This window comes from Niveispirillum sp. (assembly GCF_052437035.1).
Taxonomy (GTDB): Bacteria; Pseudomonadota; Alphaproteobacteria; order Azospirillales; family Azospirillaceae; genus Niveispirillum.
In genome coordinates this window covers 518,022-575,692 of the sequence record NZ_JBQVOH010000003.1, presented here as the reverse complement: position 1 = coordinate 575,692, position 57,671 = coordinate 518,022, and the positions used below count along the sequence as shown (strand labels likewise).

48 protein-coding genes (2 of these 48 cut by a window edge) are annotated in these 57,671 nt (G+C 62.0%); 18 read left to right on the top strand and 30 right to left on the bottom strand.

All coding sequences use genetic code 11. The annotated features are described in order from the left end of the window. A protein-coding gene (locus tag ACT6Q8_RS11670; protein WP_444732106.1) for an NAD(P)-dependent oxidoreductase crosses the window boundary here: on the bottom strand, positions 1 to 525 show its 5' portion. Its footprint begins 1,383 nt before the window's first position; the window shows 525 of its 1,908 coding nt (coding positions 1-525); its start codon is at positions 523 to 525; its stop codon lies beyond the left edge, outside the window. A 538-nt stretch (positions 526 to 1,063) separates the two neighbouring features. On the opposite strand from ACT6Q8_RS11670, the gene ACT6Q8_RS11665 reads away from it, so the two are divergent. After that, positions 1,064 to 9,580: a GH36-type glycosyl hydrolase domain-containing protein gene (locus ACT6Q8_RS11665; protein WP_444732107.1), complete on the top strand. Its 8,517-nt coding sequence runs from the start codon at positions 1,064 to 1,066 to the stop codon at positions 9,578 to 9,580. Here ACT6Q8_RS11665 and mgtA read toward each other — a convergent pair. From mgtA to ACT6Q8_RS11640, 5 genes are all read right to left on the bottom strand, one after another. Continuing rightward, complete coding sequence (gene mgtA, locus ACT6Q8_RS11660; RefSeq protein ID WP_444732108.1) at positions 9,559 to 12,105, bottom strand: magnesium-translocating P-type ATPase; 2,547 nt, start codon at positions 12,103 to 12,105, stop codon at positions 9,559 to 9,561. The genes ACT6Q8_RS11665 and mgtA overlap by 22 nt on opposite strands. Before the next feature lie 172 nt (positions 12,106 to 12,277). Next, entirely contained in the window at positions 12,278 to 12,433 is a 156-nt protein-coding gene (locus ACT6Q8_RS11655) for an entericidin A/B family lipoprotein (protein WP_444732109.1), read from the bottom strand. Positions 12,434 to 12,468: 35 nt separating this feature from the next. Continuing rightward, positions 12,469 to 12,627 carry a DUF3309 domain-containing protein gene (locus tag ACT6Q8_RS11650; RefSeq protein ID WP_082372722.1) on the bottom strand — a complete coding sequence of 53 codons (159 nt, stop codon included), beginning with the start codon at positions 12,625 to 12,627 and terminating at the stop codon, positions 12,469 to 12,471. A 68-nt stretch (positions 12,628 to 12,695) separates the two neighbouring features. Continuing rightward, the gene (locus ACT6Q8_RS11645; protein WP_444732110.1) at positions 12,696 to 13,085 is read right to left on the bottom strand and encodes a PRC-barrel domain-containing protein; all 390 of its coding nucleotides are present in this window, start codon (positions 13,083 to 13,085) and stop codon (positions 12,696 to 12,698) included. A gap of 80 nt (positions 13,086 to 13,165) precedes the next feature. Beyond that, positions 13,166 to 13,321, bottom strand: coding sequence for a hypothetical protein (locus ACT6Q8_RS11640; protein WP_444732111.1), 156 nt, complete (start codon positions 13,319 to 13,321; stop codon positions 13,166 to 13,168). Between the two features lie 292 nt (positions 13,322 to 13,613). On the opposite strand from ACT6Q8_RS11640, the gene ACT6Q8_RS11635 reads away from it, so the two are divergent. Further along, positions 13,614 to 14,027 (top strand): hypothetical protein, encoded by a 414-nt coding sequence (locus ACT6Q8_RS11635; RefSeq protein WP_444732112.1) that lies wholly within the window; start codon positions 13,614 to 13,616, stop codon positions 14,025 to 14,027. Here ACT6Q8_RS11635 and ACT6Q8_RS11630 read toward each other — a convergent pair. From ACT6Q8_RS11630 to ACT6Q8_RS11620, 3 genes are all read right to left on the bottom strand, one after another. Continuing rightward, on the bottom strand, positions 14,005 to 14,271 hold the full coding sequence (locus tag ACT6Q8_RS11630; protein WP_444732113.1) for a hypothetical protein: 267 nt from the start codon (positions 14,269 to 14,271) through the stop codon (positions 14,005 to 14,007). The two genes, ACT6Q8_RS11635 and ACT6Q8_RS11630, sit on opposite strands and share 23 nt — an antisense overlap. Before the next feature lie 84 nt (positions 14,272 to 14,355). Beyond that, positions 14,356 to 15,168, bottom strand: coding sequence for an OmpA family protein (locus ACT6Q8_RS11625; RefSeq protein WP_082372720.1), 813 nt, complete (start codon positions 15,166 to 15,168; stop codon positions 14,356 to 14,358). 177 nt (positions 15,169 to 15,345) lie between these two features. Further along, on the bottom strand, positions 15,346 to 19,617 hold the full coding sequence (locus tag ACT6Q8_RS11620) for a chemotaxis protein CheB (protein ID WP_444732114.1): 4,272 nt from the start codon (positions 19,615 to 19,617) through the stop codon (positions 15,346 to 15,348). A 222-nt stretch (positions 19,618 to 19,839) separates the two neighbouring features. Here ACT6Q8_RS11620 and dps point away from each other — a divergent pair, with 222 nt between their 5' ends. After that, positions 19,840 to 20,322 (top strand): DNA starvation/stationary phase protection protein Dps, encoded by a 483-nt coding sequence (gene dps / locus ACT6Q8_RS11615; protein WP_054170403.1) that lies wholly within the window; start codon positions 19,840 to 19,842, stop codon positions 20,320 to 20,322. A 222-nt stretch (positions 20,323 to 20,544) separates the two neighbouring features. Here dps and ACT6Q8_RS11610 read toward each other — a convergent pair whose 3' ends face one another. From ACT6Q8_RS11610 to ACT6Q8_RS11580, 7 genes are all read right to left on the bottom strand, one after another. After that, positions 20,545 to 21,018, bottom strand: coding sequence for a hypothetical protein (locus tag ACT6Q8_RS11610; RefSeq protein WP_444732115.1), 474 nt, complete (start codon positions 21,016 to 21,018; stop codon positions 20,545 to 20,547). A gap of 71 nt (positions 21,019 to 21,089) precedes the next feature. Beyond that, complete coding sequence (locus ACT6Q8_RS11605; protein ID WP_444732116.1) at positions 21,090 to 21,968, bottom strand: alpha/beta fold hydrolase; 879 nt, start codon at positions 21,966 to 21,968, stop codon at positions 21,090 to 21,092. 12 nt (positions 21,969 to 21,980) lie between these two features. Further along, positions 21,981 to 22,616, bottom strand: a complete 636-nt coding sequence (locus ACT6Q8_RS11600; RefSeq protein WP_054170401.1) for an isochorismatase family cysteine hydrolase — start codon at positions 22,614 to 22,616, stop codon at positions 21,981 to 21,983. A gap of 97 nt (positions 22,617 to 22,713) precedes the next feature. After that, positions 22,714 to 23,886 (bottom strand): LuxR C-terminal-related transcriptional regulator, encoded by a 1,173-nt coding sequence (locus ACT6Q8_RS11595; protein ID WP_444732117.1) that lies wholly within the window; start codon positions 23,884 to 23,886, stop codon positions 22,714 to 22,716. Continuing rightward, positions 23,883 to 24,284, bottom strand: a complete 402-nt coding sequence (locus ACT6Q8_RS11590) for a response regulator transcription factor (RefSeq protein ID WP_444732118.1) — start codon at positions 24,282 to 24,284, stop codon at positions 23,883 to 23,885. The genes ACT6Q8_RS11595 and ACT6Q8_RS11590 overlap by 4 nt, the downstream gene beginning before the upstream one ends. Positions 24,285 to 24,463: 179 nt before the next feature. After that, positions 24,464 to 25,417, bottom strand: coding sequence for an MBL fold metallo-hydrolase (locus ACT6Q8_RS11585; protein WP_444732119.1), 954 nt, complete (start codon positions 25,415 to 25,417; stop codon positions 24,464 to 24,466). 121 nt (positions 25,418 to 25,538) lie between these two features. Then, positions 25,539 to 26,522: an alpha/beta fold hydrolase gene (locus ACT6Q8_RS11580; protein WP_444732120.1), complete on the bottom strand. Its 984-nt coding sequence runs from the start codon at positions 26,520 to 26,522 to the stop codon at positions 25,539 to 25,541. Positions 26,523 to 26,982: 460 nt separating this feature from the next. Here ACT6Q8_RS11580 and ACT6Q8_RS11575 point away from each other — a divergent pair, with 460 nt between their 5' ends. The 9 genes from ACT6Q8_RS11575 to ACT6Q8_RS11535 all read left to right on the top strand — a co-directional run bounded on the left by ACT6Q8_RS11575 (position 26,983) and on the right by ACT6Q8_RS11535 (position 36,224). After that, the gene (locus ACT6Q8_RS11575; RefSeq protein ID WP_444732428.1) at positions 26,983 to 27,267 is read left to right on the top strand and encodes a tyrosine-type recombinase/integrase; all 285 of its coding nucleotides are present in this window, start codon (positions 26,983 to 26,985) and stop codon (positions 27,265 to 27,267) included. A 330-nt stretch (positions 27,268 to 27,597) separates the two neighbouring features. Continuing rightward, positions 27,598 to 29,454: an asparagine synthetase B family protein gene (locus ACT6Q8_RS11570; protein WP_444732121.1), complete on the top strand. Its 1,857-nt coding sequence runs from the start codon at positions 27,598 to 27,600 to the stop codon at positions 29,452 to 29,454. 67 nt (positions 29,455 to 29,521) lie between these two features. Next, positions 29,522 to 30,082, top strand: coding sequence for a JmjC domain-containing protein (locus ACT6Q8_RS11565; RefSeq protein ID WP_444732122.1), 561 nt, complete (start codon positions 29,522 to 29,524; stop codon positions 30,080 to 30,082). Next, complete coding sequence (locus ACT6Q8_RS11560) at positions 30,079 to 30,678, top strand: JmjC domain-containing protein (protein ID WP_444732123.1); 600 nt, start codon at positions 30,079 to 30,081, stop codon at positions 30,676 to 30,678. Before ACT6Q8_RS11565 ends, ACT6Q8_RS11560 begins: the two co-directional genes overlap by 4 nt. Positions 30,679 to 31,050: 372 nt before the next feature. Further along, complete coding sequence (locus tag ACT6Q8_RS11555; protein WP_444732124.1) at positions 31,051 to 31,956, top strand: hypothetical protein; 906 nt, start codon at positions 31,051 to 31,053, stop codon at positions 31,954 to 31,956. Continuing rightward, a complete protein-coding gene (locus tag ACT6Q8_RS11550; protein ID WP_444732125.1) occupies positions 31,953 to 32,888 on the top strand; it encodes a hypothetical protein in 936 nt (311 codons plus the stop codon). The genes ACT6Q8_RS11555 and ACT6Q8_RS11550 overlap by 4 nt, the downstream gene beginning before the upstream one ends. A gap of 4 nt (positions 32,889 to 32,892) precedes the next feature. Further along, positions 32,893 to 33,165 (top strand): PqqD family protein, encoded by a 273-nt coding sequence (locus tag ACT6Q8_RS11545; RefSeq protein WP_444732126.1) that lies wholly within the window; start codon positions 32,893 to 32,895, stop codon positions 33,163 to 33,165. 387 nt (positions 33,166 to 33,552) lie between these two features. Continuing rightward, on the top strand, positions 33,553 to 34,566 hold the full coding sequence (locus ACT6Q8_RS11540) for a hypothetical protein (RefSeq protein ID WP_444732127.1): 1,014 nt from the start codon (positions 33,553 to 33,555) through the stop codon (positions 34,564 to 34,566). Positions 34,567 to 34,691: 125 nt separating this feature from the next. Further along, positions 34,692 to 36,224 (top strand): ISL3 family transposase, encoded by a 1,533-nt coding sequence (locus tag ACT6Q8_RS11535; protein ID WP_444732429.1) that lies wholly within the window; start codon positions 34,692 to 34,694, stop codon positions 36,222 to 36,224. Between the two features lie 191 nt (positions 36,225 to 36,415). Here ACT6Q8_RS11535 and ACT6Q8_RS11530 read toward each other — a convergent pair whose 3' ends face one another. From ACT6Q8_RS11530 to ACT6Q8_RS11500, 7 genes are all read right to left on the bottom strand, one after another. Then, positions 36,416 to 37,276: an SDR family oxidoreductase gene (locus ACT6Q8_RS11530; RefSeq protein ID WP_444732128.1), complete on the bottom strand. Its 861-nt coding sequence runs from the start codon at positions 37,274 to 37,276 to the stop codon at positions 36,416 to 36,418. Positions 37,277 to 37,348: 72 nt separating this feature from the next. Beyond that, entirely contained in the window at positions 37,349 to 38,011 is a 663-nt protein-coding gene (locus tag ACT6Q8_RS11525; protein ID WP_444732129.1) for a TetR/AcrR family transcriptional regulator, read from the bottom strand. A gap of 7 nt (positions 38,012 to 38,018) precedes the next feature. Beyond that, positions 38,019 to 39,554, bottom strand: a complete 1,536-nt coding sequence (locus ACT6Q8_RS11520) for an AMP-binding protein (protein ID WP_054169400.1) — start codon at positions 39,552 to 39,554, stop codon at positions 38,019 to 38,021. 2 nt (positions 39,555 to 39,556) lie between these two features. Beyond that, entirely contained in the window at positions 39,557 to 41,041 is a 1,485-nt protein-coding gene (locus ACT6Q8_RS11515) for an FGGY family carbohydrate kinase (protein ID WP_444732130.1), read from the bottom strand. After that, entirely contained in the window at positions 41,038 to 42,549 is a 1,512-nt protein-coding gene (glpD, locus tag ACT6Q8_RS11510; protein ID WP_082372529.1) for a glycerol-3-phosphate dehydrogenase, read from the bottom strand. Before glpD ends, ACT6Q8_RS11515 begins: the two co-directional genes overlap by 4 nt. Next, positions 42,485 to 43,384, bottom strand: coding sequence for an alpha/beta fold hydrolase (locus tag ACT6Q8_RS11505; RefSeq protein WP_444732131.1), 900 nt, complete (start codon positions 43,382 to 43,384; stop codon positions 42,485 to 42,487). The genes glpD and ACT6Q8_RS11505 overlap by 65 nt, the downstream gene beginning before the upstream one ends. Positions 43,385 to 43,398: 14 nt before the next feature. Further along, entirely contained in the window at positions 43,399 to 45,573 is a 2,175-nt protein-coding gene (locus tag ACT6Q8_RS11500; protein ID WP_444732132.1) for a TonB-dependent receptor, read from the bottom strand. Between the two features lie 67 nt (positions 45,574 to 45,640). Here ACT6Q8_RS11500 and ACT6Q8_RS11495 point away from each other — a divergent pair, with 67 nt between their 5' ends. After that, the gene (locus ACT6Q8_RS11495) at positions 45,641 to 46,285 is read left to right on the top strand and encodes a radical SAM protein (RefSeq protein ID WP_444732133.1); all 645 of its coding nucleotides are present in this window, start codon (positions 45,641 to 45,643) and stop codon (positions 46,283 to 46,285) included. A 1-nt stretch (position 46,286) separates the two neighbouring features. Here ACT6Q8_RS11495 and ACT6Q8_RS11490 read toward each other — a convergent pair whose 3' ends face one another. Both ACT6Q8_RS11490 and ACT6Q8_RS11485 read right to left on the bottom strand, forming a co-directional pair. Continuing rightward, the gene (locus tag ACT6Q8_RS11490; protein ID WP_444732134.1) at positions 46,287 to 46,850 is read right to left on the bottom strand and encodes a hypothetical protein; all 564 of its coding nucleotides are present in this window, start codon (positions 46,848 to 46,850) and stop codon (positions 46,287 to 46,289) included. A 42-nt stretch (positions 46,851 to 46,892) separates the two neighbouring features. Then, positions 46,893 to 47,216: an MmcQ/YjbR family DNA-binding protein gene (locus ACT6Q8_RS11485; RefSeq protein WP_444732135.1), complete on the bottom strand. Its 324-nt coding sequence runs from the start codon at positions 47,214 to 47,216 to the stop codon at positions 46,893 to 46,895. 130 nt (positions 47,217 to 47,346) lie between these two features. Here ACT6Q8_RS11485 and ACT6Q8_RS11480 point away from each other — a divergent pair, with 130 nt between their 5' ends. Continuing rightward, positions 47,347 to 49,245, top strand: a complete 1,899-nt coding sequence (locus ACT6Q8_RS11480) for a potassium transporter Kup (RefSeq protein WP_444732136.1) — start codon at positions 47,347 to 47,349, stop codon at positions 49,243 to 49,245. Between the two features lie 185 nt (positions 49,246 to 49,430). After that, the gene (locus ACT6Q8_RS11475; protein WP_082372530.1) at positions 49,431 to 49,862 is read left to right on the top strand and encodes a septal ring lytic transglycosylase RlpA family protein; all 432 of its coding nucleotides are present in this window, start codon (positions 49,431 to 49,433) and stop codon (positions 49,860 to 49,862) included. On the opposite strand, the gene ACT6Q8_RS11470 is transcribed toward ACT6Q8_RS11475, so the two are convergent. After that, positions 49,843 to 50,910: an AraC family transcriptional regulator gene (locus ACT6Q8_RS11470; protein ID WP_444739380.1), complete on the bottom strand. Its 1,068-nt coding sequence runs from the start codon at positions 50,908 to 50,910 to the stop codon at positions 49,843 to 49,845. The genes ACT6Q8_RS11475 and ACT6Q8_RS11470 overlap by 20 nt on opposite strands. 72 nt (positions 50,911 to 50,982) lie before the next feature. Between ACT6Q8_RS11470 and ACT6Q8_RS11465 the strand changes: the two genes are divergently transcribed. Then, a complete protein-coding gene (locus ACT6Q8_RS11465; protein ID WP_444732138.1) occupies positions 50,983 to 52,164 on the top strand; it encodes an acetyl-CoA C-acyltransferase in 1,182 nt (393 codons plus the stop codon). A gap of 185 nt (positions 52,165 to 52,349) precedes the next feature. Further along, positions 52,350 to 53,477: an acyl-CoA dehydrogenase gene (locus ACT6Q8_RS11460; RefSeq protein ID WP_444732139.1), complete on the top strand. Its 1,128-nt coding sequence runs from the start codon at positions 52,350 to 52,352 to the stop codon at positions 53,475 to 53,477. 42 nt (positions 53,478 to 53,519) lie between these two features. Here the strand turns inward: ACT6Q8_RS11460 and ACT6Q8_RS11455 are convergent, their stop codons facing one another. Continuing rightward, positions 53,520 to 55,052 (bottom strand): hypothetical protein, encoded by a 1,533-nt coding sequence (locus ACT6Q8_RS11455; RefSeq protein WP_054169410.1) that lies wholly within the window; start codon positions 55,050 to 55,052, stop codon positions 53,520 to 53,522. Continuing rightward, positions 55,049 to 55,804 carry an ABC transporter ATP-binding protein gene (locus ACT6Q8_RS11450; protein ID WP_444732140.1) on the bottom strand — a complete coding sequence of 252 codons (756 nt, stop codon included), beginning with the start codon at positions 55,802 to 55,804 and terminating at the stop codon, positions 55,049 to 55,051. Before ACT6Q8_RS11450 ends, ACT6Q8_RS11455 begins: the two co-directional genes overlap by 4 nt. Positions 55,805 to 55,926: 122 nt before the next feature. On the opposite strand from ACT6Q8_RS11450, the gene ACT6Q8_RS11445 reads away from it, so the two are divergent. Then, positions 55,927 to 56,529, top strand: coding sequence for a hypothetical protein (locus ACT6Q8_RS11445; RefSeq protein WP_444732141.1), 603 nt, complete (start codon positions 55,927 to 55,929; stop codon positions 56,527 to 56,529). A 32-nt stretch (positions 56,530 to 56,561) separates the two neighbouring features. Here ACT6Q8_RS11445 and ACT6Q8_RS11440 read toward each other — a convergent pair whose 3' ends face one another. Next, positions 56,562 to 57,632, bottom strand: a complete 1,071-nt coding sequence (locus ACT6Q8_RS11440; protein WP_444732142.1) for a tartrate dehydrogenase — start codon at positions 57,630 to 57,632, stop codon at positions 56,562 to 56,564. A gap of 2 nt (positions 57,633 to 57,634) precedes the next feature. Next, positions 57,635 to 57,671: the 3' portion of an NAD-dependent succinate-semialdehyde dehydrogenase gene (locus ACT6Q8_RS11435; protein ID WP_054169413.1), read on the bottom strand. It continues 1,436 nt past the right edge of the window; only the last 37 of its 1,473 coding nucleotides appear in the window; the start codon falls outside the window, past its right edge — the gene reads right to left on this strand; the stop codon is at positions 57,635 to 57,637.

The window sequence follows — 57,671 nt, the reverse complement described above, 5'->3', positions numbered from 1 at the left end:
CGTTTCGAGATCCCTGTTGGGGGTGCTGTCAAAGGCCAGAATGGTCATCCCAAAGGCTTTGGCGATCTGAATGACCCGCTGACCAATCCGGCCTGCGCCAACCACACCCAGGACCTTACCGGCCAGATCAGATCCGCGCAGACCGGCCCGGGAGAAGTCACCTTGCTTCGTCCGCGTAACGGCCTCTGGAACCCGCCGCAGCAATGCCAGTAACAGCGCAAACGTGTACTCGGCGACAGTGGGATCGCCATAGTTGGGTACGTTACAGACCGTAACGCCCGCCGCATGGCATGAGGCCAAGTCGATATGGTCATAGCCGGTCGACCGTGTTGCAATCAAGCGCAGCTTCGGCATGTGCTTGAGTGTTGCGGCGTCAATCTTGCTGTCGATGAAGGTCGAGATTGCCTCCACATCAGCAAATAAATTGGCATTCTCCTCGCTCAACGGCGTCGGCAAACATCGTAGGTCGTGAAGCGGGGTCAGGCATTGGCAGATGACATCCTGCCATGCTTCGGTTTCGAACATGACTATCTTCATTTGATGTCTCTCTCTTTGGTCTGATCCCGGGGTGCGGATCTGGCGGCCACGGCCTTCCGGCGGCTTCACTGCTCGTGCGACATCCCGCGCGGTGACAGTACCCCTGCAACCATTTCCGATGAATACACGTCATCGGAAAATGACTTCAATGGCATATGTGACCATGGCATCTTTGTGCAGTCCAAAAAATAGCGGAGAATACCTATTTCACTGTCAGGTTTGGGATGTGTTTTTTTGTGAATTGTAATCTTTTACTGAAAAAAGAAATTTTAATTTTGTATATGGGTAGATTCCGAGCGGGTTCTTTATGGCCATAAAATTTTAAAGTGATCGGTAGAAAGGTTCTGGATCTTTAAATCGGTTTCCATCTGGAAGCGCCTTCCCAGTTACAGCGGGCATCAATCCGTCGAGCACTGCCCATAGGCGCAGGCCCGAGATGGGCAATGCCGCGGCCCCGCGTACCGAAGGCCGGGGACAGACAGGCGGGCTCTGCCGGGCCCGCTTACCTTATTAAGAAGGCGACAGCATGAATATCTTGCGCGCAGCGCCGTCGCCCGCCTTCTGGCGAGGTGTCGAGGTCATTCGGGAAGAGCTTTTCGGGATCGAACGGTTGGAGGAGCATGCCCGCTCCTTGGCGGCGGCCCAACCTGTGACCAAAAGACCGCCGCGGACTAGCTCGTGGGCGGCCCGTCTGGCCGATAATGCTGCTGTACTCCTCGACGCCTATCGCAAGACCGTGTCCGCCCTGGCTGAGGGCAGAACAATTACCCCGGCATCGGAATGGCTGGTTGACAATTACCACCTTGTCGAACGCCAGATCCGGGAAATCGACCGGGATCTTCCGCCGGGCTTTCATCGCCAGCTCCCGAAACTAGCAACGGGGCCGTTCGGGGGCTATCCGCGTGTCTTTGGCCTGGCCTGGGCGTTCGTCGCACATACGGACAGCAGGTTCGACGCCGACATGCTGGTCAGGTACCTGCGCGCCTACCAGTCCGTGGAGCCGCTGACCATTGGCGAGCTTTGGGCAGTCTCGATCGCGTTGCGTATGGTGTTGATCGAGAATCTACGACGTCTGGCCGTACAGACTCTGGTTAATCGGGATGCACGGCAGCAAGCGGATATGATCGCGGACGCACTACTGGCTGGGGGCGGCCCCGTCGAGGAAGCTTCGGCCAAAGCCATCCAGATGCTGCAGGACGATGCATTGCCGCCGGCCATGGTGGTGCAACTGCTGCACCGGCTGCGTGACCAGGACCCGGACACGATTCCGGTGCTGGTCTGGCTGGACCGGAGGCTGGCGTCAAGGGCTACGACAGCGGATGAAATGGTTAACGACGTCCATCGACGGCAGGGTGGCACCAATGTCACGGTCCGCAACATCATTACCAGTCTGCGCCGCATCGGCGATGTAGATTGGAAGGAGCTTTTTGAAAAGGCGAGTCCCGTCGATGATCTTTTAGCGACGGTGGCTGATTATCCCAGGATGGATTTTTTAACCCGTAACCTGTACCGCAGCGCCATTGAGGATATGTCGAGATGCAGTAGACGGTCTGAACTGGACGTCACGCGGCAGGTTCTGGCGGTGGCGCAGACGCAGGATACCGCCGATCCGCGCCGCCGTGATCCTGGATATCACCTGCTGGCGCGCGGACGTCCGGCTTTCGAACGTCACATCGGTTACCGCCCACGCTGGGGGCAGCGGCCTGCCCGGTATATGCGGTCCATGGGTCTTGGTCTTTATGTCGGGTCGATTGTCCTGATCGCCGGTTTGATATTGCTGGCGGCTCTGCACCTGCTGGCAGAGACGGGGGCGGGGGCGCTGGCCCTGATTACTTTAGGCCTGGTGTCATTCATTCCCTGCATTGATGTCGCCATGGCATTGTTCAACCGCGTCCTGTCGCTGGGGATCGGGGCCACAGCTCTTCCAGGTCTGGCGTTGAAGGAGGGGGTGCCGGCAGACCTACGGACATTGGTCGCTGTGCCCACCTTGCTGACCACACCCGGTGCCATCGCCGAGCAGGTGGCGCAGCTTGAGGTGCACCACCTCGCCAGTCCCGACGGCGATCTGCAGTTCGCACTGCTGTCCGACTGGACCGATGCCCCCACGGAACAGACGGAAGCTGATGACATTCTGTTGAACGCAGCCCGCGACGGGATTGCGCGACTGAACACACGTTATGGACCGGGCCCCGGTGGTCCACGGTTCCTGTTGCTGCATCGCAAGCGTGTCTGGTGTCCGGGCGAAGGCTGCTGGATGGGGTGGGAGCGTAAGCGGGGCAAGCTTCACGAGTTGAACCGCCTGCTGCGTGGTGCGACCGATACCGGCTTTCTGGAGATGGAAGAGGGCGCGGTGCCCGTCGGGGTGCGCTATGTCCTGACCCTGGACGCCGACACACGCCTGCCACGCGATGCCGCCCGCCGGTTGATTGGCAAGATGGCGCATCCCTTGAACCGGCCCCGCTTTGATCCGGTGGAGGGCAGGGTGGTCGAAGGCTTTGGCCTGCTGCAGCCCCGTATCACACCTTCGTTGCCGGTCGGGCGGGCCGGATCGCTGTTCCAGCGCATCTTTTCCAGCCTGAATGGCATCGATCCCTATGCCGCCGCCATATCCGATCATTACCAGGATCTGTTCGGGGAAGGGTCCTATGCCGGCAAGGGCATCTATGACATCGACGCTTTCGAACTGGCATTGGCTGGGCGCGTCCCGGATGGCACGGTTTTGAGCCATGACCTGTTCGAGGGCAATTTCGCGCGGGCCGCCCTGGTCAGCGATGTGGAACTGGTGGAGGATTTTCCCACCCGCTACGAGCTGGATGCCTTGCGCCACCACCGCTGGGCTCGGGGGGACTGGCAGTTGCTGCCCTGGCTGATGGGGCGCGGCTATGCTGCCACTGATCCAAGCCGGGTGAATGGCTTGGTGCCTGCCGTTGGCCGATGGAAAATGCTGGACAATCTGCGCCGCACCCTGGTGGCCCCCCTTATGGTCCTTTCACTGGTGCTGGGTTGGACCTTGCCATTCGCGGCCGGCCTGGCGTGGACGTTGTTCAATGGTGTCCTGCTGTTGGCCCCACCCTTGTTTCCCATCGTCACCGCTCTGTGGCCGGCCCAGACAGGCATTCGATGGTCGGGCCATCTGCGTGCGCTGGTGGCTGAGGTTCAACGGGCCATGGTTCTCGCTGCCTTGACGGGTGGTTTCCTGGCCCACCAAGCCTGGATGCTGATGGATGCGGTCCTGCGCACGCTCTGGCGCCTGTGGTTCAGCCACCGGCATCTGCTGCAATGGGTTCCTGCGGCTCAGACCTCGATGGCCCCGCGCCTGACATTGGTTGGAAGTTTCAAACGCATGGCCGGCGCGCCGATCCTAGCCGTTGGCGGATTTACGGTGGCTCTGGCGGCGGGCGATGGGAACTGGCTGCTCTGCCTGCCTTTTACCCTGTCCTGGTTGTTATCGCCCTTCATTGCCGAACGGATCAGCCGGCCTACGCAGGGCCGGGAAGCGGATCATCCGGATGAGCAGGCGGAGACGATCCTGCGTCTGACCGGGCGCCGCACATGGCGTTACTTCGAACGGTTTGTTACCGCCGAAGACAATATGCTGCCGCCTGACAACTTCCAGGAAACCCCCGTGCCCGTACTGGCACGCCGGACCTCTCCCACCAATATCGGCCTTTACTTGCTGTCGGTGGCTGCCGCCCGGGATTTCGGTTGGATCGGCACCCATGATGCCCTGGACCGGCTGGAAGCGACCATGGGCAGCATGGACCGGCTGGAGCGGTATCGGGGGCATTTCCTGAATTGGTATGCCACGGCGGATCTGTGCCCCCTGGACCCGAAATATGTTTCCTCCGTGGACAGCGGCAATCTGGCCGGGCATCTGGTCGCGTTAGCGAACAGTTGCGATATGTGGCGCACCGGCCTCTGTCCTGATGCCATGCGGGTGCAAGGGGTGGCCGATACACTGGCCCTGGTGCGGGATATCCGGCCTACATCCGGGCAGAGCGAGGCCGGCGGTCGCCTGGATCAGGCGTTGGACACGCTGGCCAGTGTCATCCGCCAGCAGTCACGCGAAGGCGATCCGGACACCATCATGTCCAACCTGACCAAGCGGGCAGAGCAGATCGCCATCTTGATGACGGCACCGGCGCTGGCGTCACTGGGCGCGGATGCCGCCTATTGGGCCGGGGCGTGTCTTGACTGCATCCATTCCCATCATCGTGATGAACAGCAGGACGACGACCTCTCCCCTCGTCTGGAGGCGTTGGCCCAGAGGGCACGGGCCTTAGTCGCCGCGATGGATTTTACCTTCCTGTTCGACAGTGAGCGCCAGCTTCTGTCCATCGGGCATTTGTTGAACGAAAATGTCCCGGACCCAAGCTGCTACGACCTGCTCGCGTCCGAGGCGCGGCTGGCCAGCTTTATTGCCATCGCCAAGGGGGATGTGCCGGCACGCCACTGGTTCCGCCTGGGCCGCACGGTCGTGCCGGCCAACCATGGTGCGGCACTGATCTCTTGGTCCGGGTCAATGTTCGAATATCTGATGCCTGCCCTGGTGATGCGCGCGCCGGGTGGCAGTCTGCTGGAACAGACCAGCCGGCTGATTGTGCATCGCCAGATCCTCTATGCGGCGCGTCTGGGCGTGCCATGGGGCATGTCGGAGTCCGCCTATAATGCCCGTGACCTTGACCTGACCTATCAATACTCCAATTTTGGCGTTCCCAGTTTGGGCCTCAAGCGCGGCCTGTCTGCGGAAATCGTCATTGCGCCTTATGCCACGATGCTGGCCGCCATGGTCGATCCGTCTGCGGCGGCTGGTAATCTGCGTCGGCTGCTGATGATGGGTGCCCGTGGGGATTACGGATATTTCGAGGCCCTGGATTTCACCCCTGTGCGCCTGCCCAAGGGACAGGGGATGGCGCTGGTTCAGGCCTATATGGCCCATCATCAAGGGATGGGTATCGTCGCGATTGCCAATACCCTGCTGAACGGGATCATGCGGGCGCGCTTCCATGCCGAACCGATGGTTCGGGCGACCGAACTGCTTTTGCAGGAGCGGTTGCCAACTGAGGTGCCAGTCACCCATCACTGGGTAGCCGGGCCGGATGCCCGCATCACCGGCCCGGTCAGTGAACCGCTGGCCGACCGGCATTTCACCCACCCGCACCAGGCGGCTCCGTCAACCCTTCTGCTGTCCAACGGGCGGATGACGACGATGGTAACGGTTGCGGGGGCAGGCCAGACACGGCGCGGTGCCATCGCCCTGACCCGCTGGCGGGAGGATCCGACCTGCGACAGCCACGGCACCGGCATCTTCCTGCGCGATCTTGATGATGGCAGGCTCTGGTCGGCGGCCTATCACCCGTGCGGTGTCGATCCTGACAGCTATGACGTGACTTTCCATGAAGATCGGGCGGAATTCATCCGGCATGACGGGACCTTGATCACTGCGTTGGACATCCTGATCTCGGCGGAGGATGACGCGGAGGTGCGACGGGTTACCCTCACCAACGAAGGCCCCCATGCACGCCATCTGGACGTCACATCCTATCTGGAACTGGCGCTCTGTCCGCAGGTCGCCGATGTCGCCCATCCGGCTTTTGCCAAGCTGTTCGTGCAGACTGAATATCTGCCCGGCTGCGACGCACTGATCGCCACGCGTCGTCGGCGGAACCCGGACGAGGTGGAAATCTGGCTGGGACACATGCTGGTGGTGGAGGGCAATGGCGGCGGCGTAAGCAGCTTTGAAACTGACCGGGCCCGCTTCCTGGGCCGCGGCCGGTCCTTGCGTGATGCCGTCGCGATGGAGCCGGCACACAGCCTGTCTGGAACGACAGGCACCGTCCTGGACCCGGTCTTCGCCTTGCGCCACACGATCCGGGTGGCATCACAGGGCACGGCCCGTCTGGCGTTCTGGACCCTGGCGGCCGACAGCAGGGCTGCGCTGCTGGACATGATCGACCGGCACCGGGATGTGACCGCCTATACCCGTGCTGCCACCCTGGCCTGGACCCAGGCACAGGTGCAGCTACGCCATCTTGGCATCGGAGTAGGCACTGCCGCACTGTTTCAGCAGCTGGCGGGGCATCTGGTTCATGCCACCCCGGCTCTGCGGCCGGCTTCTGCCCTCATCCAGAACGGGTTGGCCCCGCAGTCCGACCTGTGGTCGCTGGGGATCTCCGGGGATCTGCCCATCCTGCTGCTGCGCATTACGGACAGTGATGATCTCTCTGTGGTGCGGGAGGGGCTGCTGGCCTTCGATTACTGGCGGATGAAGCGGTTTGCGGTCGACCTGATCATCCTCAATGATCATCCGGCCTCCTATCTGCAGGAGTTGCAGACTGCGCTGGAAGCGCTGGTTCGCGTGAACCGTTCGCGTCAGCCCGCGGGCCATGACACGACACCCGGTACCGTACATTTGCTGCGCGCCGATCTGATCACCCCGCAGGCGCATGCCCTTCTTAACGCCGTGGCGCGGGTGGTGCTGGTCGCGCGGCGTGGTAGCCTGTTTGACCAGTTGCAGCGGATGGGTGCCGATGCACCCCCGCCAATCCCCATCCCGCGGCGGCGGTTGGCGGCGGCCATGTCCCCGCAGGTGAGACCCGAACTGGAATTCTTCAATGGGCTTGGCGGCTTTGCCCGGAACGCAAGTGAGTATGTCATTATCCAGGGTCCGGGTCAGGTAACACCGGCACCTTGGATAAATGTCATTGCCAATCCCGATTTCGGCTTTCAGGTATCAGCGGATGGCAATGGCTTCTGCTGGGCTGGCAACAGCCGTGAGAACCAACTGACTCCATGGTCGAATGATCCTGTCGTCGACCCAACCGGCGATGCATTTTATCTGCGGGACGAGGAAAGCGGTGCGCTTTGGTCGCCGACCGCCAGCCCCATCCGCGACCCGGGCGGTCACTACATTACCCGTCATGGCTGGGGATATAGCCGTTTCAGTTGCCGCACCAACGGTATCTCCAGCGATCTGCTGCTTTATGTGCCGGTCGATGCGCCCGTCCGTATTGCACGCCTGACATTGCATAACTCCACGCACCGCCCCCGCGCCTTGACGGTGACGGCCTATGTGGAATGGGTGCTGGGTCCATCGCGTGACGCCACCCGCGCCTTTGTGACCACATCGATCGATACCGTTACCGGTGCGATGTTCGCGGGTAATCCCTGGAATCGGGATGTTGGCGGGCATGTCGCCTTTGCCGACTTATGTGGGCAACAGACGGACTGGACTGGTGATCGGCGGGAGTTCATTGGGCGGAACGGCACACTGGCCCATCCGTTGGCGCTGGCCGGCATGGGACCATTGTCGAAGCGGGTGGGGGCCGGCCTGGACCCTTGCGGGGCCCTGCGGACCCGCATCCAGCTGCCGCCCGATGGAAAGGTGGAGATCGTGTTCCTGCTGGGTCAGGCGGAGAATGCGGATGCCGCCCGCGCCTTGGTCACCCGGTACCGCGAAGCCGACTTGGACGCCGTCATGGGGGCGGTCAGCCGGCAATGGCGGCAGATCCTGGGCAAGGTGCAGGTGACCACACCTGACCGGTCGCTAGATATCATGCTGAATGGCTGGCTGCTGTATCAGACACTGTCCTGCCGCCTCTGGGCGCGGGCAGCCTTCTTCCAGGCCAGCGGCGCCTATGGCTTCCGTGACCAGTTGCAGGATGGCATGGCGCTGGCCATCACGCGCCCGGACTTGACGCGGGCCCATCTGCTGCGTGCGGCGGGGCGGCAGTTCGTGGAAGGCGACGTGCAGCATTGGTGGCTGCCGCCATCGGGACGCGGCGTCCGTACCCGCATCTCCGACGACAGGATCTGGCTGGCCTATGCCGCTGCCCACTATGTGGAGACAACGGGTGATCTGCCGGTACTGGATGAGAAGGTAGGTTTTCTGGACGGGCCAGGGCTGCATGAAGGCGAACATGACAGCTTCTTCCATCCGTCCCCCGCCGAGGAAAGCGTCAACCTGTTCGACCATTGCGCCCGCGCGCTGGATGCCAGCCTGATCATGGGATCCCACGGCCTGCCACTGATGGGGACAGGCGACTGGAACGACGGGATGAACCGCGTCGGGGAGGGGGGACGGGGGGAAAGTGTCTGGCTGGGTTGGCTGCTGTTCACCACCCTGATGCGTTTCGCCGATCTGGCGCAAGCACGCGGCGATCCGCGTGCCGGCGGCTGGCGTGAACAAGCCGCCGCATTGCGGGTGGCCTTGAATGAGGATGGCTGGGACGGCGATTGGTATCGGCGTGGCTATTTTGATGACGGAACGCCGCTGGGTTCAGCCCAGCGGGAGGAATGCCGGATTGATGCCATTGCCCAAAGCTGGTCTGTCCTTTCGGGCGCCGGTGACCCGGACAAGGCGGCCAGGGCGATGCAGGCCGTGGAAACGCATCTGGTCCGGCAACGGGAGGGCCTAGCCCTGCTTTTCACCCCGCCCTTCGTGCAAAGCCAGCCCGATCCCGGCTATGTCCAGGCCTATCCAGCCGGTATCCGGGAAAATGGCGGGCAATATACCCATGCGGCCCTCTGGTCCGTCATGGCGCTGGCGGCGCTGGGCCGCAACCGACCGGCCGCCGATCTGCTGCATATGCTGAACCCGATCAATCACGCGCGCGACCCCGACGCGGTGCGACGCTACCGGTTGGAACCCTATGTGGTTGCTGCCGACATTTATTCTGTGGCGCCGCATGTCGGGCGCGGGGGCTGGGGGTGGTACACGGGTGCTGCCGGCTGGATGCAGCGGGCGGGTATGGAAGCCGTCCTGGGCCTGCGTCAACAGGGCAACCGTCTGATGATCGATCCGCGCTTGCCGCCCGACTGGCCGGAGGTGCGGATCATGTTCCGCCATGGAACGGCAAGGTACGACATTAAAATTGAGAACAGGGGTGGCGAGCGCTGGGATTCCGTGTCCATCCAACTCGACGGACGCAGGCTGGACGGGGCGAATTCCCTGGATCTTGACGATGACGGAGCCACCCATCATGTGCTGGTGCGGCCAGATATGACCGCCAGGACGCAAGCTCAGTTGGAAGGGGCGATGTAGCGAAAGAACAGCCGCTTCATCCCCTCCATCATCACCAGATATGCTGGGACCGACAGCGCCAGGAACAGGTAGAAGGCCGGCGGCGGTGTCACGAAACCGAACCACGGGCCGATGGGTGACAGGGGCAAGAGCGCCCCCAGGATGGCAATGCCCACCGCTGCCGCGGCCAGTACCGGGTTGGGCCGGCTGCGCCAGGACAGGTGCCGCGACCGGATGACAAAGATGACCAGCACCTGCGTGGCCAGGCTTTCCACGAACCAGCCCGTCTGGAACAGAGCTTCGCCCGCGCCGAACACATGCAGAAGCACGTAGAAGGTCAGGAAATCGAAGGCGGAACTGACCGGTCCCATCACCAGCATGAACCGTTGGATCAACGTCAGGTTCCAATGGACGGGCCGGGCCAGGCTGTCGGCATCGACATTGTCCAGCGGAATGCCTGCTTCCGAGGCGTCGTAAAGCAGGTTGTTCAGCAGGACCTGGGTGGGCAGCATCGGCAGGAAGGGCAGGAACAGGGCGGCGCCGGCCATGCTGAACATGTTGCCGAAATTGGAACTGCTGCCCATCAGAATGTATTTGGTGACATTGCGCACGGTGCGCCGTCCTTCCATTACTGCATCGACTACCACCGACAGGTCGTGGTCCAGCAGCACCAACCCCGCCGCCTCCTTAGCCACGTCGGCGCCGCTGTCTACAGCGATACCGACATCGGCGGCATGGATGGCCGACGCATCATTGATCCCGTCCCCCAGAAAGCCCACGACCCTGCCGGCATGCTTGTAGGCCAGCAGAACCCGTTCCTTTTGTTGTGGGGTCATCCGGCAGAAGACATTGACGCCGTTCAGACGCGCCCGCAACGCATCGCTGCTCATCACCTGCAACTCGTCCCCGGTGATCAGACCGTTGATGGGGAAGCCCAGGGTTTCGCAGACATGCCGCGTCACCCGTTCATTGTCACCCGTCAACACCTTGACAGCTACACCGGCATCGGTCAGAGCGCGCAGGGCCGCGGCGGCGCTGGCCTTGGGCGGATCCAGGAACAGGGCATATCCGGCGAAGACCAGTTCGGCCTCGTCATCCAGTCGTGCAGAGACATGACTGGCATCCATGGCGCGGGAGGCGACGGCCAGCACCCGCAGGCCCTGTTCCCCCAATTGCGCGAACATGTGCAGCATCCGGGCGCGGGCCGCCGGGTCCAGCGGCTGGATGCCCTTATCGCCGGCATCGTAATGGGTGGATTGGCGCAGCACATCCTCTGGCGCACCCTTGACCACCAGCACGCGATCCGCGCCGTCACTCACCAGCACCGACACGCGGCGGCGTTCGAAATCGAACGGCACCTCGTTGATCTTGGTCCAGCGGGTAACGTCCAGCGGGCGGAAGGCCAGGATGGCTTCATCCAGCGCGCTGCGGATGCCGCTTTCAAAATGGCTGTTCAGATAAGCAAGGCGCAGGACCTTTTCGCTGTCCCGGGCATCGGCGTCGATATGCCGGACCATGCGGATCACGGCTTCGGTCAGGGTGCCGGTCTTGTCCGTGCACAGCACATCCATGGCGCCGATATTGTGCATGGCGGGCAGGCGCTTGACGATCACCCGTCTGGCGGCCAGTCGCGTGGCCCCCTTGGCCAGGGTCACGGTGACGATCATCGGCAGCAGTTCCGGCGTCAGCCCGACGGCCAGCGCCAGCGCGAACATCAGGCTTTCCAGCCAGGGCCGGTGGAACATGACATTCACGGCCAGCACGAACAGCACCAGAAACACGGTCAACCGCAGGATCAGGTAACCGAAGCGCCGGATGCCCAGTTCGAACGATGTGGGAGGTGGTTCCACCATCAGGCTGTGGCTCAACTGCCCGAAGGCGGTGGCGGAGCCGCTACGACAGAGGATCGCTGTGCCCGTACCGCTCACGACAGAGGTGCCCATGAACAGTGTATCGGTGGCAGCGGTCATATCGTCAGTTGGTGTATCTGGCCCGTCGACCTGTTTTGGGGCGGGAAACGGTTCTCCGGTCAGCAGGGCTTGATTGACGAACAGGTCAAGCGCCTCCAGCAGCCGGCAATCGCCGGGCACAAGATCGCCGGCGGCCAGCCGGACAACGTCGCCCGGCACCAGCGTTTCCATGGGCAATGCCAGTTCCCTGCCGTCGCGCAGAACGCGGACGGTCACGGCGACGCTGCGCCGCAAGGCATCGACGGCGTTTTCCGCGCGGCGCTCCTGCACCATGTCCAGGGTGACGCTCAACGCCACCATGGTCAGCACGATGGTGAAGCTGGCCAGATTGCCCGTTGCCGCCGATAGGGCACTGGCGAACAGCAGGATCAGCACCAGAGGATTGAGGAAACGGCCCAGAACTTGCCGCCACAGGGGCTGGCGATGCTGGGGCATGGCCTGATTAGGCCCGAACCGTCGCAAGCGGCGGACCGCTTCGGCCGACGTCAGCCCGTGCTCATTGATTTCCAGCCGGGCGGACAGGGCGGATAAGGACAGTCCCGAAATCGGCCCTTCCAGCATCGGCTTGTCGGCCATGGGTCTCCCCCGGGGTTCTGGCGCCTCAAGGGTGGATGATGGGCTGCATGGCCCGGCCCAGGGCACGGAACATCGCGTAGGATAGGCCAGTCACACGGCGCATCCCAGCGCCGTTATCCCCCCTTGCCAGCCGTGGGGATCAGGATGAGGCCTGGAAGTCATTCGGACAGGGTCAAGGAGTGTGCTTGTCCGCACTTTTCTCGATGGCATTGCCGGTCTTGGTAATGTCTTCGCCCGCACCCGCCATGGTGTGACAGGCGGACAGCAACGACGTGGCCGGAAACTTCATGATGAACAGCAATGGCAGCGGCAGGGTTTTACGGGACATCTCGATCTCCTTAAGGGGGATGATGCGATGATCTGTCATATCCGCCCCAGCAACAGCAGGATCACGATGATGATCAGGACAAGGCTGAGACCGCTGCTGGGGTAATAGCCCCAGTTGGCGCTGTGCGACCAACGGGGAAGGGAGGCGATCAGCAGGGCGATGACGATAATCAACAGAATGGTGCCCAAGCCCATGAAGCGCTCCTTGAATTGGTCCTGCTGCACGGATTGGGCGGAACCCGCCCTTTCCGGATGGGACGATGTTAATGGGTGTACTTGTATTCAGGGAGGTTCTTCAGGGACTCCTTGGTGGCGTCCTTCAAGATCATCTTCTTGTTTTCGACGGCGAGCGCCGCATAGGACACGACAACATATTTGGAACCGACGCCCAGGAAGCCCCCAACGGACAGGACGGCGAACGGGATCTTGTCATTGGGCGTGACGATCAGATCGTCGATGGTCCCAACCGTTTCGCCAGCCGAATTGAAAACTTTGCTGCCCACCACCTTGGAAGTGCGGTAGCCGGTGGCCAAGGTCGAAAGATCCACCTGTGACAGGGCCATGGTCTGGGGAGTGCCCTGCGCAAAGGCGGTGCCACCCAGTGAAGGTGCGAGAAAGGCCAAGGCGGCCAGCGCAATGGTGACACGTTTCATGATGTTCTCCGGTGGTTCTGTCAGTCAAAGAAGGACGCCAGCGCCCAGAGGGGCGTCCAAGCACTGGCGTAGCCAAGGCGCTACTTCTTCTGTGCGTGCTTGGCATTCGTGCCGGCATCATGCTTGTCAACATGGGTGACGGGAGCATGCTTCGTTTCCGATGCCGGTTCCGTTTTGCCGCTCGCCGGTGTGGCGCTGGCTGGCTTCTTGGCGAACATGGTGTTGGGCTTCTGCATGGTGTGTTTCCTTTTCATACCACCCTGGGACAGGGTGATGGATCGATTGATGGAGACGAGGCGATGAACTGCAGGTCGACCACTGATCGATATGTCATTATATTAAGTAATGTTAAAAATGTTCAGTATCGGAATTTACCTATATTCAATTAATATTTGGCCTTATGAATTTTAATATTGTGAAAGTAAAATGCTATGTTAGTATTTAGCGGGGATATTCCGCTTCGGATTTTGGTTGACGGCGTGTGCCCCATATTCTGTCAAAATGGGAGTTATGATGATGTCAGCCCGTATGACGCGCGAGACCATTCATTTCCATCGTCCATTCATTTTGCCAGAGATTGAGGAACCGCTGCCGGCGGGGCGCTATGAGGTGGAGTTTGAGGAGGAGAGAATGGACAGCTTGTCCTTCACCGCCTGGCGGACCGTGCGGACGACGCTGCGCCGTATCGAAGCAACCAACGGATTGTCTTTTGCCCTGGACGTTGGCGCGGAGGCGCTGAAGGCTGCGATCGCTGGAAATACTGACCAACACTCTCCAACAATTACCGCACCATCCGCCGATGTCATCCCGGATCCAACACCTGTTGCGCAGGCCGTCGAACAGATACCCGGCTGGCGGGACTTCATTGTCCCACCCATCATCATTCCGGCAGTCATTGCCGTCATGGCGATCGCCGCATTTATTCTGGGCCCGTTCCAGTAACGGCAGCCGGTACAGCGGGTTGATCCGTGCCAATCTGCACGATCCGGCGGATGAATTGCCAGGCATGTTCATCGGTGCCGACAAAATCATGTTCGCAAGAGCCAAGATCATAACCCTTGATGAAACGGTCTTGCAGCCTTTCCAGAAATTTCGGCTCCGTTTCCGTCATATGGGCGATCAGCATCTGCAGGATGCGTTCATGGGCGAGGACGCGGCGTTCAAGGTCGGTATTTTCAATCGGCATGATGCGCCTTTCTTTTCGACTGACAGCAACGGTCGGGCGCGGTGTGTCGCGTCCGACCGTTGCTGTCCTGACGATATCGGTGACTTACTTCACGGTCCCTTCCACCACCCGGTTGAGGGGTTGCCGCTTGCCATCGTTCTGCTGCATCGGCAGTTCCCGTTCGCCAACCCACAGCACCTCGATACGAGAACTGGGCACGCCTGCCGCGATCAGAGCGTTGCGGACGGTTTCGGCCCGTTGCCGTGAGAGGTCCATGTTGTAATAATCTGTTCCGATGCTGGACGCCTTGCCCACGAGGGTGACGCGGCGATCGGGGTTGCTGCGTATTTCCTTCGCGGCTTCTCGCAGAATGGCTTCGCCGTCCTTGGTCAGTGTCGCCTTGTCAAACTCGAAATAGGTATTGTACGAGGTCTGCTGATAAACGGGCGCTACCGGACCCGGAGCGGCGATAACAGCGACAACCAGGGTCGTCTGGCAGGGTGTGGCTGTCCCCTCGATCGTGGCAGGCTTCAGTCCGATCGACAGATTTTTGCAGGCGATCTCCTCCACCGTCATGCCGCGACCCCAGTCTTGTGTCGATTCAGCCGGCATTAGCCCGTGACCGTGGGTGATTGCCCGCCGCAGGAACGGTTCCGCCAGATCCATACGCCCTTGTGACTGATAGGAAGCGCCCAGATTGAGTTCATCATAGGGGCTGTTGGGCCATTTGATGTTGGCTGCCTCCAAGATACGGGTCGATTTGTCATAATCCCCCGCCTTCAGGGCCGTGTAGCCCGGCGACGTTACGGAGATGTCGTGGCCACGCCCCTGCGATCCAGCGACTTGATCGCGTGTCGAACAGCCGGACAGCAGCAGCAAGCCGATGGGCAGTGCGTACATTAATTGGCTTTTAAGCATGGTGATGATCCTTGAATTGTAAGTTCGGATAAATCCAAACCGCTTCAAAGATATGATAAATGATTTGATGATTATTACTAATTATCGGAATATACCTATACCTTTCATTATTGAAATTTAAAAATGATTCTTAGGACTATACATTTATAATTATTGGAATTGGTCTGGGTTTTATTTTTATTCTGGCGCCAATGTCAAGCCGTTCCAGTCGGCCAGTAATGCAATACGCGCCAGGGCGGGGATGGAACGCGCGCCGGTCCGGCGCATGATGGCGGCCCGGTGATGTTCTACGGTGCGCTGGCTGATACCCAGGTCAGCGGCGATGTTCTTGCTGGGATGTCCGGCCAGTACAAGTGTCATAATCTGCTGCTGACGTTTGGTCAGTCCGGCGATATGCTTGGCAGCGTCAAGATGCCAGGTGCCCAGCTTCGTGTCGTCTTCCGCCCGTTCCAAGGCTAGCTGGATGCTGGCTACAAGGTCGATGCGGCTGACCGGTTTTTCGATGAAATCGGCTGCACCGGCCCGCATGGCGGCCACGGCCACGGGTACATCGCTGCTGCCGGTCATGACGATGGCTGGGGTTGTGACACCGGTCTGCCGCAGATGGAGCAACAGGTCGATGCCGCCCATACCCGGCAGGTAGGCGTCGATCAGCAGACATTGCGGCCCTGTCCGTCGCGGCCCCGCCAGGAAGTCTTCCGCACTGGCGTGATCGACCAGATGCCAGCCCTGCCCTTCCAGGGACTGATGAAGGCTGTCGCGCAGCAGGGCGTCGTCGTCGATGATGTGGATGGTGACGCCATCCCCCGTTCCACCGCTGGGTTCCGGCATCCGTACTGCCAGTGGCGGCACGGCCAGCAAGCGCTGAACCGTGCGCAGCAAGGTCGTGGGATTGACCGGCTTATGCAGTTGCAATTCATTGCGCAGGGCGATAGCGCGCAACGTCTCGGTCGAGATGTCTGCCGTTAGCAAGAGACCGGGAACGGCGCGATGCAGGTCGCGGCGCAAGGAGGTCAGCAGATCCAGTCCGTTCGTTCCTCCCGGCAGATTAAAATCGACCAGCAGCAGGTCGGGGCGAAAGCCCTCTGCCGCCATTTGGCGGTGAGCTGATCCGGCATCGACCGTCAGCAGCACCCGGTGGCCGGCGTCGCGCAGAACCATTCCCAGCAGATCACCCACTTCCGGATCATCCTCCACCACCAGGACGTTGCCTGGAATGGCGACATCCTTGTCCAGGCTGTCAGGCGCGGACAGGTCAGGTGCTGTTGCCGACTGCGCATGGAACGGTATCTCTATGGTGAAGACCGATCCCTTGCCTGGTACCGACCGCACCCGCACGGGATGGTTCAGAAGCCCGCTCAGCCGACGGACGATCGACAATCCCAGGCCCAGGCCATTGCCGGGCTTTCCATCGGCCTGGGTTATCTGATGATGTTCCTCGAAAATCGCCTGTTGTTCAGCTTCTGGCACACCAACGCCCGTATCCCAGATTTCGACGCTGATCCCGTCCGCCCGGCGGCGGCAGCCCAGCAGCACCTTGCCCCGGCGGGTATATTTCAGGGCATTGGACAAAAGGTTGCGGACCATCTGTTCTAGCAGACGCCGGTCGCTGAAGACCTGAACGCTGCAAGGAACCACGCGCAATCTGAGGCCGCGTGCGTGGGCGTGGTAACTGAATTCTTCCCGCATCCGGCACAGCAGGTCGTCGATGGGGAACCGCGAAAGGTCGGTGGCGATGACGCCAGCCTCTATCTGGTTGATGTCCAGCAGGGCATTCAGCATGCCGGACATGGCACTGATGGTTTCCCCGATCCGATCCAGCAGTTCGCGATCCTGCTTCACCTGCGTCCGGCCCGCCAGGATGCCCTGAAGAAGGATCAGGGTCTGCAAAGGCTGGCGCAGGTCATGGCTGGCGGCAGCCAGAAAATGCGACTTGCCCCGGTTCGCCATGTCGGCTTGCCGCTTGGCAATCCGCAGCGCTTCGGCCACCCGCCGACGCTCGGTGATATCGACGAAGGTGATGACGACCCCTTCTACCTGATCGTCACGCGTCAGATAGGGCAACACCCGGCGCAGATACCATGCGCCGGTCCGCGCCTCGATCTCCCGTTCGATCGGCACGCGCGACTGCAAGACGGACTGGGCATCGGCAAACAGGTCGCCATCGGCGGCCAGCGAACTAAGGTCGGCCAAGGGGCGACCAACATCGCCAGGAAGAATGCTGAACAAGGACCGGGTGGCCGGCGTGAAGAATCGGATGGCCAGTTCGGGGTCCAGGAAGATGGTTGCCACATCTGTGCTGTAGAGCACGTTTTGCAGGTCGTTCGAGGTGGTGCGCTGCCGGTCCAGGGTTTCCTGCAACTGGCTATTCAGGGCTGTCAGCTCCTCGTTCAGCGATTGCAACTCCTCTTTGGAGGTCAGCAATTCCTCATTGGCGGACTGATACTCCTCATTGATGGACAGGGCTTCCTGCGTGACGGCCTTCTGTTCTTCCCCGGCCAGTTCCAGGTTGCGGATGGCCGCTTCCAGTTCGGCGCGCGTATGGTCCAGTTCAAGGGCCAGGCTGCCGGCCTGTCCTTCCGGGGGAAGCGGGGCCTTGCTGTCGCTGCCCATCACGGGCGGGGCCCGGTCGATGAAGCAGACCAGCATCAATTCCTCCCCCTCGTGGGTTACGGGATGCACAGCGATGCTGAAGTCAACAATGTCGCCATCGCGGCGTATCTGGCCACCCTTGATCGTAATCCTGGCTTTCTCCTGGTGCGGCTGTTGGATGGCGGCGCGCAGTTTCACCGCCAGGCTGGGGGCTGTCATGGCCAACAGATCCTGCGTCGGGTGACCGGCTGGCACCCGCAGGAAATGACCGGTTGGCCCAAGGGAATAGAGACAGTCATGGCTTCGATTGATCAGGATCGCAGCTGGTGCATACTCCTGCATCACCAGCTGTCGGCATAAATCCGCCAGCGCATTCTGCCGCGACAGGCCGGGGCCCGTACTGATACGAGGCAGAGCGCGGATACCGTCCCCTGCACTCATCAGGACGCTGAAATCGCCCGGTCGGCTGCGGCCGACATGGCGGAACAGTCGGGCGGGTTTCGACACGATCTCGAACCGATCGGACGCCGCCGGCACCACTGTTTCTGCTCCGCCCAGCAGCAGGAAACCACCATCACGCAGGGCGAAATGAAACAGGGCCAGCACCCGCGCCTGTGCTTCCGGCATCAGGTAGATGAGAAGATTACGGCAGGAGATGAAATCCAAACGTGAAAAGGGCGGGTCCGCCAGCACGTCTTGGACAGTGAAGATGATATGGCCACGCAGTTCCTGCGTCACCCTATATCCTGTGCCATCGGCGATGAAAAACTGAGCTAGCCGCTCGGCAGAAACATTCTCGGCAATATTCGCTGGATACCAGCCGTCGCGCGCGGTGGCGACGGCATCTGGATCGACGTCGGAGGCGAAAAGCTGCAGCTTCATCGCCAAACCGGCCAGGGCGATCTGTTCCAGAAACAGGATCGCCAGGGAATAGGTTTCCTGCCCGGTGCTGCATCCGGCAACCCATAGGCGCAGGTGATTGTCTGCCGACCTGCCCCGGATCAGGCCAGGAACGACGGTTGCAGCCAGGAGTTCGAACACTTTCGGGTCACGGAAAAACTCCGTGACATTAATCAACATGTCCTTGGCAAGGTTGTCGCGCTCCGTCGGATCGCTGCGCAGCAGATCCAAGTAATCCGGCAGACTATCGGTGGCGATGCCGGCCATGGACATGCGCCTATCAATACGCCGCCGCAGCGTCCCCGGCTTGTAGAGCGTGAAGTCGTAGGGTGTATGGGTGCGCAGCAGGTCGATGATGCTGGTCATCCCGTCCTGCCCCACGCCGGCGGGGGGCGGATTGTCCAGGCGGTGGCGGCCGCGGATGATGTCCGGCATCGCGGCGACTGGCAGCACATGATCCACCAGACCGGTGGCCATGGCGCTGCGGGGCATGCCGTCGTACCCGGCCTCCGCCGGTTCCTGCACGATCACCAGCCCGCCCGCCGCCTTCACGGCACGCAGCCCCTGGCTGCCATCCGTACCCGTACCCGACAGGACGACACAAACCACACGGTCACCAAAATCCCGGGCCAGTGAGGCCAACAGGAAGTCGAAGGGCAGGCGGGCGCCCTTGCCGCGCGGCGGGGACATCAAATGCAGGCGACCGGCGACGACTGACAGATAGGCGCCGGGCGGTATGACCATGACATGGCCCGGCAGTAATTCCATACCCTCGGTGATCTGCTGGACACGGAGAGCCGTATGGGCGGTCAGAAGATCGACCAGCAGGCTGTCATGATTGGGGGCCAGATGTTGGACCAGGATGAAACTAGCCCCGCCGCCATCGTCCAGTGCTTCCAAGAGCCGGATGGCGGCCTCCAAACCGCCTGCTGACGCGCCGATGGCAACAATATCCATGCCGTTTTCACGGCGTGGAGCGTCCTCAGGTCTCGGGATTCTGGGGTTCATGGTGAAGTCACCGATCATATATTTTCAGAAAACTTAATGAAGTGTAGCGTAATTTCATAATAAGTATACATAAAATATAACCTTTATATACCACTTTTGGATTTAGGTATTTTCCGAAACTTATACCTAACGGCTCAATAATTTATGATTTAATGCCAAAAAGGGAGATCGATGATGCAATACACTCACAACACCCTATCGGAAAACACACGCGGTCAGTCGGTTGAACTGCTGAACAGGCATTTGGCTGCGGCCGTTGATTTGCATGCCCAGGTCAAGCAGGCACACTGGAACGTTCGCGGCAGCAGTTTTTCAGCTGTACATGAAATGTTCGATAATGCCGCCATCGAAGTCGGCACTTATGCAGACCTGATGGCGGAACGAGCCGCCGCTCTGGGCGGCACGGCCTATGGCAGCGTTCATGTGGCGGCTGAACGATCATTCCTTGTACCCTATCCATTGGGGGTGGCCGAGGCCCGGCAGCACATCTTTGCGCTGTCGCAGGCGTTCAGCGCCTTTGGCCAGTCGGCCCGTGAAGCGATTGGCCTGTCCACTAGCCATGGAGATCCTGTCACTGCCGACTTGTTCACCCAGGTCACCCGTGGGATGGATCGGCAGCTCTGGCTGATCGAATCTCACGAGGCGAGATCATGAGCCCGGTTGTTCAACTCACGGCGCCCATGGCCGGGCGTGAGGCGCTTTCAAGATGGGTCAATGAGGGCGGAGCCTTGTCACAGCCCGGTACTGGCCGTAACCTCCTTTGACGGACAGGGAGCTATTGTCGGGATAGCGCCCGTTCATGGCGAGTTTTGTGGTCTTCTAAAACGGTGAAGACGGCAACTTGAAGCGGAGCCGCCAGGGTACGGACAGCAATATTCAAGCTGGTAAAGGCCGCCGCCGGGCGGAAAGCCAACCCATGGCCACGAACGCCAGAAACAGCGCCCCATGGGCAAGGGCGAAGGGAGGCTCGCTGCCACTTGGGGCAAGGTTGTTCAATGGCCCAACTTTCAGGAAAGCCTGCACCACCGCAACGAAGCAATTGAGGTAAAGCGCGATAGTTGCCGTCACGATGTAGGTCACGGGCCAACGGCGACAATGGGCGGCTACAGCCACGGCCAGTACCGCCAGCGACACGCCACCGATCCCCAGGGCCGGCGTGAAGGCCGTGATCGGGAACATGAAACCCGTTACGGTGGTGACGATCGTGGTGACAAGGAACACCGCGTTCATCCGGCTCAACCACCGGCCTCCAATGGTGGCCAGCAGCCAAGTGAGCCCCGTGGCGATCCCGATCAGAGAGATGATGACATGCAGAAGCGTGAAAGCCTCAATCGACAATCCAAGCAGCATTTTTCCCCTCCATGGATAAGCCCGTCGGTCAAAATCTCTGGCCGCCGGTAAAAGATGGCCGCCGGCGGCACTCAGGCCGACCGCGGATTGTTCTTCACGAAGCTGGCGATCAAGTCTGCGCTCAGTCCCGGATACTGGTGCTGCGGCCCGTGGCCGCTATCGGGCCAGGTGGCCACGAACAGGGTGGGCCAGAGGTCGTTCATGGCGTACCAGTTTTCCACCGGGAACATGATGTCATGGTCGCCCGACAAGGCCAGTACGGGAATGTCGGTGGAGCGGTAAAAGGCTTGATAGGCGCCATCGGGGTCGGGAAAGGGCGTGGTCGGGTCGGAACTTTCGATCACCGACTGGATCATCACAGCAGGCGGGGTGACGGCATCCACCACGATGGACCGCGACGCGATGCGCGCCACGGAGGCGTCGCCCGCCGCGCGGGATCGGGCGCTGTCCGGCTCAAAGAACAGGATATATTCCTCCGCCATACCATATTCCGGCTTGAAGGCCGTTTGCAGGAACACCGGTTCCTGCGCCTTGACCATCAGGCCGGGCGGCATGGTGCCGATAGCCAGCACATGGCTGACCTTGGTCGGATGAAGGGCCGCAAAGACCTGGGCCGCGAACCCACCCAGCGACCAGCCGGCGATGACCACGCGGCCAAGACCCAGTGCCGTAACCAGATCATCCACATCGCGGGCCATGTCCGTCTTGGCATAGCTGGCCTTGCCGGTGGACAGGCCCAGGCCGGAATAGTCGAAGACGGTGACAGTGAAATCGCGCGCCAGAAGGTCCAGGAACAGTGGGTCCCAGCTATCCATCGTGCCCCGGAACCGGACACAAAGGACAAGGTCGGGGCCGTGCCCGAAGCGGCGATAGGCCAGGCGGCGCCCGCCCACCTCCACAGTGCGGTTGGGCGCGGTCAGGGCGGTGTGGTCGAAGGACAATGCATCCATTTCCAGCTCTCCTCAAATGTTCGGAATGGTCAGGGTGGCCAGCAGTTCGGCGGCGGTCACGATGGCGTGGGCATAGGTGGGGCCGTTGATTTCGTGCGCCGCGCGCATGGCCTCGGGGCTGGCCGCGGCGGTGGCGTCACGGACTAGGGTGACGTGGTAGCCCAGCTCCACGGCATAGCGGCCCGTGCATTCGATGCAGGTATTGGCGATCAGCCCGATCAGGATGACGCGGCTGATACCCTTCTGTTTCAGCAGGAAATCCAGGTTGGTATTGGCGAAGCCGCTGGAACCCCAATGTTCGGTGGCGACCAGATCGCCCGGCTGGGGCGCGAATTCAGGAAACCATTCCCCGCCCCAACTCCCGGCTTCAAACACCCTGTGCTGATATCCCCCCAGCAGATAGGGGTTGGGATGGTCCCAGCCGTCAAGATCGCCGTCTTTCCAGCGGTGATGCGGGACGATAATGACGGGCAGGCCGGCGCCACGGGAGACGGCCACCACCTTGCGCAGATTGTTCAGCAGGCCCAGTTCCGTGGCCACGGACGCGACCATAGGCCAGAGCTTGCCTTCCGGCGCCAGAAAATCATTGTACGGATCAACGAACAGCAGCGCGGTGCGCGCCCTGTCGATTGGCTGGGTCGCCGACATCGGGATATCTCCGGTGATCGCTTACCCCCGCAGATCGGGGTGCCGTTACGATGCGCCGGATGATGCCGTTAACCAATTGTCCTTGGATGTAACCCGCTCATACCTGCGTATAGGGGGTACTGCCCGGGGGGCTGACTAGCTTCAGCGCTTCTGCCATACGGACCAGATCGGCAAGGGTTCGGGCGCCCATCTTGCGCATGGCGGCACCGCGATGGATCTTCACCGTGATTTCCGACAGACCCAGGTCGCCCGCGACCTGCTTGTTCAGGCGACCGGCGGTGACAAGGGCCATCACCTGACGTTCCCGCGGCGACAATATTTCATAAAGGGAACGCAGATGGTCGGCCGCATCCAGCAGGTCCTGGTCGCGACAGGGCTTTGGCAGGAAATCCACGGTACCCGCCTTCATGGCCCGCACGGACATGGGAGTATCGCCATGCACGGGCAGGCCAGATGCCCAACCCCTGAAGCTGCGCCTGAAACTCCAGACCGCCGATACCGGGCATGCGCACATCCAGCAAAAAACAGCCGGGTACGTCCGGTCGGGGCGTATCAAGGAAACACCGCACGCTTTCATGTGCCATCGCATCCAGCCCGACGGAGCGGAACAGGCTTTCGGCAAAGACGTGGCGGCTTTGCGGTGCAAAGCACCAGGCGACATGGCCGCCGACAACTCCTCACGCTGGGTGGCCCCGAACAGGGAGATGACCTTGTCATTGACGTCAACCACAAGAACGGCACGCATTGCCTCGACCACCCAGTCCGGGTTCTCCGCCATATATCGGGGCAGGTCCGTGACAGCCGACGCCATCAGGCTGCCGATCATTATGCGCACGCGGCTGAAATCCATTTCCCAGAACGCGGCCGCCATGGCTTGAAACAGATTTCGGTAGCGATGCGCCGCCAGCCGCGTTTCCTGTTCCAGGGTGTTCAGCGCCGAGATATCGCGCCCGGTTTCCACGATATCGACCGGTAGTCCACCGGCATCACGGCGCAGGGTCCAGCGCACCTCAATCGACAGTTCGCGCCCATCAGAGGCACGACGTCCGACCTCACCCTCCCAGATGCCGGCTGCCAGCAACCGTGCTTCGATATCGGCCATCGGGAACAGGTAGCGCGTCCCCAGCAGATCATGCAGCTTCTGCCCCAGGGCCGCGACCGCCAACAAGCCGTATAGCCGTTCGGACGCCCGGTTCCAGAGCGTGACGTGCCCCGGCATGTCGCGCACGATCAGGCTTTCGGAAATCAGATCCGCGATATCGTCCGTCATGGCCGATTCAGTCCCGGCATAGCCGTATCCACGGTCCCCATGGCGACCGTCAGGCATTCCGCAAGGTCCTGCGCATCGAACGGCTTCTGAAGAATGCGCGACGGGTTGGTGGCAGCGGCCCGGTCCAGCAGGAAGCGTTCTGTGTGCGCCGTCATCAGGATGACGGGCAAATCCGGCCGTAAACCAGCCAGCGACAGCCGCAAGTCGATACCGGACATTCCGGGCATCTGGATGTCGCTGATAACGCAATCAGCCCTGATCACATCCGCGCCGGCGAGGAATTCTTCAGCAGAACCATAGGCCATGGCGCGATAGCCGTATGAACGCAGGAGATTTTCCAGGGCGGCGCAAAGCGATGGATCATCATCGATGACACAGACGAGCAAGTGGCTGGACACTGGACGTCTTTCTATGAACTGAGACGTACATGATGCTGGCTCGGGTCAGGTGTCAGCGGAATCATATTTAGGTGTTAGCGAATGGTGTAAGCGGCCGCCCGATCTGCCCTCGTCGAAGTGCCGTAAAGTGTCTGCCGGCGACCGGTTTGGGGGACGCGTCGGGAAGCGACCGTTCCTGTTCAGGCCAGCGCCACATGGCGATAGGCGCTGCCGTGCCGTTCGGCGATGGCGAAGCCGGGCGCAGTCCAGTGATAGCCAAGCATGCGCAGCTTCTCCGTTGCTGCCCGGTCGATCAGACGACGGCGGGTGGCCACCCCCTGGTCCTGGTCGGTGTCGAAGCCGAAGCGCCAGCCAGGATGTTCGAATGACGCGACGACATTGGTGATGGCGTCGCCCGTAATCAGCAAGCCGTCATCCCCCGCCAGTTCCAGGGAGATATGGCCCGGCGTGTGGCCCGGCGTGGCCAGGACACGCAGGCCCATCACCACCTCGTCCCCATCTTTCAGCCTGACCAGACGGTCGGCAACAGCACCCAGGTCGCGCTTGGCGCCGGGCACGAAGTCGCGCAAGCCCGGATAGCGCGCATCCGGGTCCGGCCCCATCCAGAAATCCCATTCCGCCGCCGATACGTGATAACTGGCGTTGGGAAAACACAGCCCCCCACCCGGCAGCACCACGCCGCCCGAGTGGTCCGGATGGGCATGGGTCAGCACAACATGGGTGATGGCGGCCGGATCGACCCCGGCGGCCCGCAGATTGTCGCGCAGCCGCCCGGCCGACGGCTGGAACTTGTCCCCCGACCCGGTATCGACCAGGATCAGCGCCTGACCGGCCCGGATCAGGGGGATGTTGACGGGGATGTCAGCCATGCCCGCCCGTCCGCCCAGGCGCCGGATGATATCGGCCCGTTCGGAGGGGCCCGCATCCGGCGTGATGATGGCGTCCGACAGGGTGATGAAACCGTCGCTGAACACATCGATCTGAAAATCACCATGCCCGAAGCGCCGCGGTGGGGCCGCCACGCTGAGCCCGATATCCAGGGCACCGGCGGCCACCGTCAGCGCGGCGGTGCCGGCCAGGAAGGCGCGCCGTGCGATGGGTGAGGGTTCGCGATGATAGGCCGGATGCAGCATGAAAACCTCCACCGTGACAGGTTCGGACGGGCAGGCCGGCGATTGCCGGCCCGCGTCCTCATGGGTGCGTGAGCCGTGCCACCAGATGGCGGCGCCCGACGCCAGAAGGAGCGCCTAACGATCAGGCCTTGAAATAGGCCAGCAGGTCGGCATTGATCGTATCCGCCTGGGTGGTGGCCATGCCGTGATCAAAGCCCTCGTAGACCTTCAGCGTGCCCTTCTTCAGCAGTTTTATGCCCAGCAGCGCGCTGTCGGCGATGGGAACGATCTGGTCATCGTCGCCATGCATCACCAGCACCGGCACGTCGATCTTCTTCATATCCTCGGTGAAGTCGGTCTCCGAGAAGGCCTTGATGCAGTCATACTGGGCCTTGATGCCGCCCATCATGCCCTGGCGCCACCAATTGTCGATGACGCCCTGGGAAACCTTGGCGCCGGGCCGGTTGTAGCCGTAGAAGGGGCCAGCCGGCACATCCTTGTAGAACTGCGCCCGGTTGGCTGCCACGGCGGCGCGGAAACTGTCGAATACCTCTAGCGGCAAGCCGCCGGGATTCTTGTCCGACTTCACCATGATTGGCGGGACGGCACCGATCAGGACGGCCTTCTTCACCCGGCCCGGTTCGGCACGGGCGACATAGCGCGCCACCTCGCCGCCGCCGGTGGAATGGCCGACATGGATGGCGCCCTTCAGGTCCAATGCCGTGGCAAGCGCCTTCACATCCTCGGCATAGGTGTCCATCTCGTTGCCTGCGTCAGTCTGGCTTGACCGGCCATGGCCGCGACGATCATGGGCGATGACGCGGAAGCCCTGGCCAAGGAAGAACAGCATCTGCGCGTCCCAGTCATCGGCTGACAGCGGCCAGCCATGGTGGAAGACGATAGCCTGCGCATCGCGCGGCCCCCAATCCTTGTAGAAAATTTCCGTGCCGTCCTCGGTCTTGACCGTGCTCATGATCCGGGTTCCTTCAGGGGGCGTGCCGGCCTCTGCCGACGCCAGGGGGAAGAGGGTGGTGGAAAGCAGGCCGGCGGCGTACAGGCCTATGCCGCCGGCCAGGACGTCACGGCGGGTGGCGCCGGTGACGGCGCGGGTCACCATGCTTTTCATGATGGGCTCCGATTGTCCGATAGGGCCGGCGGTGCCGCCGGTGGCCGAGTTGCTCGACCGGAAAGCCAGCACAGAATGGACCCAAGCCGGGCATTGGACAATTATCCGCGTATTTCAGGCCTCTAACACGTTGGTATAGGTTTATTAACCATGATGCCGGTGACAACGACACGGGTGCGACGGGCCGCACCTAGCGCTATGACACCCGCTCTATGCAGGTGGGGCCCAACGCGCCCGGCTTGGCGACGAGCTCTGGCCAATAGGGCGGGCCTGGAACAGTTGAACAGCATCACGACGCTGTATCAGGAGTTGGACGGGATCGAGTGGGGCAGTTACGACCCTGCCGGCACCCTAAAGCAACGCACCATCCGCGCCCCTGTCGCTGGCGATGTTGTGGTGGCCATCGACAGCAAGCTACGTGGTTGTGACCTTGTCCGGATGAAGATCAGCGACATTGTTCGTGGTGGAGAAATCCGGTCCCGTTCCTCTGGTTGTTAAAAAGAAAACGGGACGGCCAGTTCAGTTCGAGTTGCTGGAGACGGCCCGCAAAAGCCTGAAGGCTTGGCTGGAACGGCGGGGCGGGTCGTTGACTGATTATGTTTTTCCCAGCCGAGACGATCATGCAAAACCCACCAGCACCCGCCAGTATGCGCGCCTTGTTGAGGAATGGGTGATTGGGACCGGCCTGCGCCGCGAGGATTATGGAACCCATTCCCTGCGGAGGGCCAAGGCTGCCCTCATTTAAAAGCAGACCGGCAACCTGCGCGCCGTGCAAATCCTGCTGGGCCAGACCAAGATCGAGACGACGGACATATAGCCGGTGTATCCGCTGGTAACCACCGGGGCGGGCGGGAATGGCCGGAATCCCAGATTTGTCGCCATAAACCCGCCCGTCCGCTTCCGGCCCGATTTGGCCGCTTCGCACCCCGTTTCGGTCATTCTCACACTGGTGCGCGCCCACCATAAGCGGACTGTCAGCTCGCATGACTATTTGACGCGGCTGGACGCCTTGAAATGGTGGTAAGCGGACACTCATTGGGCGATGCAGTAGATCAACCAGAGGGAGCAGTACGCGATGTTTGCGGGCGTGATGTCGGTCGGGCGCAAAGGCTGGCCCATGCCCCGGCCGACTGCCGCCAGCATGGCGATTCCCTTCGCGGTGTTCGGACAGGCTGACGCTGAAGGCATGGCAGTATCGGAAACAGCGGTCCTGCTCGAGCGCAGGCGCTTCGTCAGCGCACAGAACCGCGACTTGGAACTGCCGCGTTGCTGCCCTAAGTCAGGAGCCTGGATCAGCTTTTGGGGGCGGATCGACAACCGCGCCGATTTGGCCCGAGCACTTGGCCTCGTCGGCGTTGGTGACGAAACGACCGATGCTGCCTTGGTCGTAGCGGCTTGGGCACGGTTCGGTCGTGATCTGCCTGCGCAGTTGATTGGTGATTTCACGCTCGCTGTGATCGACGATGCGCGCCGCCAAGTCTTTCTCGCCCGCGATCCCATGGGGTCTAGGCCGCTCTATTATCGATACGACAATGGCGTCTTTGCCTTCGCGTCCACGGCCGCGGCGCTGAAGTTTCCAGGCTTGCCGCTCACGCCTGACCGTGACTGGATCGCGCGGTCTCTATGGGGAGGGCTGTCCAAGCATATCGAACGGACTGCTTATGTCGAGTTCCAAAAATTGCCCGGCGGACACACACTGTTCCTGGAGGCTGATGGTACACCACAGGTCGAGCGCTGGCACCATTGGCGCGATGATGCTCCCTTCGCCACACGGCGCGATTCTGCGCATGTCGACGCCTATCGCGCCATGCTCGAAGAGAGCGTGAATTGCCGTCTGACGAGCGATTATCCCGTGGGCGTCGAGACATCAGGTGGCATCGATTCATCAATCGCAGTGGCGCTTGCTGCGCGGACCCTTGGCTCGGGCGACCGGCTGCGGACGTTTGGATTTGCTAATTTTGAGGATGAACCTGAATTGATCCTGGCGACCAGCCAAGCGTACCGGATCGAGCATAACTATCTGGCCACTGGATATGCGGTATGCGAGGCGGAATCCGCCCGCGTACTCGCTGCGATCGGCTATCCTGCCGAACATGGAAATGCCGATTTTCATGTGCCCTTTTATCGCGAGGCCACACTGCATGGCGTGCGCACGTTGATTTCAGGATTCGGAGGCGACGAGGTTGTCTCCAATCAAGGCCAACACGCACTGATTGAAATGCAGCGGGCGGGAGCCTATCGTCAGCTTCTGGAAATGCTAAAGGGCAATGCACTGATGCGGACCGCACGGCTGGCCAAGCGCATTCTGATGCCTCCCCGTGCGCAGACACACAATTCGGCATACCTTGCTGACTGGCGTCAGCGTTGGCCTCACTGCCCGCTGACCAATTCGGTAATCGACGAACATCAAGTTGAGCGCGATTATTTCAACTCAGCAAGGTTCGATGGCCCTTATGAGCGCGTCAATGACTTCATTCTCGGTCACCACCTAGGCCCGATGGATTCGACCACCCGGCTGGAAAATTGCACCCTCGCCGCTGCTGCCTGGGGAATCGAATATCGTTGGCCGTTGTGGGACGCGCGTTTGGTGCAGCTGTATCTTTCAACGCCCACGATCGAGAAATTTGGCCCAAGGGGCATCGGCCGCTACCTTCATCGCCGCGCGATTGATGGGATCGTGCCATCCAAAGTCGCGTGGCGGATGACCAAATGGATGGGATCACCCGTTGGCAGGCACCTTGATCCGCGCGATCTGGCCGATTGGGGGCGTGTTCTAAGAGACAAAATGCCCTCCGACGTTGCTGCGGTCATCGATCCAGAGAAGCTGGATCGCCTGATTGGCGGGCTGGAAGGCACTCCAGACTATGAATACAGAGCACTTTGCAGAAGGACGTTCACCTCGCTGTCTTCGGTCAGTCGGTGGTTGGAGTAGCAATGTGATGTCGCCTGCCGCGTGCGACGACGTGCGACTGCGGGAGGGCCACGGAGCGAGGAGTGAAATGCCGATCAGGACCCTGAGTGATCTCGTCACTACTGCGAACATGGCTGCCTTTTCCGTCGCCTTTGCCACCAAGGCCCGCTGGCATGCGGAAATGCCGATGCGTACGGATATATCAGAACTGTGTCCTTGGCCGACGTTCGACGCATTGATCGCAACAGGCGCAATTCCAGCCGATAAGTTCGCTGTACTCCTCAACGCAAAATCGATGCTGAAGTCGTTTTATGTTGACGAACGAGGCCAACTCCGGCCGGGCGCGATCCAGGCATTCGCAGCCCAGGGTGCGACGCTGACTGTCAACAATATCGACCGCTTCGTGCCCGCGATCGGCGAGTTGGCAACGGCGATCGAGCGTGAGCTGTGCTGCAAAACCGGGGTCAACGCGTATATCAGCTTTGGCACGAAGTCCGCATTTCTGGCGCACTCCGACGACCATGATGTGCTGATCGTTCAGCTTCAGGGCGTCAAGCATTGGCGCACGTACGGAGTGCCGGAACCGTTTCCAACAAGAAGCGTGCATATGGGAAGCCCCCCCCCCCTTGTGAATGGGAAGGGCGAATGACGCCGGGTGACCTACTCTATCTTCCGCGCGGGGAGGTCCACGCCGCGGTTCCCGAAGAACAGCCGTCGATGCACCTTACGATCGGAATCGCCGAGCAGACGGGGGTGGATTTCATCGCGTGGCTGGCAACGAAAGCGAAAGAGGTTGTCGCATTACGTCGTGACCTGGGCGCCACGCTGCCCCGAGAAGCGCGCGTTGCCCGTGACCGCGAACTTATTCAGTCAATCCTTGACCTGCTGGAAACCGCAACGGTTGACGAATTCGAGGCTCTCCAGGCCACTCAACGTTCGCTCCGACCACTTGCCAGTTTCGGAATTGCCGGCAGGCTGACGCCCACGAGCCGCCTGGTCAGTGCTTTGCGGCGAGAGGTCGATCTGATGGTCGAGCGAGAGGGGGCTGCCCAATTAGTAATCGGAGAACAACGTTTTAGGTTATCTCTGAATGAACGTCTTGCACTTGCTAATATCAACCATCTTGGTACCGTGTCCTTCGGTGCGCTTACAGAAGAATTGGCAGGCAAAATGTCGGTTAACGATTTGGCCAAGGCCATTCAGGAGTTGGCAGAAAAATCCTTGGTCGCTATCGCGGAGGATTAACGCTTGCGCTTCATCCCTATCTTTGCGTAGTTTTCTCCCCAAGTATCACATGAAGGGCCAGAATATGACCAGCCAAGTCGAGACCAATGAAGGCGTTGTGGCTCCGCTGACCACCAAGGAAGCATGGGAAACGCCGCGGGTCACGTCTGCTGCGGTCTCTGAGATCACCAAGGGTGGCCCTACCCGTGGCACTGAAACCGGCGGCGACATTGGCCCTACTAGCTGATGGCTTCAGCCTAGCTGGGCCTCAATATGGGGGGTGGATTGGATCCTTCCCTCTCAATCGGCGCGGGGGAACATTTGCCTGTGGTGCGTTATGTCACACGCAAGGAGGGAAGCGTCCAACGTTGAAATTGCTGAGGTTTGGACTGAATGTTGTCCCTAGAGAGGCGACTTCGAGGTTGGACGCCCATCGCCTTTCATGGCGGTCACGAAGCTGTCATTGAATGGGCTGATTTGCGCGATCAGTCGTTCGACAGACCTTTCTTTTCTCAAACCCTGAAGGCACGGAGCGCAGCGTCGAACGACGCCATCGTGCAGTCCGGCCTGTCAACACTTTCATCACTCGATTCCGAGCCGTCACTCGATCCCGATGTGATCATCGCTCACCCGTCGCGGTCCGGATCGACGTTGCTTTCGCTGCTGACAGCCGCAATGCACGAACAATCGGTTCTTGTTGGTGAGCCCGAGATCGTTTTTCAGCTTCTTCAGGCCAATTTGCAACGCCCGCTCGAGGCGCCGGATAAAACCCTACGGCAATTGATCCGGGCGCTCGGTCGCAGACGCTTTGGTACAGAGCAGCGCTTTGTCGTCAAACTTTCCAGCCGGACCAGCCATTTCCTTGCGCTGTTCCGTCGGGCCTTTCCCAAGACCCCGATCGTCTGGGTGCAGCGGGAGCCGACAGAGATCGTCGAGTCAAACCTCAGGAGACCGCGCCGGGCGCTTGCAGGATTGGATCCGGAATCGGTCGCTCGACTGGCACTGCGCGATGTGTCCTGGGCGTTTCTGGCGGCGACTGGCTTCGAAGATGCCAATTTTCACGTTGTCGACTATCGCAACTTGCCCTGTGCAGCGTGGACCCGTGTAGCGCCGCTTATGCAGGTGCAGATCGGAGAGGATTGCTTGTTGCGGATGCACAATGTGAGTCGCACTCATTCGCATAGCGGCGAACCCTACTTGTGGCGTACGCCAAGCCCGTTGCCTAAGAATGTGCAAGATATTGTTAGCAATACGCTCGACCCACTCTATGAGGCACTTGCAAGGCGGGCGCAGCTTTGACCCTGCATTTTTATCGCATCTGCGGCTTGGTTGTCGCGTCCGAAATAGAACTGGCTGGTTCATTACCGCTCAAGGCATCGAACCAGAGCCACGACGTGGTCATGCGTTTGGGCGGGGTTCCTCAAACCTTATTGAACGCTACGACATCCAGGCCAGGGTGGGACGCTCATGGAGACCAATTCCTACTCCGCGCGCCGGGCACCGGGCGATTTCTGATCAAGCGCGGCCAGGAGGTTGTGTTCGAACTCGAGCCGGGCGTTCCTGCACAAGCCTGTGCGGCCTATCTGCAAGGCACAGTTATGGGCGCTTTGCTTCACCAGCGCGGCGGCATTGTTCTCCATTCGAGCGGCATCGAAGCCGACGGTGGGGCAATTCTATTTGCGGGCGCATCGGGAGAAGGCAAGTCGACTCTGGTAGCGGCGCTTTCGACCCGGGGCTATCCCGTGATTTGCGACGACGTGAGCCATGTTTCGTTTAATCAGGAAGGTCGTCCGCTGGTTAGCTCAGATGCACGGAGAATAAAGCTCACCGATGAATCCATACATGCCACAGGATTGGAGATGGGACGTCGCGAAGCTGTGCTGGCCAATACTGAAAAGACCTATGTGAAGCCAGCAAAGCATTGGACGGGTTCCGATCTACCACTGAGGGCGATTTATCTACTGCAATCGGCGGCGATCAACGATGCGGTCGTAGCGCGCCTTCCGTCTGCCATGGCGCTCAACGAATTACGGGGAAATGCACATCGCCCAAACATCGTGCTTCACACTGGGCAGCTCCCCCGCTATTTTCAGGCCTCAGCAAAAATTTTGGAGCATGCGCCAGTCTACGTTATTAAACGTGGGCGCTACCTGTCGAAACTCGCGTCAACCATGGATATTCTGGAAGCGCACTGGCGAGCGTGTGCCTGGACTGCACTCAAGAGGAACTAACGGCATGATAATTGCGCACAACGGCGAGTGGCTAAGCGCTATGATCGGCGCAGAATGTGCGCTGATGTGCATCGACAACGGCAACTACATCGTGGTCTCGCGAGTAGGCGCTCGAATTTGGGAATTGATTGCGGAACCTCAAGATCTATCGGATATTTGCGCTCAGCTCTGCAAAGAGTTCGATGTTGCAGAGGATACCTGCCGGAATGAAGTCGAATCATTTGTCATGACACTTCGAGAGGAAGGTGCCGTAACGTGTTCGGTGCCAGATGCGTGACTCTCTCGGCGCACTATGCTGTCAGGGCAAAATTGTCGCTCTTCAGTCCATCACGCCCAACGCGTGGCGTAGCGTCGCGGAGTAGCGACCTCGCCAGAGGCATATGTTAGGCGGCGACGTGGCGCTTGGATATTCCGATGATGTCGGTGCCGCGTTCGAAACGCCGTTACGATCGCCACTTCATCATCTGTAGGAAGCGCTGGATGATGCGGCGCTGGATCGTCACCCAAACGTACTTGTTGAGCGGCGAAAACTTCGCTACTGGCTGTAGTGGTCCGCATTGGATGCGGGACGGTGCCATCAAGGCCGGGAACGTTCGTCCGGAGCGCAAATGTGACTGACGACATTTTCTCCCGCTACCCGAGCGTCCGAGGAAATTCGCGCTCCATGGCGATGCTGAGCGCGGTGCTGCATGAGAAGGGGCTTGTGGACGACGCCGTGGCAATGGCGACCGCCGCGATCGAAGCAGCGCCGGAGAGCATGGCGGTACGGGATATCATCGGCTATGCCCTCTCAAACGGTGTGCAGTCCTTTCATGTCCCCATGCTGCTCGACCATGCCCGCAACGCTGCCTATGCTCGCGCAATACGCCGGATGGTACATCCGGGCATGCGCGTGCTCGAGATTGGAACCGGGGGCGGTTTGTTGGCGATGCTGTGCGCGGAGGCCGGCGCTATCGTCACGACATGCGAAGCCCAGCCGACAATCGCCGCGACAGCACGCGCGATCGTCGATCGCAATGGCTTCTCGGATCGCGTGCGGGTGATTTCGAAGCGTTCCGATCTGTTGAGTATCCCTGAAGATATGGATGCGCCCGCCGAACTGGTGGTCCATGAGATTTTCGGTAGGCGTCTTTTCGACGAGGGCGTCACCGCTGCCCTACGTGATGCGCGCGCGCGGCTACTCGTAGCGGGTGCGCCGGCGCTGCCCCCGCGCGCAGAAATCCGTTGCGCCCTCGCCCGATCGGTGGATGCGCGCCGGCGGGTTGTGACGATCGAGGGTTTCGACATGTCCCTGTTCAATCTGCTTACCGTGCCGGGGCGGCAGTTGAGACTGAAGAAGAGGGAGCATGTCGATTACTGTTCGGAAACCGCTTCCGTGCTGCGCATGAATTATGACGCCCCCTCGCCCTTCGGCCCTCAGACCGAGACGGTTTCCCTAGTCTCAACGGGGGGGCGGATAGACGGAGTAATGCAATGGATCCGTCTCGATTTCGGCGCAGGTGAGACATTGGAAAGCGATCCGTTCAGTGAGGACGGTGCGACCTCGTGGGGAGCGACGTTGTTCGATTTCGCTGCGCCACTCGAAACGGCGCCGGGAGATATCGTCGAAGTCACCCTCTCTCACAAGGATATGCGGTTGCTGGTCGATGCCGTGGTCCGGCCTCGCAGCACCGTGTGAAGAAGTCATGATGTGTTATCCGGCGTGGAAAAGTGGCTCTGACTCAATTTTGATGAAATTCGGGATTCCTCTGGAGTGGATTTTCCATAGGGATCAGCATGATGGGATTGGGCTTTCCACACTCGATGTTCGATGTTGCCGTCATGGCCATCAAGGACATCACCGATGATGATGGGATGGTGCGCCTCACCATCAGCCCGGTCACGGCGATGAGCGCCTGTCCCGGATGCGGGACGCGGTCAGGTCGGATCCATAGCCGATATCATCGGCGGCTGGCGGACCTGCCGACCAGCGGTCGTCTGGTTGAGCTTGTGCTGCTTGCCCGCCGGTTTTTCTGCTATGCTGTGCTGTGCAGGCGCCGCGTATTCACGGAGCGCTTTGATCCGAATGTTCTCGCACCTTGGGCTCGCCGGACGGCCCGGCTGGATCAGGTTGTCCACCATCTGGGTCTGGCGCTGGGAGGTCGTCCGGCTGCTGCCCTGGCCCGTCGCTTGATGCTACCGGTGAGCAACGACACCTTGTTGCGGGTAGTTCGCCGTCGAGGCAGCCCGCGCATCGTGCCGCCTACGGTGATCGGCGTGGATGATTGGGCGTGGCGACGCAATCACCGCTATGGAACCCTGATCTGCGACCTGGAGCGGAGGCGCACCATCGCCCTGCTGCCTGATCGTGAGCCGGCGACGACGCAAGCCTGGCTGGAACAGCAGCCGCAGGTCAGCATCGTGGCCCGCGACCGCGCAAGTGGCTACGCCCTGGCTGTCTCCAAGGCGTTGCCGACTGCCACGCAGGTGGCCGACCGCTGGCACCTGATGGAGAACGCAAGTCGAGCCTTTCTCGACGCAGTCCGGAAATCCATGCGGCAGATACGCACCGCGGTCGGCGCCACCAGCATCGATCCGGCCCTTCTCACGGCGGCAGAGCGCTTGCAGTACGAAGGATATCTGCGGCGTGAGGATACCAACAATGCGGTCCAACGCCTGGCCAAGGAGGGCATCCCCATCAAGGAGATCGTTCGCCGGACCGGCCACAGCCGAGGGCTGGTGCGCAAAATCCTCCGGGGTCAGGGGACGGACATCTTCCGGACAAGGGAAAGTTCCCTGGAACTGCATCTTCTCTGGCTCGACCAGCAATGGCAGGCGGGGCATCGCAACGGTACTGAACTTTGGCGGCGGCTCAGTAAGGAGGGTTTCCAAGGCTCGCTGCGCGTCGTCACGGAATGGGCGACCCGCCGGCGCCGGGCCGACCAGATGGGAGTAGAGGCTCTCAAACGGACACCATCCGCCCGGATCATCGCCCGGCTCATGACCTTGGGACGCGATGCGCTGACAAAGGCTGAGACTGTCCTGGTTGCCGCCATTGAAAAGGGGGTCCCGACCATTGTCGAAGCCAGGACCATCATCGCCGATTTCCAGGGCATGATCCGGCGCCGGTCGTTGGCTGACCTGGCCCCCTGGCTGGAACGGGCAAGCCCATCCATGGTGGCGTCTTTCGTCAATGGCATCGTCAGGGATCGGGCCGCTGTGGAGGAGGCTATCACTTCCCCATGGTCCAACGGCCAAACCGAAGGCCAGATAACCAAGCTCAAACTCGTCAAGCGCCAGATGTATGGCCGCGGAAAACTCGACCTGCTCCAGGCCCGCGTCATCGGTGCAGGGTAGAAAGGCACTTCACCAAAACTGCGTCAGAGCCAAACTTCAATGCCGATTGACATGCAGGGCCAGCGCAAGACCGTTCTGGGGGGATCGAAGCCCACGTGGCACAGCATTAGAGACGCCGGCACCGTGCATATCCGCACCGATGTCCCCAGCCGGAGCAGATCATCTAAGACTACTGCCTATCGAAAACATCTCTAGACATTGGTCACTGATCGCAGCTCCCGCAGCGACGGCACGAAGAAATCAGGTGTCAGATCGATATCCGCGACACCAGGCGGGCCATAGTCGGATAGGTCGGTGACGCCATTTGCCGCCAGCAGTTCGTCGTCGATGTAGAAGTTGCCGGTATTGATCCGGGCGTCGGAGGTCATGATCAGATAGGCAGCATCCGCCACAATTTCCGGGCGACGCAGTGCGCCCAGGCCGACATGGGGGCCGAACTCCGTCATTGCGGCGGTGTCGATGGCCGTGCGCGGCCAGAGGCAGTTGATCCCGACCCTGCCACGATATTCACCGGCAACACCCAGGGCGATGATGCTCATGCCGTATTTTGCCAAGCTGTAGGCGACATGGGGAGCAAACCATCGCTCCTCCATGTGCAATGGCGGGGATATGGAGAGAATGTGCGGATTGTTCGATGCCAGCAGGTGCGGGAGGGCCGCTTGCGTCACCACAAAGGATCCACGCGCATTCACCCCATGCATCAGATCGAAACGCTGAACCGGCGTTTCCAGGATCGGCGTCATACGGATGGCGCTGGCATTGTTGATGCAGATGTCGATGCCGCCAAACGTGTCCACGGTGCGGGCGACCGCAGCGGCAACCTGATGTTCATCGCGGATGTCGCACAGGATAGGCAAGGCGTTCCCGCCAGCGGCCTCAATCGCGTCCGCAGCGGTATGGATGGTACCCGGCAACTTGGGGTGAGGCTGGTCTGTCTTTGCGGCAATCGCAATATTGGCACCGTCCTTGGCCGCCCGCAGCGCAATTGCCAGCCCGATACCGCGCGATCCGCCGCTGATGAACAAGGTCTTGCCTTTGAGGGGACGGGTCATTGGTCGTTCCTTTTTATATTACAATGTAAACTTTATGAGCGCCACATGGGTATGGACGCAGCGCAGGCGGTATCAGGCCAGTGCCGTCAGACCGGCCATGATCGACCGAATGGCCGGTCTGGCCAGATGCTTGAGATTGCGCCCGAAAACCAGCTTGCGGGCCAGATGCAGCGATGCCAGGCCGTGCAGCCCGCTCCACACGATGTCGGTTGCCTGGCCCAGATCCGCGCGTTCAGCGCGGGGCCCCAGGAACTGGGACACTGAGGCCTGTATCTCAAGCCAGGACGCAGACTGCCGCCGTACCTTCTCGCCGAATTCCTTCTTCATAGCTTCCGGGTTTTCAAAGGCCCACATGTCAAACATCAACCGGTAGTCATGGGGGTTGGCATAGGCAAAAACCAGATAGGCACCACAGACCAGGGGCAGCGCGTCGGCATCCCGTCGCGCCCGCCGCCGCCAGCGAGCCAAGGCCTGGGTGAAGCGCGCAAACGCCCGGATGCGCAGTTCCATCAGCAGGTGGTCTTTGCTGGGGAAGTAGCGGTAGGCCATCATCTGCGAGGTGCCCAACAGACGCCCCACATCCCGCATATTGATCGCGTCAACGCCGCCTTGCTGAAACAGGGTTAGGGCAGCGGCACAGATGCTGTCGCGCGCTTCCTGTACAGACGCGGCCAGAATCTTTGGATCAGCCGGCGGGCGGCCCCGGCGACGGGGAAGGGGAGCCTCTGTTGTCATGTCGTCTTCAACCGCTCAACGAGACGCGCCGGAGAATAGCGGTGTCCAGGGCGCGTTTCATGATCTTGCCTGTCGTGTTGGTGGGCAGCACCGGCAGAATAGCGATCAGCCGGGGGTATTTGTACAGCGCAATGCGGGCGCGGCACCAGGCTGCGAGTTCGTCAGCCGACAGCATATGTCCTTCGCGCGGGGAAACATAGGCCGCCACCTCCTGCCCGACCTGTTCATCCGCCACGCCGATCACCGCCACATGCAGCACACCCGGATGGCTGGCAAGCGCCGCCTCCACCTCCGACGGATAGACATTGTAGCCGTTGCGGATGATCATTTCTTTCTTCCGGTCACAGAGAAACAGCGTGCCCTCTGCATCGCGGCGGACAATGTCGCCGGTGGCGAACCATTCATCGTCGCCGCGTGGCTGGAACGTCCCGTCGATGTAATAGCCGCGCAGCAGATTGGGTCCGGCCAGCTGCAATTCACCTTGATCGGGGTCCGCCGGGTCCAACGGCACGATACGGTGGGACAGGGGCGTGCAGAGGGCCCCGACACCACCCGTCGGCATCGTTCCGGGCCGTTCCAGCGCGATGCAGCAGGCCACCTCCGTCATGCCATAGCCCTGATGGACAGGTACACCGAACCTATTCTGAAACACGGTGCCAGTGGCCGCCGGCAGGGGCGCGCCACCGGCCAGCACGAAGCGCAAACGGCCCGGTTCCGGGTGGTGTCCCGTCTGGCGCGCCTGTTCCGCCACGGCGGCCAGACTGGCGGGCACGGCGGCGATGATGCTGGGCCGGCGCTGAACCATCGCGTCAAACAGCGCGGCGGGACCGGGGCGGGGGACGAGCGACAGTTCCGCCCCCGCCGACAATCCGCCCAGCATCATCACCATCTGTCCGAAAACATGGCTCAACGGCAAAGGGCATAACAGGACGTCGTCGCGGGTGATCGAGAATACCGCGTTGGCGTGACGGGCGTTGGTGATCAACGCTGCCTCGCGGTGTGATGCGCCCTTTGGCCGGCCCGACGTGCCGGAAGTGAACAGGATCAATGCTTCGTCCCTGCCATCCCGGCGCACGGGTGGCAGATCGGTACGGGCACGGGCCATGGCGCGGTCGAACGGTTGATCCGGGCCGCTGCGCAGGACCAGACAGCTCAACCGCAGGTCAGCCACCAGACCGTCCAGCGCTGACAGTACCGGATACGGCCCGTCTGCCGGTGCGGCGATGATGGCCGCCGGCCGCATGCTGTCCAGAATGTGGCGGACCTCATCAGGACCCAGCAGCGGGTTCAGAGGCATGACCACCAGACCCGCCCGATGAGCCGCGAAATAGGCGGTGACGAACTCCACTGATGTCGGCAGCAACAGCAGCACCCGTTCACCCGGACGCAGCCCAAGAGCGGCCAGGGCGCCCAACGCCGCCTGGATACGCGCGTCAAGCTGGGCATAGGTGACGCTGGCGCCGATCCCGGACAGGGCAATGCCGTCGCCCGGCACGGCATGTGCCGCCACCACATCACAAAGGCCGGTGATATCTGCATGCATGGTCACGTTCCTTCCGGAGGTGGTGTGGAGGCCAGGAGATGGTGGACGGCGGCGCGCCATCCGGTCAGACGCCGTTGACGGAGAGCATCATCAATGGATGGCGTGAACCGATCCAGCCCGGACAGAACAGGCACGCGTCGCGGGTCGGGCCAGATGCCAGCCGCGAACCCGGCCAGCCGTGCGGCCCCCCAGGCCGTGGCCTCATGATTGCGTGACCGGTCCACGCACAGGCCCGTCATATCCGCCAGATATCCCGCGAACCAGTCGTTCGACGCCATGCCGCCATCGATGCGCACATCCTGTGGCACCAGCCCGTCGGCCTGCATGGCCTGGATCAGATCGCAGGTCTGGAAGGCCGCAGCCTCCAATGCTGCGCGCACGATGGTGGCCGGACCGGTATCCAGCGTCAGGCCGGTCAGGCTGGCCCGCAGGTCGCTGCGCCAATAAGGGGCGCCCAGCCCCACAAAGGCCGGAACCAGATGCACGCCATGGTCATCGGGCACACTGGCGGCCAATGAAGCGATCCCATCATAACCGTGGACGATGCCCAGCCCATCGCGCAGCCAGTTCAATGCCGCCCCTGCCACGAAGATCGACCCTTCCACGGCATAGGCGGCCTCGCCATCAACCAGACAGGCCAAGGTCGTCAGCAGCCGGTGACGTGACAGCAGCGGCTTGTCACCGGTATGGGCCAGCAGAAAACAGCCAGTGCCATAGGTCGCCTTCATGCGCCCCGGCAGAACGGACCCCAACCCGATCATGGCCGCCTGCTGATCGCCGGCCATGGCCGTGATGGGAACCGGCCGCCCCGTCACCCGGATATCGGTCTGCCCGAAATCATGACAGTTGCCGGCCACGGTGGGCAGGATACAGGCCGGTATATCAAACAGCGTCAGCAGGTCCGTATCCCAACATCGTCGATGGATATCAAACAGGGAGGTACGGCTGGCGTTGGTGGCATCGGTCAGATGGGACCGGCCCCCCGTTAACCGCCAGAGCAGGAAACTGTCGACCGTGCCGGCGGCCAGCCTTCCTTGTGCCGACAAGGCGGCGGCACCGGGCACATGGTCCAGCAGCCAGCCCAGCTTGCTGGCGGTAAAGTAGGGGTCGAGCAGCAGACCGGTGCGCGCCCGGACCAGATCTTCCGCGCCATCGGCCCGCAGCGCCTCGCATTGCGCTGCTGTCCGCCGATCCTGCCAGATGATGGCAGGGTGCAGGGCGCGGCCGCTGTCGCGGTCCCAGAGCAGGATTGTTTCACGCTGATTGGCAATGCCGATGGCCGCCACCCTTTCATCCATGACCTGACGCACACAATCCTGCACGCCGGCCCAGAGATGTTCGGCATCCGCCTCAACCCACCCTGGCTGCGGATGGGCAAGGCGCAGGGGCTGGCTGGCCACCGCCAGCACGCGGCCATCGGCGGCATACCGGACCGCACGGGTCGATGTCGTGCCCTGGTCGATGGCGATGATCTGATCCCGGATCATGGCGCCTGCTCGCGCAGATAGGCATCCAGACGGGCGACCTGACCGGCATCGAACCGCAGGCCCAGCCGCGTTCGCCGCCACAGGATGTCATCGCTGCTGCGCGCCCATTCGGTCTGCACCAAATAATCGACCTCCCGCTGGCTCAGCCCATGGCCGAAATCGATGCCCAGATCGGCAATCGTGCCGGCCCCCTGCATCCATCGTTCCAGCCGCGTGCCATAGGCGCCGGCCAGGCGGTCCAGCGTCTGACCATCTAGGAATGGCCAGCGACACCGGGCAGCCTGCCGGAACATGTCGAAATCCGCCATGTCGCCGCCGGGCAGCGGCAGGGCTGACGTATCGCCGCCGTTGATGCCCAACCGGCCCAGAACCATGTCGGCCAGATGCCGGGCCGTGGTCAGCTTTCCCCCGAAGACGCTGAGCAGCGGCGGGCCGTCGGCGTCCAGTTCCAACCGGTAGTCACGCGTGACCGCACTGGCTTCGTCCCGTCCATCATCGAACAGGGGGCGGATGCCGGCAAAGTCACCGACAATGTCCGCCTGTCCGACCGGATCGCGCAGATATCGGTTGGCAGCCGCCAGCAAATAGGCCGTTTCCTGCGCCGAGATGCGGTTGTCCGACGGATCGTCCACGGCAAAGTCGGTCGTGCCGACCAGGGTCCAATCCCCCTGATAGGGAATGATGAAGATGATGCGCCGGTCGGGTTGCTGGAGGATCAGGGCATGGTGATGGGGGAGCTGGCGTCGCAGGATAAGATGGCTGCCGCGCACCAGGCGGATACGATATTGGCCCCGCCGGTCCAGTCCATTGGACAGGACTTGTTCCACCCAAGGACCTGCCGCATTCACCACGCGCCGGGCCGCGACAGTGACTTTGTTGTCCGCTGTTTGCAATGCCGCCCGCCAGACCGGCCCCTGCCGCACGGCATCGACAAACCGGGTACGGGTCTGAATGTCTGCGCCTGCCTCTGCCGCGCCAAGCGCATTCAGGACGACCAGCCGACTGTCATCAACCCAGGCATCCCAGTAACTGAAGCCTGTTCCGTGATCCGCCGCCAGGATGGCATCGTCCAACGGTACCGCGCGTGACCGGGGCAGACCACCGCCCGCCGCGAACAGGTCGTACAGATAAAGGCCAATACGCACCATCCACCAGGGCCGCATGGAGGGCGCATGCGGCAACCTGAATTCCATGGGCCGCACCAGATGGGGGGCTGTTCGCAGCAGGATGGCCCGTTCCGCCAGCGCCTCCCGCACCAGCTTGAACTGCCGGTGTTCCAGATAGCGCAATCCGCCATGGATCAGCTTGGTGGACGCCGAGGAGGTGGCCTGCGCCAGGTCATCCCGCTCCACCAGCAGCACGCGCTCACCGGCCAAGGCGGCGGCCCGAGCAATGGCGGTGCCATTGATGCCGCCGCCGATAATCAGCAGGTCATAAGGCCGGTCATCCGGGATCAGCCCGGCGGGTGTGGCGGGGCAGGGTGGCGATGGTTCGCACAAGCCAGGCATGAAGGTCTCTCACCACGTCATCGCGGTTGATTTCATTCAGAATTTCGTGGCGTCCGCCGGGATACGATGCCAGCACCGGGGCAAGGCCCGCCGTGCGGTAACGGTCCAGCAGGGGCGGCAACTGCCCGAACTGCGTTGTCAGGCTGTCCTGATCGCCGACCAGCACATAGAGGGGCAAACCGGACGGGATGCGTGCCAGTGCCGCCGGGTCGGCCAGCCGCGCGCCCTGCGACAGCAGCGACATCATGGAATGCGGGACCAGGGAGAAGCCACACAGCGGATCGGCGATATAGGCATCTACCTGGGCTTCGTCACGGCTCAACCAGTCGCAGGGCGTGCGGGCGGGTTCGAACGGTCGGTTCAAGGCCGCCAGCGCATCGCTTTCCGCCGCCATGGCCGCCGCCAGCAGATCGACCGCCGTTGTCCCGACCAGGACAGCCCCGTCGATCAGATCGCCGTGATCGATCAGGAACGCCTGAGCGATGAAGGAACCCATGCTGTGCCCCAGCAGGAAGAGGGGCAAGTCCGTCTGGTCCGCCCTGGCCCGGTCAACCAGGGCGGCCAGATCGGCCACCACCGCCGCAAAGCCGCCGGGGCCGAAATCGCCGGCCCCCCGCTCGGACAGGGAGATGGTGGCACCATGGCCGCGATGATCGAGCGCATACACGATGTAGCCGGCATCAACCAGCGCAGCTAGGGCCGGCCGGTAGCGCAGGGCATGTTCGCCCATGCCGTGCGCCACCACGATCACAGCCCGGAATGGCCCGTCCTTGGACCAGCGATAACAGGCCAGCCTTTGCCCATCAGGGCGCGTAAGGGTGAATTGCGTGTCCATGGACGGGCCTCCGGTCAGAATTTGCCAGACAATTCTACCCCGAAGCGGCGCGGATAGGGGACAGTCGCAAAGCGTGTCTGGCTGGTCGCGTCGACGACGATGCCCGTGACCTGCCGGTTATCGGTCAGGTTCTTGGCATAGACCGACAATTCATAACGATCATCGGGAGCGCGATAGGCGATGCGGGCGCCAACATCCCAGAAGGCCTCGCCCCGCGACAGGACGGAATTGTTGGCCTGGAAATATTGCATGCCGACATGCGTGGCATCGGCATGCAAAAGAATGGCGCCGTCATTATCCAGATCGATACGGTAATCAGCACCCAGATTGACGGTATGGTGTGGCGCCTCGATCATGTCGTTGCCGCTGAGATTGACGCCATTCAGGACCAGCCGCCGATATTCGGCGTCCAGCAGGCCAAGGCCGGCATTGACCTTCAGTTGGGGCGTCACCCGCGCCGACAGTTCCAGTTCCACACCCTTGGTCCGCGACTTGCCGGCGTTTACCAGTTGCTGATTATTGATGCCGACCAGATTGATGAATTGCTGGTTGCTGAAATTATAGAGGAAGGTCGACACATTGGCCGTCAGGCGCCGGTCGAACCATTGCGATTTCAGGCCGATCTCGTAGGCGTCCAGCTTTTCCGGGTCGGCGACGTTGAGGTCGGCCGCATTGGTCAGGGCGCCACCGTTGAAGGCGGAACTGCGGTAGCCACGGGCAAACTGCCCGAACAGCATGACATCATCCTCCAGCTGCGCGCGCAGGCCGATACGGCCCGTCGGCTTGGCATCGTGATAGGTCAGGGTCGGTTGCCGGGCGATGACGGGCGTGACCTGGAAGTTGGAAAGCCGTCCCTTGTCATCGGTGTAGCGCAGGCCGCCATAGGCCGTGAACATGTCCGACAGTTCCAGGGTGCCGTCGATATAGGCCGCATAGGAGGTGCGGCGCTGATCGAAGCTCTGGTTCAGGATGGGCAGAACGGGCGGCCCGCCGAAAATCGTGTAGGTCGTATCGATATCGATATCGTCGCGGAAATAATACAGGCCCGCGATGACATTGAACGCACCGGACCCGTTGGTGGCAATACGCAGATCCTGGCTGGTTTCCTTGTTCTTCGCCCGGAAATCGATATGCAGCAGGTTCATGGTAGTGCCATCGGCGTCAACATTGTTGAGGAACCGGCCCCGCAGGTGGGATGTGATGGACGTGATAGAGACGGGCCCCAGATCCTTCTGAACATTCAGATAAAGCCCGCTGCCCCTCACCTCTAGGTCGCCATCGCGGTCGGTTGCCATCTGATGGCGGGTCATGCGCTGGCCCGTATAGGGGTTGACGCGGGGATCGACACCCAGGGCATTCAACCCGCCCGGTGCCGTACCGGTATTGATGACGCCGATGGCCTTGGCATCCGATCCGTTATGGAAGACGCGCAGCGTGACCTTCAGGTCATTCTCATCCTGATAACCCAGGGTCAGGCGGCCGGCCTTACGGTCGATATTGGACCGGTCGGAAATGGCCGGGTTCACATTCTCGATATAGCCTTTGGAATGGGCGACATTGAAGGCAAAGCGGGCGGACAGACGGTCTTCGACCAGGGGCACCTCCGCCACGCCTTTGGCTTCAACATAGCCGTAGCTGCCGGCCCCGATGCTCATTTCCGCTTCCTGCGTGAAGCTGGGGCCGCGGGAGATATAGTTGACGGCGCCTGCCGTGGTGTTTTTGCCAAACAGCGTACCCTGCGGACCGCGTAGCACCTCGATGCGTTCGATATCGAACACCTGGGCGCCGCCCAGATACTGCGCACCGACATAGACCTCATCATAGAAGACACCGGTCGGCGACACGGCATTCAGATTGAACTCCGACGTGGAGATGCCGCGCAGGGCGAATTTCGGCTGGTTCTCGTTACCCAACACCGAAACCCGCAGATTGGGCGTCTGACGTGCGATTTCGGTCCCACTGTCGATCTTGGCCATTTCCAGGCCCTGCGCGCCGAAGACGGATACAGAGACCGGCACTTCCTGAAGCCGTTCATCGCGCTTCTGTGCGGTGACGATGATCTCCTCCAACACCATCTCGTCCTTAGCGGGCGGCGTGGGTGTCGATTGGGCATAGGCGATGGTTGCCGTGGACATGCAGGCAGCCACGCAGGCGACGCGAAGCGTCGCTGCCTTTGAACGCGATCCCATGGTTCTCTCCCTTGAATGGCCATTTGTTTGGTTGGCCTGGGATTTATTTATTACGATGTAAACTTTAATGTCAATGCGGAATCCGACAGCAAAATGGAGCCGCGACTTCAATCAGCCTGTCAGCATCATCACCAAATCAGCCAATGTCCTGCGCGATCTGGATATCCTGGCGCCCATGGCGGTCCAGGGGCTGGCGCGGGTGGCCATGTCCATCACCAGCCTGGACCGCGATCTGGCCCGCACCATGGAGCCGCGCACCAGCACGCCGGGCAGGCGTTTGGACGCTGTCCGGGCCCTGTCAGGGGCGGGGGTGCCGGTGGCGGTGCTGACCAGTCCCATGATCCCGGCCCTGAACGACCATGAGATGGAAGCCATCCTGGAGGCAGCGGCGGACGCGGGGGCGACGCCGGCCAGCTACATCTTGCTGCGCCTTTCGCTGGAGATTGCTGACCTGTTCGGGGAATGGCTGCGTGAACATTACCCCGACCGCGCGGAACGGGCGCTGTCGCTGGTCCGGCAGACGCGGGAAGGGGCGCTGTACCGGTCGGACTTTGCAACCCGGATGAAGTGGGCGTGCGTCTATGCCGAATTGCTGCGCAGCCGGTTCCGGCTGGCCATCAAACGGCTCGGCATGGACCGCCGGACCTGGGATATGGATTGTTCGCGTTTCAGGGTGCCTGACGCGCCGGTGAAGCAGCTTTCCCTGTTTTGACCTATGCCCGGCGCAGGCGTTCGCGCAGGGCCAGAACGCGTTCGCCATAGTCACGGCCCCGCGCCTCGTCCATCCAGGTATGGTAACGGCCAATGGCGCGGGCCGTGTCGTTGGGCAGGCTGTCCAACGCCTCGCGCAGGATGCCGGCCCCGATACGCAGATTGATGCCAGGATGCAGCAGGTGGCTGATATCGGCTACGCGCTGGCCATGCCAGCGTACATTCACCTGCATCCAACCCAGATCGGCATCCTTCACCTCGTCGCTGGGCAGACGGTGGATCAGGTCCATGGCCGCCTTGAAATCTTCTGGGAAGTAGGACTCGACAGTCGTGCGCACGGCATAGGGCCAGGGACCGGTGCGGCCCTTGCGGTCCTGCCGGCTTTCGACATAGGAAACGGCGTAGAGCAGATAGGGGTCCAGCTTTGCCAGACGGCCCGTCTCCTCCCAGATGGTGCCGGCTAGGGTGAAGGCACGGGCAGGCGTTGCGGCCAGACATAAACCACCCGCCGCCAGACCCAGCAGGGCTCGGCGCGACAGGGCAGGGCTGAAGGACATGGTCGTCATGCCCTTTTCTTACGCCGCCCGTTGCGTCCCGTCCAGATACGCTCAGCGTTTACGCCGTGTTGGCTGCGCATGCGCCCAAGCCATCCGCAGGGCAGCCTCCAGTTCCGGTTCGGTCAGGTTGGCAAGTGTCGCCTGGGTCCAGCCCTGCCGTCCCCAGCCGTTAGGAATGGCGGCGAACGCATTGGCGGCCACCAGGCATTTCAGTTCCTGCTCCTCCGGCGTGAACTTGAAATTCGCACTTTTGCCATCCGGCCCCAGGGTCACAAAGATACGGGCGACGCGGAAGGCCGCGCGGTCCATATGCTGCTGCTCCTCCACTCCCGGCAGCGCCAGGGCCAGCCGCCGCAGATCATCCCCCGTGGCCATCCGCCATTCCCCCCTGTTTCGTGCGCAATTTATAAAGCACTTATTAACCAATGACGCCGATTTCTTGCGCCCCGCCGCCGAAAAGGGTAGCCTTTGCAGCGCAGCATGATGGGCACAGGGGTATTTCAGCGTGGGGCATTCGGCCAGTGCGGCGCATGACGCGCCGCGTTCCTCCTTCGGCGCCCTGTTTCTATCCGCCATTGGCGTGGTGTTCGGCGATATCGGCACCAGCCCGCTTTACGCCATGAAAGAGGCCTTTGCCGGCCCACACCCCCTGCCGGTGGACCGGATGCATGTGCTGGGTGTGCTGTCGCTGGTCTTCTGGACGGTGATGCTGGTGGTGTCGATCAAGTATGTCGCCATCATCATGCGCGCCGACAATGAAGGCGAGGGCAGTTCCTTTGCCCTGCTGGCCCTGTTGCAGAAGGCCTTGTCCAGCAACCCGAAGATGACGGCACTGGCCGGCACGCTCGGCGTGTTTGCGGCGGCCCTGTTCTATGGCGACAGCGCCATTACGCCGGCCATTTCCGTTCTATCGGCGGTGGAGGGGTTGCAGGTCGCGGCCCCAAATCTGGCGCCATGGACGGTACCCATCGCCATCGCCATCCTGGTGGCCCTGTTCGCGATCCAATCGAAAGGCTCGGCGGCGTTGGGCGGCGCGTTCGGCGTCGTCATGCTGATCTGGTTCGTGGTGCTGGCCGTGCTGGGCATCAGCAATATCGGCAAGGCGCCGGGGGTGTTGGCGGCCCTGTCGCCGCATTATGCCGTGGCCTTCCTCGCCCATGATGGCTGGATTGGGTTCCTGGCGCTGGGCTCCGTCGTCCTGTCGGTCACGGGTGCCGAGGCGCTTTATGCCGATATGGGCCATTTCGGGCGCGGGCCGATCCGGCTGGCTTGGTACATGCTGGTCTGGCCGGCCCTGATGTTGAACTATTTCGGGCAAGGCGCGCTGCTGCTGACCAATCCTGAAGCGGCGGCGAACCCGTTCTTCTTCATGGGGCCTGCCTGGTCGGCCATGCCAATGGTGATGCTGGCCACACTGGCAACCATCATCGCCAGCCAGGCCGTGATCTCCGGCGCTTTCTCCGTCACGCGGCAGGCGATCCAGCTGGGCTATCTGCCGCGTATGAACATCATCCACACGTCCGAGAAGGAGATGGGGCAGATCTATATGCCCTTCGTCAACTGGGCGCTGATGCTGGCCGTCGTGGCCCTGGTCCTGGGCTTCGGCAGTTCAACCAATCTGGCGTCGGCCTATGGCGTGGCCGTCACCGGGACCATGTTGATAACCACCACCCTGGTGGCGCTGCTGGCTTTCAACCGCTGGGGCTGGAACGGTAAGTTCGCCATCGGGTTCTTCGTGCTGCTGCTGGCCGTGGACATGGCCTATTTCCTGGCGACGGCGACCAAGATCACGCATGGCGGCTGGTTCCCGCTGGCGGCCGGTCTGCTGGCCTTTACCCTGATGACCACCTGGAAGATGGGGCGCAAGCTGCTGCACGCCAAGCTGCGCGACAGTGCCATGCCCCTGCAGGATTTTCTGGGCACCCTGTCGTCGCGCATTTCCCGCGTGCCTGGCACGTCGGTGTTCCTGACCTCCGATCCCGATGGCGTGCCGCTGGCCATGCTGCATAACCTGAAACACAACCATGTCCTGCATGAGAGGGTGGTGGTGATGACGGTGAAGGTGGTGGAGCGACCGCGTGTGCCGATTGGCGAACGCATCGTGTCGGAGAAGCTGCGCGACGATGTGTTCCGCGTCACCATGGTCTGCGGCTTCATGGACGATCCCGATGTGCCGAAGGCGCTGGCCAATGCCAAGCGCACGGATCTGGGCTTTGATTATGAGCCGCTGCGCTTCTCCTACTTCCTGACCCGCGAAACGGTGGTGCCGTCGGCGGAGCCGGGGATGGCGCCATGGCGCGAGGAGCTGTTCGCCTTCATGATGCGCAGCGCCACCACCACCGCCGACTTCTTCCACCTGCCGCTGAACCGGGTGGTGGAACTGGGTGGTCATGTGGAGATATGAAGTTACAGTAATGTGTATGGCCGATACTAGGCGGTATCTGCATTAAAAACCCATGTAACAACGGGTCTCATGGTATAAAAATTTCCATATATGGAATGAAATCACCAGTATAAACGAGTTTTTATTTGCTGGTCTGTGGCGGTTGGGCGCAGAGCAGTGCCGTTCATAACGAACGGAGCACCATCATGCGGTCCCTGTGCCTTGGGGTCGTCCTTGCCCTTCCCCTGCTGTTCATCCGCCCGGCGGTGGCCGGCTGTCCGCCACAGGCGGCGGAGATCGTCACCGCCTCCTGGTATGGCCCCGGCCATCACGGACGGCCGACCGCCAGTGGGGAAATCTTCGACAGCGCCGCCTTGACGGCGGCCCATCCCTGCCTGCCGTTTGGCACCCTTGTCGATGTTCAGGATGTGGGCAGCGGACGTTCTGTCCTGGTGCGTATCAATGATCGCGGGCCCTTCGTGCCCGGTCGTCAGATCGACCTGTCACAGGCGGCGGCGGCCCGGTTGGGCCTGATTGGCCGGGGTATCGGGCGGGTCCGGCTGTCGCGCGTCGATCCCGTCACCATCTGCCCGCCGCAGCGTCCCTGTGCGCCGGGTGTCAGGGCGGCAGCCCGTTGAGGCGGCGGTATCGCGCCGGTGTCGTTCCTGTCCATTGCCGGAAGGCCCGGTTGAAGGCGGCAGGTTCGGCAAAGCCCAACTGCGCCGTGATGTCGGCAATGGACAATTCCGGTCGGGCAAGGGCCTGACGGGCCAGATCCAGGCGCAGCCGGTCCTTGATGGCCTGATAGGAGGTGCCTTCCTGGCGCAGCATGCGGCGCAATGTGGCGGGAGAGCAGCGCAGCAGTCCCGCCGCCTCGTCAGCGCCCGGCCAATCCGGGGGCGGGCGGCGGCGCAGCAGGTTGGCGACGCGGCGACCGAATCCGTCCGGATTGCGGTACTTAACCAGGAAATTTTCCGGCGCCTGGTTTAGAAAGGTCTTCGCCGAGCGCCTGTCCTGTGCCATCGGCAGGGATAGGGTTTCAGCGTCGAACCAGAGCTGGCATTGGTCGTGTGAGAAGCGCAGTTGCGTACTGAACAGTACGAAATATTCCGCACCATGCGCCGGTTCGGGATAGGGAAAGCAGGCTTCCTCAATCACGATGCGCCGCCGCGCCAGCCAGCAGGCAATGCCATGCATATAGACGAACAAGGTCTCTACCGCGAAGACGGGCAGGCGGTGGCCGGGCCTTGTCGGCGCGATTTCCAGAGCCGCCCGCCGCCCGTCGCGCCGCACGGCCACGCGCAGATCGTCGAAGATGGTGTTGTAGGCGCGGCAGAGCAGGCTGAGGGCGCCCCCGACATCACCGCCCCCTTCCAGTGCCAGCAGGCAGGACAGGGCAAAGCTGCCCACCTTCATGCGGCGGCTATCCTGGCCGAAGAACTCATCATCCAGCAGCTGCGCCACGATGCGCAGCAGGGCGGCATAGGCGTGCACCGGCACGCGGGCCGTGGGCTGGTGCAACAGGACGGGGTCAATCCCGGCCTTGCGCAGGATGGGCGCCGGTTCCATACCCCGCGCCATCGCGCCGTTCAGGGCGGCGGCCACGAAATGGATGGAAACGCTGCCCTTCTCCACCTGATCTGCCCATTCGCTCTTGACATAAGTGATCAGGAAATTTGATCGCAACGGTTATGGCTGATCGGAAGCGACAAGTCTACGCTATGCCCAACCAATTAATATCGACGCCAGAGGAATGCCATGACCGACCCCATCGTGATCGTGTCCGCCGCCCGCACCGCCATGGGCGGCATGATGGGTGACCTGTCCGGCCTGACGGCGGCCCAATTGGGCGCCGTTGCCGTGAAGGTCGCCGTGGAACGGGCGGGGATTTCCGGTGACAGCGTGCAGGAACTGCTGATGGGCAATGTGCTGCAGGCGGGCCAGGGGCAGGCGCCGGGCCGTCAGGCGGCACTGGGCGCGGGCCTGCCTTTGTCGGTCACCTGCTCCACCATCAACAAGATGTGCGGCAGCGGCATGAAGACCACCATGCTGGCCCACGATCTGATCCTGGCCGGCAGCGCCGATATCGTGGTGGCGGCGGGCATGGAAAGCATGTCGAACGCGCCCTACCTTCTGGACCGGGCGCGCGGCGGCTACCGTTACGGCCATGCCACCATGTATGATCATATGGCGCTGGACGGTCTGGAAGATGCCTATGAGCGCGGTCGCGCCATGGGCACCTATGCGGAGGATACGGCGGCGCATTTCGGCTTCACGCGGGAGGCGCAGGACGCCTATGCCCTGGAAAGCCTGCGCCGCGCCAAGGCAGCCGTGGAGGATGGTACCTTCGATCTGGAGGTGGTACCGGTCACGGTCAAGGGCCGGGGCGGTGACAGTATCGTGTCCCGCGACGAACAGCCCGGCAAGGGCCGTCCCGACAAGATCCCGACCCTGAAACCTGCCTTCCGCAAGGATGGCACGGTGACGGCGGCCAACAGCAGCTCCATCAGCGACGGGGCTGCGGCCCTGGTCCTGATGCGCGCCAGCGAGGCGGAAAAGCGCGGCCTGTCGCCACTGGCCCGGATTGTCGGCCATGCCAGCCACGCCCGTGCCCCGGCCTGGTTTACGACGGCCCCGGTCGGTGCCATGCAGACCCTATTCGCCAAGACCGGCTGGACGGCCAAAGATGTTGACCTGTTCGAGATCAACGAGGCGTTTGCCGTCGTCGCCATGGCGGCCATGAAGGAATTGGACCTGCCGCATGACAAGGTGAATGTGCATGGCGGGGCCTGCGCGCTTGGCCACCCGATCGGCGCGTCGGGTGCGCGCATCCTGGTGACCTTGCTGCACGCGCTGAAGAAGCATGGGCTGAAGCGCGGCGTCGGGTCGCTGTGCATCGGCGGCGGCGAGGCGACGGCCATGGCGGTGGAGCTGGTTTAACCGACCGTTTCCCCCTCCTCCCAGTCATCCCGGCGGAAGCCGGGACCCAGGGGCCACAAGCACCACCCTTATCGGCAGCGGCGTTCAACGCGGCTGCACTGTCGGGCACGCCGCCCCTGGGTCCCGGCTTTCGCCGGGATGACGGGCGTAGAAGCGTCAGCCGCTTTCCAAAAGGACCAACCCCCATGATCCTCACCGAAGAACAGACCATGATCCGCGACATGGCCCGGCAGTTCGCGCGCGAGCGGCTGGCGCCCGGTGCTGCCGAGCGTGACCGGGACAGCCGTTTTCCCGCCGAAGAGCTGCGGGAGATGGGCGAGCTCGGCCTTTTGGGCATGGTGGTGCCCGAGGAATGGGGCGGGGCGGGGGCCGATGCCGTCTCCTATGCCCTGGCGATTGAGGAGATCGCGGCGGGCGATGGCGCCATTTCCACCATCATGAGCGTGCATAATTCCGTCGGCTGCGCCCCCATCCTGAAGTTCGGCAATACCGAACAGAAGGAGCGCTATCTGCGGCCCATGGCGGCGGGCCGGATGCTTGGCGCCTTCTGCCTGACGGAGCCGCAGGCGGGCTCGGACGCGTCGGCGTTGAAGACGCGGGCGGTCAAGGATGGCGATCACTATGTGCTGAACGGTGCCAAGCAGTTCATCACCAATGGCCAGAATGCGGGCGTTGCCCTGGTCTTTGCCGTCACAGATCCGGCGGCGGGCAAAAAAGGGATTTCCGCCTTCCTCGTGCCCACCGACAATCCGGGATACAAGGTGGCCCGGCTGGAACATAAGCTGGGTCAGCGCAGTTCCGATACTGCGCAGATCCTTCTGGAGGACGCGCGCGTACCCGCCTCTGCCATGCTGGGCAATCCGGGGGAGGGATACCGTATCGCACTGGCCAATCTGGAAGGTGGGCGCATCGGCATTGCGGCACAGGCCGTCGGCATGGCACAGGCAGCGTTCGAGGCGGCGCGCGATTATGCCCGTGACCGGACCTCCATGGGTGTGCCGATAATCGACCATCAGGCCGTATCTTTCCGTCTGGCCGATATGGCGACCCGGATCGAGGCTGCGCGGCAGCTGGTCCTGCACGCCGCGAGCCTGCGTGGGGCGGGGCAGCCCTGCCTGAAGGAAGCGTCGATGGCCAAGCTGTTTGCGTCGGAAATGGCCGAACGCGTCTGCTCCGACGCTATCCAGACCTTCGGCGGCTATGGCTATGTCGAGGATTTCCCGGTGGAGCGCATCTACCGTGATGTCCGTGTCTGCCAGATTTATGAGGGGACCAGCGATATCCAGCGTCTGGTGATCGCCCGCAATCTGTGACGGGGATGGCGGGCGGACCAGTACCGCACCGCCCGCCTCTCATCAACCTTCCCCGCGCCTTTGCAGCAGCAACCCGGCCAATGCGCCCGCATTCGCCACCAAAAGCAGTGGTATCGCCCAGAACGGGGCCAGGAATTTCAGGGCCAGCCAACCCAGACCGAACAGGGCAAAGCCCAGCAGCATTTCACCAAATAGGGCGATCATGTTGCTTTGGTACCGCTTCTGGAAGGCCTTTCGCCCGCCCAGCGCCGGTCCCTGCCGCATATCCATCAGCAAATAGAGGCTGACCGACAGCAGGCAGATCAGCCAGAGGATCAGGCCGGACCAGGGCGTTTGCGTAATCACATACAAACTGACCGCCGTCGCGATGATCAGGGATGGAACGGCGGCGGCCAGAAGACGGTCACGCAGCATGCGCCGTGCGCTGACGGGGGCGGTACCTAGCAGGTCAGGCGCATCCTCGCCCGCGAACGCCAGCCAGACCAGGGCACCGGCCAGCAGGCCCGCAACCGGGATAACGCCCATCCAGCCCACGGCCATGACCTCCCCCGATGCGGTACTGATGCTTTTGCCCATGGTGGGCAGCACGATGGGGGCGGCGACCAGAAGGATGGAGGCGACCTGCGTCAGCAGGCTGGGGTCGCGCAGGATGAGGCGCCATTCCTTCCACAGGATGGAACCAGTCACGCCACGCAGATGCATGGAGAGCGGGCGCGTGTCATTAACGCCCTTACGCCGGGCCGTCAGGTCGGTACCGGCGGCGGCGTTGACGCTGCGCACGAAGGCCGGTCCCAGCAATGTCGTCACCAGCAGGAACCCGCCGAATGACAGCAGGGCCAGCAGCAGAAACGGCCCTGTCTCCCCCGTAATGGCCGCGCCGAACCAGCGGATCGGTGCCATCGCGGGATTATCGGCCATCGTGGCCATTGCCTGGAAATTCTTGGCCTTGGTCGCCTGATCGGCGGCATTATTCATGTTGGGGATCTGGGCCGCCAGGGCCGCACCGATGCCGATGACCCCGCCCAGAACCTGGGCCACCGTCCGTGCCCGCCGCGCCCCGATCATCTTCACCAGCCCCAGAACAATCAGGAAGGATACGGTGACCGTCAGCAGGCACAGGGCTGGCAGGGTGACATAGCCGATCAGCCAGCGCGCCGAAATCATGATGGCGCTGGGGTTCATGAAGCAGGTGGCCATGGCCAACGTTGTGCCCATCACCGCCAGGGCGATGGCCAGCAGCCGGATCGGCAGGATGGCACCGGGCCGCAGCGGCGAAGACAAAAGCAGGTCCATGTCACCGCGCGTGTAGATGGAGTTGACCGTCAACTGCATCGAAACCGATAGCATGATGGCCATGCTGAACAGGCCGATGCCGCCAAAGACCATCTGCACATTCTCCGGCTCCAGCTTCATCTTTCCGAACCCGAAGGCGGAAAGGAAACCGATGCCGTGCATGAACAGGATGCCGACAATCAGAACAGCCCAAGCCCAGGGCCCCGTCTTCTTTGTCCGGAACGCCAGGCGCAATTCATGCCGCAGCAGCCAGGGCATGCTGCCCGGTGTCAGGGCGATCATGCGGCCACCGCCTTGCCCGAAACGAGATCAAGGAACAGTTCTTCCAGCGAGGCACCGTCGCGGCCATGCTTCTGCCGCAACTCCGCCAGAGTGCCCTCGGCCAGCAACTGCCCATGCTGGATGATGCCGATACGGTCCACCAGCCGTTCCGCGACCTCCATGATGTGGGTGGTCAGGATGATGGTGCAGCCGGCCCTGGCCCGTTCGGCCAGCAGGTCCTTCACCTGCCGGGCGATGGCGGCATCCAGGCCGGTCAGCGGTTCGTCCAGGATCAGCAGGCGCGGATCATGGATCAGGGCGCCAGCAAGCGCCGCCTTCTGTTTCATGCCGCGCGAGAAACCTTCGCAGCGTTCATTGCGGTGTTCGTGCAGTTCCAAACGGGTCAGCAGTTCATCCGCACGCGATGCGGCGGTGCGGGCGTCAATGCCCCAAAGGCCCGCCACGAATTCAAGATATTCCAGCGGCGTCAGCTTGTCATACAGCATCGGCTCATCCGGCAACCAGGCAGTCTGGCGCTTGGCGGCCACAGGATCGCGCTGATTATCAACGCCAAACACGCTGATGCTGCCCGATGTCGGGGTCAACAGGCCGACAACCATTTTCAGGGTTGTGGTCTTGCCGGCGCCGTTGGGACCCAGAAGGCCGTAGAATTCCCCCGGCTGGATGGTCAGATCAATGCCCTTGACCGCCTCCTTCTCTCCGTAGGATTTACGAAGTCCGCGAATTTCAAGGGCAGGGCTGGTCGTGGTCATGCGCATCAACCGGGGTAACGCCATCGGGAAGACATAGTTAACAATAAATGAGTGTGGATAGAAGTCTTCTCCGCTTCTTCACCGGTTTCCCGGTGATGAGGAGAAGAGAAAAGGGGGGGGTCTTGAAGGGATCGATTTTCAACGGATGGCGGCTGACGGCGGGTATCGCGGCGGTGCTTGTGCTGTTGTCCGCCGTCATGGTGCAGATGGCACCTGATCCGGTGCATCAGGCGCGCTGGGTGATCCAGCTGACGGCCTGGACATCGCTGCTGCTGTTCGGGCTGGCCTTCACGGCCTCCAGCCTTGTGCGCCTGTCGCCCTCACCCGCGACGCGCTGGCTGCGGCGGCAGCGGCGCTATCTGGGCGTGTCGTTCGCTGTGTCGCATCTGATCCATCTGTTCGGCATCTTTGCCTTGATGGATCTGGATTATGCGCTGTTCCAGCAATTGACCAACCGGATGACGGTGATCGCGGGTGGCGGTGCCTATCTGTTGATCCTGGCGATGACGCTCACATCCTTCGACCGGATGGTGCGGCTGCTGGGGCCCACGGCCTGGGGCTGGCTGCACCTGATCGGCGGCTGGTATGTCTGGGCATCCTTTGCCGCCAGTATGGGCAAGCGCCTGGGGCAGGGACCGCTCTACTGGCTGGGCCTGGGCGTCGTCCTGTCTATGCTGGCACTGCGTCTGGTGTCACGACGGGTCGCGACGGCGTTGGTCCGGTAGAACCGCAGCAACGCCGTCGAAGGGGCACTGCATCACTCCAAGGCCTCTTCCACTGCCTTGCCGCAGGTACCGGTATCGGCGGTGCCTTTCAGGTCGCGGGTGCGAAGGGAAGGTTCGGCCAGGACCCGTTCGATGGCGGCCACAATGGCGGATGCGGCCTCTGTCTCGCCCAGATGTTCCAGCATCATGGCCGCCGACCAGATCTGACCCACCGGGTTGGCGATACCCTGGCCGGCAATGTCTGGGGCGGAACCATGCACCGGTTCGAACAGGGACGGGCCGGTGCGGTCGGGGTTGATATTGCCCGATGGCGCGATGCCGATGGTGCCGGTGCAGGCCGGCCCCAGATCGGACAGGATGTCGCCAAACAGGTTGGACCCCACCACCACATCGAACCGGTCGGGGTTCAGCACGAACTGCGCCGTCAGGATGTCGATATGGTACTTGTCCCAACGCACGTCGGGATAATTGGCGGCCATCGCCTCCACACGGGCATCCCAATAGGGCATGGTGACGGCGATGCCGTTGGATTTGGTGGCAGACGTCAGGTGGCGGTTAGGCCGGCTGTTGGCCAGTTCGAAGGCGTAGCGCAGGACACGGTCCACGCCCACCCGCGTCATCACCGTTTCCTGGATCACTACCTCACGGTCGGTGCCGGGGAACATGGTGCCGCCGACGGAGGAATATTCACCCTCCGTATTCTCCCGCACGATCCAGAAATCGATGTCGCCCGGCTTACGGCCCGCCAGCGGACAGGGAACGCCAGGCATCAGGCGTACGGGGCGCAGATTGACATACTGGTCATATTCGCGTCGGAACAGCAGAAGCGACTGCCAAAGCGAGATATGGTCCGGTACCTTGGCGGGCCAGCCGACGGCGCCGAAGAAGATGGCGTCAGGCTTGCCGATCTGCGCCTTCCAGTCCTCCGGCATCATGCGTCCATGCTTCAGGTAGTAATCGCAATGCGCGAAATCGTGCCATTGCTGTTCGATATTGAAGCCGAACAGGCGGGCGGCCTTTTCCAGGACGCGGATACCCTCGGGCATCACTTCATTGCCGATACCGTCGCCCGGGATCACGGCGATCTTATAGGTGCGGGCCATGGTTAGAGCGCCTCATGCAGTTTCAGGCCGCCAATATGG

Bases quoted from the DNA above. Each gene is read 5' to 3' on its own strand.
- ACT6Q8_RS11520 (WP_054169400.1), bottom strand. From the start codon at position 39,554: ATGCATGCAGATATCACCGGCCTTTGTGATGTGGTGGCGGCACATGCC.
- ACT6Q8_RS11580 (WP_444732120.1), bottom strand. From the start codon at position 26,522: ATGAAAAGCATGGTGACCCGCGCCGTCACCGGCGCCACCCGCCGTGAC.
- ACT6Q8_RS11565 (WP_444732122.1), top strand. From the start codon at position 29,522: ATGCCGATCAGGACCCTGAGTGATCTCGTCACTACTGCGAACATGGCT.
- glpD (WP_082372529.1), bottom strand. From the start codon at position 42,549: ATGCCTGGCTTGTGCGAACCATCGCCACCCTGCCCCGCCACACCCGCC.
- ACT6Q8_RS11440 (WP_444732142.1), bottom strand. From the start codon at position 57,632: ATGGCCCGCACCTATAAGATCGCCGTGATCCCGGGCGACGGTATCGGC.
- ACT6Q8_RS11610 (WP_444732115.1), bottom strand. From the start codon at position 21,018: ATGCTGCTTGGATTGTCGATTGAGGCTTTCACGCTTCTGCATGTCATC.
- ACT6Q8_RS11475 (WP_082372530.1), top strand. From the start codon at position 49,431: ATGCGGTCCCTGTGCCTTGGGGTCGTCCTTGCCCTTCCCCTGCTGTTC.
- ACT6Q8_RS11635 (WP_444732112.1), top strand. From the start codon at position 13,614: ATGACGCGCGAGACCATTCATTTCCATCGTCCATTCATTTTGCCAGAG.
- ACT6Q8_RS11485 (WP_444732135.1), bottom strand. From the start codon at position 47,216: ATGGCCACGGGGGATGATCTGCGGCGGCTGGCCCTGGCGCTGCCGGGA.
- ACT6Q8_RS11460 (WP_444732139.1), top strand. From the start codon at position 52,350: ATGATCCTCACCGAAGAACAGACCATGATCCGCGACATGGCCCGGCAG.
- ACT6Q8_RS11645 (WP_444732110.1), bottom strand. From the start codon at position 13,085: ATGAAACGTGTCACCATTGCGCTGGCCGCCTTGGCCTTTCTCGCACCT.
- ACT6Q8_RS11630 (WP_444732113.1), bottom strand. From the start codon at position 14,271: ATGCCGATTGAAAATACCGACCTTGAACGCCGCGTCCTCGCCCATGAA.
- ACT6Q8_RS11540 (WP_444732127.1), top strand. From the start codon at position 33,553: ATGGCGATGCTGAGCGCGGTGCTGCATGAGAAGGGGCTTGTGGACGAC.
- dps (WP_054170403.1), top strand. From the start codon at position 19,840: ATGATGCAATACACTCACAACACCCTATCGGAAAACACACGCGGTCAG.
- ACT6Q8_RS11500 (WP_444732132.1), bottom strand. From the start codon at position 45,573: ATGGGATCGCGTTCAAAGGCAGCGACGCTTCGCGTCGCCTGCGTGGCT.
- ACT6Q8_RS11595 (WP_444732117.1), bottom strand. From the start codon at position 23,886: ATGACGGACGATATCGCGGATCTGATTTCCGAAAGCCTGATCGTGCGC.
- ACT6Q8_RS11665 (WP_444732107.1), top strand. From the start codon at position 1,064: ATGAATATCTTGCGCGCAGCGCCGTCGCCCGCCTTCTGGCGAGGTGTC.
- ACT6Q8_RS11600 (WP_054170401.1), bottom strand. From the start codon at position 22,616: ATGTCGGCGACCCAGCCAATCGACAGGGCGCGCACCGCGCTGCTGTTC.
- ACT6Q8_RS11490 (WP_444732134.1), bottom strand. From the start codon at position 46,850: ATGACGACCATGTCCTTCAGCCCTGCCCTGTCGCGCCGAGCCCTGCTG.
- ACT6Q8_RS11605 (WP_444732116.1), bottom strand. From the start codon at position 21,968: ATGGATGCATTGTCCTTCGACCACACCGCCCTGACCGCGCCCAACCGC.
- ACT6Q8_RS11525 (WP_444732129.1), bottom strand. From the start codon at position 38,011: ATGACAACAGAGGCTCCCCTTCCCCGTCGCCGGGGCCGCCCGCCGGCT.
- ACT6Q8_RS11495 (WP_444732133.1), top strand. From the start codon at position 45,641: ATGTCAATGCGGAATCCGACAGCAAAATGGAGCCGCGACTTCAATCAG.
- ACT6Q8_RS11650 (WP_082372722.1), bottom strand. From the start codon at position 12,627: ATGGGCTTGGGCACCATTCTGTTGATTATCGTCATCGCCCTGCTGATC.
- ACT6Q8_RS11545 (WP_444732126.1), top strand. From the start codon at position 32,893: ATGATAATTGCGCACAACGGCGAGTGGCTAAGCGCTATGATCGGCGCA.
- ACT6Q8_RS11455 (WP_054169410.1), bottom strand. From the start codon at position 55,052: ATGATCGCCCTGACACCGGGCAGCATGCCCTGGCTGCTGCGGCATGAA.
- ACT6Q8_RS11530 (WP_444732128.1), bottom strand. From the start codon at position 37,276: ATGACCCGTCCCCTCAAAGGCAAGACCTTGTTCATCAGCGGCGGATCG.
- ACT6Q8_RS11465 (WP_444732138.1), top strand. From the start codon at position 50,983: ATGACCGACCCCATCGTGATCGTGTCCGCCGCCCGCACCGCCATGGGC.
- ACT6Q8_RS11640 (WP_444732111.1), bottom strand. From the start codon at position 13,321: ATGCAGAAGCCCAACACCATGTTCGCCAAGAAGCCAGCCAGCGCCACA.
- ACT6Q8_RS11535 (WP_444732429.1), top strand. From the start codon at position 34,692: ATGTTCGATGTTGCCGTCATGGCCATCAAGGACATCACCGATGATGAT.
- ACT6Q8_RS11560 (WP_444732123.1), top strand. From the start codon at position 30,079: ATGACGCCGGGTGACCTACTCTATCTTCCGCGCGGGGAGGTCCACGCC.
- ACT6Q8_RS11450 (WP_444732140.1), bottom strand. From the start codon at position 55,804: ATGACCACGACCAGCCCTGCCCTTGAAATTCGCGGACTTCGTAAATCC.
- ACT6Q8_RS11620 (WP_444732114.1), bottom strand. From the start codon at position 19,617: ATGGATATTGTTGCCATCGGCGCGTCAGCAGGCGGTTTGGAGGCCGCC.
- ACT6Q8_RS11655 (WP_444732109.1), bottom strand. From the start codon at position 12,433: ATGTCCCGTAAAACCCTGCCGCTGCCATTGCTGTTCATCATGAAGTTT.
- ACT6Q8_RS11515 (WP_444732130.1), bottom strand. From the start codon at position 41,041: ATGATCCGGGATCAGATCATCGCCATCGACCAGGGCACGACATCGACC.
- ACT6Q8_RS11505 (WP_444732131.1), bottom strand. From the start codon at position 43,384: ATGGACACGCAATTCACCCTTACGCGCCCTGATGGGCAAAGGCTGGCC.
- ACT6Q8_RS11625 (WP_082372720.1), bottom strand. From the start codon at position 15,168: ATGCTTAAAAGCCAATTAATGTACGCACTGCCCATCGGCTTGCTGCTG.
- ACT6Q8_RS11555 (WP_444732124.1), top strand. From the start codon at position 31,051: ATGTTGTCCCTAGAGAGGCGACTTCGAGGTTGGACGCCCATCGCCTTT.
- ACT6Q8_RS11585 (WP_444732119.1), bottom strand. From the start codon at position 25,417: ATGCTGCATCCGGCCTATCATCGCGAACCCTCACCCATCGCACGGCGC.
- ACT6Q8_RS11570 (WP_444732121.1), top strand. From the start codon at position 27,598: ATGTTTGCGGGCGTGATGTCGGTCGGGCGCAAAGGCTGGCCCATGCCC.
- mgtA (WP_444732108.1), bottom strand. From the start codon at position 12,105: ATGGCCGACAAGCCGATGCTGGAAGGGCCGATTTCGGGACTGTCCTTA.